We start from the raw sequence: 56353 nt of genomic DNA on the forward strand, positions 1-56353 counted from the left end.
AGGGGTGTTTTTCGTCAACCAAACCGACGGCTCGGAAGTCCGCGAAATCGACCTCCGCACCAACGAGCCCAAAACGCTGACACTACGTGTTCCTGCCCTACCCGCAGGCACGTACCGTATTGAAGTCCGCAACTCGGCCTACCGGGTGAAATCCCTGAGAGTGGGGATTTTTGTTCCCATATTGACCGTGAGTTAATTACCTATACCATGATGTGTTTTGTAAAAGCCCACTTGATTTTTTTGAGTGGGCTTTTTAGTTGTTGCTGTAACTGGGTTTACATGGGGTATGTAAGCCTAGTTACATAGGGTGTGTACGCTTGGTTACATGGGGTGTGTACGCTTGGTTACATGGGGTGTGTAAGGTTGGATGGTTGGATTTTTAGGAGTGGCGGTGCTTTGGGGGCTTTGTTTTTTTTTGGGGGGGGGGATATTGATTTTATAGGTTTGTGTTTTGTTATTGTTTAAGGTTAGTGTGGTATCTGTGAATGCTTTTATTTCTACATAAAGGGTATCCCAAGGGTTCATTCGTTTTAGGTAAGTTCCTATTATTTCCTTTTGGTTTCCAATTAACTTTATGGAGTCTACTATCTTGTATTCATAAATACTATCTGCTGAGAATTGCATGTTTTTAAAAAATGCGACCCTTCCTTTCCGAAAACTAATGCCGCTTAATGAATCTTGTGTACTTATCCATTCGCCTTTTCTGAATTCTATAGGATTTACTATTTCTGTATAAGTTATTGGGGATTGTTTACAGGATATTAAGATTAGGGTTAGAAAAATGACGGTTATTATTGACTTAGTCATATTATATAAATTCCCAAGGAATTTCCTTTTTAAAAGTTTCAATACATTCTTCCATTAATTCAAGAGAAATATTCTTTTCAAAAATTGTGATTGTCCTAGTTCTTTCAGTATCATCTCTAAAAATTTCTACAACCAATTTATCATTTTGATAGACTTCAATTCCAATCCCGTCACGTTCATTTACGTCACTTACAATTATAATTCTATCTTTATTCTCTTTCATTTTCGTTCAGTCGGGATATTGTGCACAACGGTCTGGCTATGGGCAGTAGCGCAAAAAAAGCCATTCAGTTTTGTTTTCAGTCGTAAAGTTAGAAAATAAATCCCAAACTTCTGTTTACAGCCCAAACCCAAGCTATTGCCTATAGCTGTTGTTGAACTAAACCTAAAGGTAGCTTTCCAGTGAAATACACTCACTTTTGGCTACCTTTAAGTAATGTTAAATCTTATAATTTTAAAATTATGAAAAAAAAGCATTACTCTCATTGAAAAAGCGTGTAAATCTGTACCCGAGTTTACAGAATTATACCGCAAGTTAGAACGCTCTGTAACCCTTTCAGGCAAAAGCATCAGTACCTTTACCAATTATGCCCGTTGTCTGGCTCACATCACCTTGCATTTTAATTGTAGTCCTTTAGATTTAGATGAAGAACAGGTTTTAGACTACCTACATGTTTTAAAATCACAATCTAAAGCACCTTCAGGAAGCTTCTTTAAGCATACCGTTTATGGTCTAAGATACCTGTATCGTATCTATGAGCTAAAGGAGATGCGCGTCGTGCTTCCATCGATCAAGCGTCCCAACAAATTGCCGGTGGTATTAAGCCGTCAAGAGGTTAAGTTACTTCTTAAAACGCCAAAATTATTAAAACACCGTTTAGTTCTGGCTATGTTGTATGGCTGTGGCTTACGTTGTTTCGAACTTCGCAACCTTCAATTAAAGGATTTGGATTTCGATCGCAAGATGCTGCATATCCGTCAGGGAAAAGGCAATAAAGACCGTTACGTTCCTTTATCTGCTCTGCAAATTCGTGGTCTTAAAAGCTATATTTCAGCCGAACACCCTCGTATCTGGTGTTTTAACGGTAATCATGCTGAAGGTGCTTCTGTGCCGCTCTCCACCAGAGGCATACAGTGGATTATACGCGAAGCTCGTAAACATAGCGGGATTAAGAAACAGGTCACCACCCACAGTTTCAGGCATAGTTATGCCACTCATTTACTGGAAATGGGACTGGATATTATTAGCATTAAAGAACTGTTGGGGCATGCCGACATTCAAACCACATTGGTTTACCTTCATGTGGCACAATTAGGTAGACAAAAGCCCTTTAGTCCGTTAGATCGGCTATATAGTGAATAGTTATGCATTGTGCTACCTACGAAGTAGCTCAGGTGTTAGAACGCAATCAAAATCAACTATCAGCCTATAGCCATAGCAGTTGGCAGCTAAGAACCTTGCATGCCATACGAAAGTGTAGAACCTTAGCGCTGGGTGGGCATATAGACCGCTGCAATAACCCCAAATGCAACACTTTACACCTGAGTTATAACAGTTGCAGAAACCGTCATTGTCCCAAGTGCCAGGGACATCAAAAAGAACAGTGGATACGGGCTCGTGAAGCTGAACTGTTACCCGTGCCTTATTTTCATGTGGTGTTCACCTTACCACAAGAACTTAACCGCTTGTGCCTTTACATACCTAAAACACTTTATAACACACTCTTTAAAGTGGCCTGGCAGGTTATCTATGACTTTGGGTGTCACCCAAAGTTTTTAGGCGCTCGCGCAGGAATGATTGCTGTACTGCATACCTGGGGACAAAACCTATCGTTGCATCCGCATCTGCATTGTATTGTACCTGAAGGAGGAATAACATCTTATGGACGATGGAAATCTGTAAAACATAAAGGAAAATATCTCTTCCCGGTAAAAGCCATGAGTAAGGTGTTTAGAGCACGCTTTGTGGCGCAATTACGAAAATCATCAAATCTAGAAATCACATCAGATTTTTATAATGACCTATTTAAAAAGCCTTGGGTGGTGTATTGTAAACGTCCCTTTTTAGGCCCCGAGCAGGTGATAGAATATTTGGGGCGCTACACCCATAAAATAGCCATCAGTAACCATCGCATACTGGCTATCGGGAATGGTTCTGTAACCTTCTCGGTAAAAGATTATCGGCATGGCGGTAAACGTAAAACGATGTGCTTACCCGATGCCGAGTTCATCAGACGTTTTGCTTTACATGTTTTGCCTAAAGGTTTTGTTCGTATCAGGCATTATGGTATGCTCAGTTCTTACCATAAAAGGCTAAGCTTAGTTGAATTAAAGAAAACACTTGTTCCGGTAAAGCTAAAAGAAAAAGCTCCCTTATTACACAATATATGCCCTAAATGCCGACAAGGACGGTTAATAACCATTACAACATTTACAGCTCGAGGCCCGCCAAAACACTGGATAAAACAGTTACATAAGCCTCAATAAAAACAACGTTGCCAAGCACGTAACAGGCAGATATTGTCTAAATTTTAAATTATGAAAGAAATAAACCTCTGTAAAACCTAAATGTTTACCTTACTTATTAAGATAAAGACTGAAAACGATTGTTGAGTTGAACACCAAATAGAAATAGGCCTGAAACAACTCCTTAAACCCCTCTTAAAAAACAAACCAATCCCCATAGTAGGCTAACCGACCAACTACCGGTTCAGTCAACACGGCGTTCATGTTTGGCCGTACCGACCACACGAACACTTAGTTATTAGGTACAGTTATTATTGTTCTTCAATTTTTAAAATTTCTTCGTGTTCGCATTTTTGGCAAACTTGTTTTAATTTGTCTTTTTCAAATTCAATAAACTCCATTTGTAAACTTCCACATTCAGGACAAGCTAATTCTTGGTCGAAACCAATATACTTAAAAAATAAGTTCTCAAGTAAACTAATGATTGAAGAAGTAAGTAATAATGCAATTTTTGCATCTGGATATTTTTTATTTTGTGAATGAACGACCACTGAATTATAACTCCAAGCACTATTCACCAATTTTCGTGAATAATTTCGTAAATCCGAGTTTTGTTTTCCAGGAATATATAAGTCTATAAAAGTATTAGCAACACCTTTAAAGTCAGATTTTTTTAATCCTTTTTCCTTTATCAATTCAGGATTCCTTTCGCACAGTTCTTTTGATAAGTCAATTAAACTTTTGCGACACAGAAGTCCGATAGCTTGAAATTCTTCAGGTTCTAAATCAATCGAGAGTTTTTCAGAAGCCATATTTAACTTTCTGTTTATTGATTTTAAATGACCAATGTCTAATGGAATTTCGTCAATTATGTGTTTAAAATCATTTTGATATCTTTTAGATAATCGTTGAGTAATTCCCATATGAAAAGAATATGCTTCGTCTGCTGAAAAGTAGTGAGCTCGTTGAGTATATAAATTCATTGGTGCATTTTCTCCTTCGACAACCCAATAAGCTTCATCTTCGGTTTTTACGTTCCAAACGTTAACTACAACATCTAAATCGTTAAATGTCTCCTCGCATTTAATATTCACAATTTCTTTTATATCTTCATATGATTTAAAATACTCTCTAATTTGATTTTCAGTTTCTATTCGATATTCTGGTGTCATTCTTTAGTTGAATAGTTGGTTTTAATTGCACCTAACGTGTTTGAGTAAGGATTGTTGCGTGTGTAAGCAACTAACTTACTAAAAATGGAACGAACCAGAGAAAAATCCGTAGGATTTTCCGAGTAGGTTAGAAACAAGCAATTATTTTTACATGGTGTTATGCAGTTGTTTTTAATCCTATTTTATTTTCAACAAAATCAATTGCGTTTTTAAATTCAGCGTTTCCAATTTCTTCTTCTCCAAGGATATACGATGCATTATTTCCGATATCCAAATCAAGAAAAAGATTTTTGTCAATAATCCGATAACTCTTAAAAGCAATCCATTTTATTTTCGCGTCATATTTATAGTATTTGAATATTAAATGATCTTCGTTAAATTCCCAAATACTATTTTCATTTGATGCTTTTATTCCTTCTATTTCCGATTCTATTAAGTTATAATATCGCTTTTTACTTCGTTTGTAAAACGAATAATACCTATATCCATTAATCACATAGTGAAGTCCGATAGCAATGAAGATAAGTCCGATATAATCTTGACCATAGACTATTAATACACCAAGTAATGTAATCGGAATACTCCAATAAAGATTTTTTTTATTTTTTTTCAGATTTTCATTCCAAGTCGTGTCAAAATTCAAGGTCATTTGCTTCCTATAAATTTTCTCATCAAAAGGTATTTCAAATCTCATTTCGATGTTTTTTTAACTTGTGCATAACAATTGAATAAACACACCAGTGTGTTTATTTTTACTATATATACACTCAAATATACATAAATTACAAATACTTATAAGTCTGGAGGATTTTTTGTCAAACTGAAGTTGTTTTTTGAAACATAGGTATGTATTTTGGTAATGTTGCAGCTTTTGGTAGGTGGGTTTAAAACTGTGGTTAAGGATGTGAATTTGGGTGGTGGTTACTGGTGTTGTAAAACGTATTTAAAATTTATTTAATCCTCTATCAATGAAATCTAAAAAATCAGATACACTTTTAGTGTATTGAAATTCTTCTAAAATCTTGCCCTCAGAGTTTAATATCACAAAAAAGGGTTGCATGTTGGTGTTAAATTTTGCTACTTGAAGCTCAGAGTTTTTTTGTCCGATAGTTTTAATAATTTTTCCGTTAACTTTTGATTTTACCCAATCTGATTCAGGGAGATTACTTCTATCATCGACATATAAACTTGTGAAGATAAATTCGTTTTTTAATACATCAAAGACTGATTGAATATTGAATATATTATTTTCCATTTTTCTACAATTAACGCAAGCATATCCAGTAAAATACAACAAAATAGGTTTTTTATTTTCACTACTTAATTTTAGCAAATCATTAAAATCTACATTTCCAGGGTTTTTAAAAAATTCCATTAGTTCATCAGAAGATACTGAGTTTTCTTTTTCTACAGTTTTGCTAAAACTTATAAAAGCATCTTTGTAAGAACTATAAGATTCAGAGTTCTTTTTTAAAAAAGTATAAAATTCAGAAATATATTCTTTAGGTATTTCTAATTGTTGGAACAGTGACTTATCTTCATCCCAACTCTCTATATTCACAGGTCTTTTTTCTAGCTCTTTTGATACTTTAGTAATATTTCTAATTTTTAAATAGTTTTCATTTTTTTTAAAGTCAAGAATCTTATCAAAAAAAAGACTATAGGTGAGTTCAGAATCCTTATCCTTTTCAGAAACGATTTCCATTAAAAATGAGGCTGGAATTGGTCCAGTCGAGAAGATATCAACATCTAACGAGTCTATTCCGCAATCTACCAGCTTTAAAAGATTTGTCCGAAATTGCTCAATATTTTTTAAGTCTTCGAAATCAGTATTAATTTTTTTGGATAGTATTGAATCACAATCTTTTTTGGATTGAGCATTTGAGATGAAACTCAAAAGCAGAAAAAATAATAATATCTTTCTCATATGTGTGGTAACAATTGAATAAACACACCTGTGTGTTTATTTTTACTATATATACACTCAAATATACATAAATTACAAATGCTTACGCGTTTAGAGGATTTTTTGTCAAAATGAAATTGTTTTTTGGAATATGGGTGGTTGTCTTGGTTGTGTTGTAGCTTTTGGTAGCTGGAGTTAAACCTGTGGTTTTGGGTGATTGTTACTGGTGTTGTGCAACGTGTTTTTTTATTCGTAGTATTCTATTTCTCTTTCCCAAACCATACCCAATTCTCCATTCGAACTTCTTCTTTTTGAAATCCAATTTCCATTTTTGTCATAGACATATTCGAAAGATGTTTGGTGTGTTTGCTCGTCTTGTTCATTAAACCAATTTTGAACAGATAAATTATCCATTTCATCATACTCGGACACAAATTTCGTAAAACTTCCATCAGGATTGAATTTAAATTGTAAATTCTCTTTTCCGCTTTTATCGTAAGAGTATGTTCTTCTATCTTTTAAACTACCATCAGGTTTATATCTGAACTGTTCAATTTTTTTGTTGTCAAAATTGTATTTGTAAACATATTTCCAACCATTTTCACTTCCTGGTCTTTTGAGTAACATCTCAATGTTATTTCCGTTTTCGTCATATGTATTCGATTGGATATTAGTCAGATTGTTATCCGAATCATAAGTTTTAACCTCAATCATATTATCATTAGAGTCGTACTCATAAATCAAATAGCTTTTTAATTCATTCGATGAATTTTTCTTCATAACTTTTTGAGCAACTCCTTTTTCATTTCTCTCATAAATTATTTTTTGGTATAGAGAACCATCCCTTTCGTATTGTCCGCTTTCTATCACTTTTTCATTTTTGTCAAAAATCATATATGAACTAATGTCTTTGTCAAAAAGATTTTCACGATTTTTTAATTCACCATTCTCGGGTTTATATATGACTTCTTTAACCATTTTCATTTTTGGTCTAAAAGTGTCAGAAGATGATTGAGCGATAAGATTGGTTCCTGAATTTATAATCAGAAATCCAATTAGTAATAGGTATTTCATTGGTTTGTTCATATGCTGCAAAACGTTTATGTGTATGGAAAGTTGCATGTTTGTATCCGAGGATTTTACTTCGCCAGTTCGCTTTGCTCGTGTCCGAAGGAAAATCAGGGTAACCAAAAGTACACTAACCCTTGATTAAGCAATAAATTTAGCATTATTTTTATATTTTGTTAGTGTAAGCTTCCCCAGATTAGAACTGTTTAATTGTCTAAAATTTCTATAAAGTTATTGTTTTCAATTGTAATGGGGTTAACCCCATTACAATTGATTTCTGCATATTTTTTTGGGGACAATTTTCCAAGCGCATCGTGAGGTCTGTTATAGTTATAATCATGTATCCAAATCTGAGTTTGTTCACGAACCTGTTCTAGAGTCTCAAAAATATATCTATTTAGAACACCTCTTCTATAAGAACCGTTAAAGCGTTCTATAAAAGCATTTTGGGTTGGCTTTCCCGGTTGGATATATTGAAAATCTATACCATACATCTTGCTCCAAACCGAAGTAATATTTGCTATGAATTCAGGGCCATTATCCATACGTATTTTTTTAGGCTTTCCTTTCCTGTTTACCAAATGATTTAAAACCCATACTATACGGTTACTTGTTAAGGAAAAATCTATCTCTATGTGCAGTGCCTCCCTGTTATAATCATCAATTATATTAAATGCTCTAAATCGTCTTTTGTTTTCCAGTACGTCTGTTACAAAATCCATACTCCAAGTATGATTAAGTGTATTGGGGACTTCTAAAGGCTCTTTAACACGGGTGGGCAGACGCTTTTTGGCTTTGCGTCTTAACGGTAAGCCTATGGACTGGTAAACACGATGAACGCGTTTGTGGTTCCAGGGCTTCCCTTCTGCCTTTAAGCGGTCAAAGGCTTTCCAGAAACCTTCTTCTGGGTGTGCCTCTGCTTTTATAAGCAATGCCTGCTCAATCTCTGTGTCATCTTTATTTATCGCATTATAATAATAGACACTTTTACTCATATTTAAAACACGGCACGCCCTACTAATACCGTAATGAATAAGTTCTTTGGCTATTACTCTTTTACGGTAGGGCCTTAAAGCTTTTTTTCGATGATCTCCTTGGCCATTTGATGGTCCAAGGCCAGATTGGCATACATCTGTTTGAGCTTGCGGTTTTCTTCCTCCAGTTCTTTGATGCGCTTTAGTTCTTTGCCGTTCATCCCGGCATAGCGCTCACGCCATTTATAGAAGGCAGATGAACTAACCCCATATTCCCGGGTAATCTGTTCAACACTTTTCCCGTTATCAAACTCTTTTAAAATCTTTGCAATTTGTTGCGGACTGAATTTGCTTTTTCTCATAATTACTGCTTAAAGTTAAAACTATTTTTCTACTTCTAAACAGTTCGATTTTTGGGGAAGCTTACACTTATGCAGTATCCCGTGTCGGTTTCTTTTGTTGATTGTGTTGTTGTCTTGCTGGTTTTGTTAGTTGATGTTTTAATTCCAAGTTGTTTGGATAATTCGTCAACTTCATCAGAGTGTGTGTATTTTTTTGTTAAGCCTAAATTAGTTTTTTCATATTGAGGTGTTTTTTTAAATAGAGTTTCACTATTATTGATAACTTGGTCAAAGTAATCGAAGGCTTCTTTGTCTATAGAATCTCCTAGAAGATTTCCTGTCAATGCACCAACAAGTGTCGCTTTTGTTAATATACCAAATTCTATATTATTGTTTTGAGAAAAGTCGTAAAGATTCATTGAGCTTAATAAAGCTGATGATTCATTAGCATAATATTTTGCATGAAGTCTTGGTTCATATTTAATTTCGATGTTTGGAAAATCTTTTAAGAAGTCAAATTCCTCTTTGCTGAAGCTCTTTGAAATGTTACCTTCATTTTTTCCAAAAACGACAGTTATTTTGAGTTTATGCTTTTCTTTTTTAGATTTTAATGCGTCAATAAATCTTGAATGAAGTTTTATAAATGGGGAAACAATAACTATTTGTTCTTCCGCTTTCTCAAAAATTTTTTCAAGTTCCGCATTAAGTTGATTTCCTTTTACAAATTCTGCCATGCTTTTGTTCTTTCATTCTAATGTTTGCCAACTCTTTATATGTTCACTAAAATTATCATTTATCTTCAAACTTACTGGATAAAAGACATTTAGTTTTTAGAGTTACAGCCATGTTAAAAGTAAGAATATATCTTAAAAAAAGAGTTTTTTTAAAACTTTTTGTTAATAATGACATCTTAATTCGTGTAACGTCTACGACGTATAGAGCCAAAACGCTTACAAATATGCTACAATACTTGATGCCCTACGGGCAAGGTTGGGTGGTTGGATTTCTAGATTATTCGATGGTTGGATTATTCGATGGCTGGATGGTTAGATTTTTAGAGGTGGGAGGTGTTTTGGTGGCTTCTGCTTTTTTTGTTTTGGGGCTTGGTGTTAGGCTTTTGGCAGCTAACTGGTGTTGGTGAATTGAGGTTATGTTTTGTTGGTGTATCGTTTTTTATTTATAAAATTCTCTTTCATTTATTTTAATTGTGGTTAATTCAACTGTGTGTCCATCTGGGTCTTTCGTGTAAATTGAATCAAAGTAGTGATGGTCTTGAATATCAAAATCTAAGTTCAATTCGGTATATTGCTTTTTTGCTTTTTCGAAGTTTTCCTTTGTCACATTAAAAGCGAAATGGTCAATTTTTACATTTTTAGAAGTTGGGTCAAGTTTAGTATCCGTTGCATTTGCAGGAAACAATGCGATTCCTGATTTTCCAGAAAGTAAAAAGATTGGAAAGTCTCCCCATTCAGGTAATTTATATCGTTTCAGTCCCAACACTTTTTCATACCATACAGCAGAAACTTCCATATCGGCAACTCGAATAGCTACGTGATCTAAAAAATTAATTTCTATTTTATCCTCTTTATCTGCCATTTTTCAAAATGTTGCACAACGGTTTGTGCATGATTAGCTGCGTGTTTAAGCACCTAATTTAGCAAATAAACGCCAGATAGAAAACTCGCGAGGATTTTCGTAAAGTAGACTATAACTAGCCATTAATTATACACGGCTTAGGCGAACGTATTATTTCTTTTCGAGTAAAGTAGTAATACTGTGGATTTTTAGTTTACCTTACAGACGAGGATGCAACATTTGTTGTTATATCAGAGTAATTGTTTCTGAATTGCCCGAAATGACATCAATAGCCATCCTATAAGGATAATTTTATCCAAATTAACAAAAAGAAACAATTATGAAAATTGCAAAAGACGATATTGAAGTTAAAATGGAGATTCCTGGAGCTGTTATTCGTCAGAAAACCGATTTTGGAGACGCTACCGGATTAGGAAAAATTAGCGGAGAGTATTTTAGCCTCTCTGCAGGAGTGGACACAACACCTTTGTTTATGGGGCTTGAAGATAATTTGTGTCAGTGCCCTCACTGGGGATTTCTCTTGAGCGGCCAACTTACTACCACTGATGCTAACGGCATCGAAGAAATTGTAAACGGTAAAGATTTGTTTTACTGGCCCGCAGGACACAATGTAAAAGTCAATGCAGATGCGGAGATTGTTATGTTCAGTCCTCAGCACGAGCACTCCCATGTAATCAATCATATGATTGAGATGACTAAGGCTTAAAACCGAGAACAAAAACTTATTTTTTTAAAACCGCTTAGTAACAATTGCGTGTTAATGCGTGTAACGTCTACGGCGTAAAGGGTGTGGGAAGCCTTTATTTGATATGCTATGATAGTTGGTGCGCTATGGGTAAAGTTGATGGTTGGATTGTTTGATTATTAGACCTTTAGATAATTGACTAACTAGGAATGATGTTTTTGCGGTATTTAGAAGTGTTATTTGTAGTGGTGCTATTTATCAACGGTTTACATATAGTTTGTGGCGGTATTGAAGCACTTTCCTATCTACCGAAACCAAAGAGTTAGCTAAGAAGCAAAAAACCTTGCTGGCATCCGTTATGCCGCCATAAGCTATATGCTTTGTTAGCGATTCGGGTTTATTTTTCATCTCAACTAAAATATTCGATAAAGTACCTACTCTTAAACATCGATAGTAAAATTAAAGTGTAAACCACCAATTCAGTCGTCATAGCAATGTATTTTGTCGAGCTTGTCATAAATCCAAAGGTTTCTATCACACAAATTGTGAATAGCATGGTATATGCTGCAAGCATAAATTCAGGTGTGCCACTCCATTTGGAGAAATACCCAACCAAAAATCCAATTGAGGTGATAATTACTGAACCCCAATGAATTGGTAACAGCCAAGTAGGAAAGTCCAAATTTGTGTATGGTGTCCACGGGACTTTGAAAGATGTCATCTCAACTATTCCACCTGTCGACCATAGAAGCAGAAAAATGTGAATGACTACTAAAATGTATCCTAAATATTGCATTTTGTCTATTTTTTATTTTCACCTGACCGCTAAATCGTTATATGTTCACTAAAATCCTCATTTATATTCCAATTTACCGGATAAAAGACATTGGGTTTTTAAAGTTACAGCCAAGCTAAAAATAAGAATATATATTAAACAAAAGAAGCTTTTTTTAAAACCGTTTGTTGATTTGTCAATTAGATGATTCGATGATTCGATTTCTAGATTATTTAGACATAACGCTAGGCACTTTGTAGAAAACTAATTCCATTTAGATGTGGGTCTTTTGAATGGCTCTAACAAAAACTTTTCGACAATGGCGTTAAAATATGCTGGATTTGAACCGGGCGTATAATGCGTTTCCCCGGGCATGATGCATAATTGTGCATGCGGTAAATTTTCAAAAATTTCTACGGCATGTTCATTTCTTATAATATCTTTATCACCATTCACTACTAACACAGCCGCTTTTACTTTCTTTAATTCTGAATGACTGATGTTGGGTTGGTACAATAACAATTGCTCTAGTTGTTTGTCTAGGTTCCAATCTTCTGATGTATCTCCCAGTGCTATCATTCTCTTTGCTTTTTCCAGATCTACTTTTACACTTTTTGGGGCCCAACTGTTTACTGCCAGGGTGTCTGGCCTTAGGTTTGCTCCCATGGTTACAATTTTCTTAATTTTTGTATGGTTATTAATGCCCATTTTAAGACCAATGATACCGCCATCACTCCACCCGACAATATTTATGGAATCTAACTTTAAATGGTGCACCAATCCTTCCCAATCTTTAGCCATCTGGTTATAGGTTAAGGAATCCGTTTTTAATTCTGATTTTCCTTGTCCGCGACTATCTGCTACTATGATTCTGAATTTATCCTTAAAATAATCAATTTGATTTTCCATGGACTTTATATTGGCACCACATCCGTGTATTAGTAGTAAGGGCTCGCCTGTTCCATATGCTTCATAATAGATTTTTGCGCCATTTATTTCCACGTACTTTCCAACATCCGGATTATCACCATAAGGAATATCAAATTTAGATTTTTTAGTCTGTTGAGCGTCTGCATACCCACATAGTAATACGCATGTAAGCATTGTTATTATTTTAATCATGATTAAATGGCTATATGTTTTGTGCAACATTGAAATGCGACTTTTGTTATCTTCTGGTATTGTGTTAAATATTGCGACCAACTTACCCCACGGTGAACCATACCACTAAAACTCTGGCAAAAAAGCACAGTATTCCGGGTAACAGGCTTGGTCATTTTTTCAATTTAATTTTTCATTTACAAATTCTGGTGTACCCTTTTCGAACACATGTAACAGTTCGGGAATAAAATCTTTCCACTTCGGGTATTGGTCCCGATTGTTTTCAAATTCGATGATCTTTTGCTCCAATTCCGGGAGAAAGACAAAATGTTCTAAATTGGTATGATAGTGCCTTAAATGATTGGCTCTTGCTTCGTCATTTTGAATCTCTGCGATCCTAATCTCTCCTAATCTCACAAAACTTTCAAGGACATGTACATACCAGCTTTGAATACCTTTGGATTTCATGACGTTTTTTAATTGGTCGGTGAACAGATAGGAAGTCCCTTCTATTTGTTTTTGGTAAAGTTCTAATTCTGAATCAACGAATGAATGTCCAAACTCATGAACCGTTAGAACCCTTGCTCTTGGCTGATAGTCAAAGCCAAATTGATTGTATTCCCGGTTTGACGCATTAACTGGTACTTGAACATACGGACTCATTATTTCATAAACGATTTTTTTATCTCCTTTTTTAACGGTTGCTGACACCCCTCGGCCTTCGTTATCTTCTATGGGCCAAGCCATCATGGGACTTACCAAAACTACGTATTGTGCTCTTTGATCGCCATAGTAGGTTTCCATGGCGTCTGTAAATCCTTTGGGGATGTGCGTTTGTACCTCGTTGATAGCTCCTTCGTAAAAAGTTGCATTTTTGGTAAAGAAATCGTGGATGTTTTCGGTTTGATAGAACCTGTAAAGCGACTGTAAATAATTGGAAATGATTTGCTCCAGTACCTCTTTTTGGCTGTTTGGCAACAGGATTTGCGGGAGCTTAATATTTGAAGGCTGTTGTAAAAGGTCAAATTCCGGCTGTTCTAATAACACTTGCATCATAACATAATTGCCAACACCAAAACTTACTAACGTATCATTAAGCTTAGCTGTTTCTATGGCGATGCTGCTTTGAGTTAGGGTTTTTAAATCAGTTATAGCTTTTGCTACTATAGGCTGGTAGGTTTTACAGGTTTTTAATTTGTATTCCTCCCATTGTTTATTGGTCTTTCTATGGCTAACGGAGAGCATCTCAGCCAGAAAATAGGTTTCTATGTTTTTGCTATAGTTTACACTAAACTTATTGGGCGTTGTCTTTGTTGATTGACAAGAAAGCAATAATGTTAAAACACTTAAAACTAGTAGTCTTTGCATGTGGTATGGTTGTTAGCAATGGGATTAGCAATAAACTTTACAAGTCTATTTTAAACTTCCAGTACTTTTGAAATCAAACCTTTATATTCCTGAACGTTTGTCTTGTATTTATACTGTACCCGAATCCACAAGATAATCCCTGTTGCTAAAATGAGCGCGCCAACCAAATAAGCCATATTGTTATTGCTTTTTTCTGAGAGTATCGTAATTAACACAGCCAACCCCGCCATGATATTTGCAGCTATAACCAATACCCATAAAAAATGCTGATTAAAAGAGATGGTTACGTTTGCCTCGTTTTTGGTTTCTGCTTTTGATAGTTTTCCGTTAACGACAACACTATTGAGAAAGAATAAATACCACGGGTATAGAATTCTTTTGCGTAGTTTAAATGTTACTGCACTGTTTGTATCCCGTTTTATATTAAATACAAACCCGTTAAGGGACCCAAGGCCGGATTCTATTTGTTTACTAATTGCTTGCGGGTTTCGTCTTAATTTAACATTCCATGTTTGCATGTGCTTGTATTTATTTTTTTAAAAATAAGGATTTATTTTGTATATGTGTGGTTTTTTGAATCAGCTGGTTGTATTTACTAGAATAGTAAATAAGTATTATCGCTTCTGTTGAATGAGTGACGTTGCAAACTTCGCTTAGCAAGGTTGGCAATTAAAAAGTAAAAGCGGTTTATGTTAGTACCTAAACCGCTTTTACTTATAAACTATTTAATTGCTGTTGTTTTTAACTCAATGCCATTATCAACATGCTTAGACTCATTAAAATCATTAATCCGTCTTCAATAATGGTTACGGTACTCATGGGCAGATTAAAAACATCTCCTAAACAAGCGCATTGAATCGCTTTTTTATTTAATACGGTTTGTAAAACCCCCATAATACTTACCGACATAACCACCAAGGTTACGGTGTTTGTAATAACTGGATTAAAATTTAATAGGAACGCTATTCCTAATGCCAATTCTGTAAATGCATAAACATACCCCCAAGCAGGCCATTTACGAGCTACAATGTCGTACATCAAATAGCTTTCTTTAAAACCCTTTAGGTTTAACAATTTAAAGAATGAAAAGGTTAAAAAGAACCCTGCCATAAAATGCCGCATCCATCGCATGGGGTTTATATGTTCTGCTGTTAGTTCTACAAGGCCCGTAACGGCTAAAATGTAAAAAAAGATAAGCAAAACTGGTTTATATATGGCAAACCAGGATTTGGTTTGCTGTTCCGTTGCATGGTGCTGCAGTGTGGCGATTTGGTATTTCTCGTCTAATGCATTTTGTAAATTGGACAAGGGTATATGCTTGTTCATCGTAATGGTTGCGGTGCTATTCTCTTTTGAAACGTCCACAGCAGTGACGTTATTTACTGAAAGCAACGCCGTTTTTACTTTGGCTTCACAGCTTCCACAGGTCATGCCTGTTAATTGATAGGTATGTGTCATAACTTTTATTCGTTTTAGTATGACAAATTTAGGAAGTGGACGAAGCGATTTGTTTACTAAATCTTGGATTTGTTTTGTAAAATTTACAATGCTTCCAATGGCTTGCGTTTTATGGCTCCCAGTTTTTTGAAATGGCTCGGGGTAAGTCCGGTGACTTTTTTAAATTGATTACTTAAATAGGCTACACTGGAATAGTTTAATTGAAAGGCGATTTCGCTTAGTGTAAGTTCGTCATACACCAAGAGTTCTTTTACTTTTTCAATTTTTTGGAGGATGTAATACTTCTCAATAGTAATGCCTTCTACTTCTGAAAACAAGTTACTAAACGCGCTGTAGTCTTGATGTAGTTCTTGTGCTAAATAGTCGGAAAGCGTTACTTTTAGATTACTGTTTTTGTTTTGAACCAGATCGATAATCCGATTTTTTACTTTTTCAATCGTCCGGGTCTTTTTGTCGTCCAATAAATCAAACCCTAAAGACTGAAGCTCTTTTTTAAGCTGTTCTTTTACCAAAGAGATATCATGCTCCTGCAATTCAATTTCGCCCAATGCCACTTGAACAGGGTGAAGACCTAATTTTTCAAGAGTCATTTTCACCACCATTTTACAGCGGTTACATACCATATTTTTAATGTATATCTTCATGTGTTTTTAGCTTGCAGCAATGGTTAGCGTGTAAAATTACGGATTTTAACGCACCCAATTTATGGAAAACAAGTTACTTAATTAAAAGGGAAAGCTGTTACTGCCTTAACTATTAATACGCCGTTCAAATAATACTTTTCTAATTCCAAAGTCTGTATCCCATTGCTTGACTTCCTTAAAACCTATTTTTTTATATAATTCGGTCGCTGGTTTGTTATTGACTCCTGTTTCTACAACAAAAAGCTTAGAGCTAAAGTTATTAAAAACAAACTCCAGTAGTTTTCTTGCTATACCGCGCCTAAAAAACATTGGACTTACCACTAAACTATTTATATCTGTGCATGTACTGTTATTTTCAATCTCAATAACTCCAGCTAATTCATTATTTTCAAAATATCCAAAGAACAAATTATCGCTTTTTTGATAACTATCTAGGGGGCGCTTGAGTGGTGGAAAATCAGTTGCATTTAACAACTTGGCTTCGATAGCATATGACGATTGGAAAATAGAGTACATTTGTTTGGAAACCTCTATCTTACTGTTTTGAAGTTTTTCTATCATTATTTAAATTCTGAGTTTTTGTTTTAATTAAGTATAACTTGTTATACATTAATTATAGTTGTATGCCGCTATAAATGCTCTAGACAACAGAAACTTTTGACACAAATTAAATGATTATAATTAAAAGTAAAACTATTTCTCGAAAACGCTTGGCTTTCTTTGGCATAACATATTGGCTTATGGCACTTTACCTATTGGAATGCTAGTAATTGTTATTTAATCAATTTCAATGGTGCCTTCTGGAACATCGATGGCCTTATGCTTTTCTGGGTGGGCCGCTTGGCCTTTAAATGCTATAATTTTTAAATTGGAAACATCATGTGCCTTTATAGCATTTGTAAAATAATCTGGGAGATTATCTCCCCAGCTAATACTGGAATTATTAATGGTAACGTTGTCGCTAAACCGAATATGTATTCCCGGATTTTTAGCTGTTTCTATATCTGGGTAAGCTGTGGTAGGGCGGTTATCGAACAAACCGCCTTTATATTTGGTCCATCGGTTCATGGTAACATCTACATGATTAAATTGCACATTATTAATCCGGCTTTCTTTACTGCCACTTATACGCACACTGTTTTCTGCTACCCCTTTAACATTTTCTACAAGAATGTTGTAAAGTTTCCCCACTGCTTTGTTTGGATGGCGAGGAATGGCTGTAAAGGAAATGGCCTCACCACGCCCCCACCAAGGATTTGACTGATATCGGGAATTGAACGTAATGTCTTTAAATACAATATTGTATATGTTGCCTTCATCCCTTAATTGAATGCCCATGCCTCGTACACTGGTTTTAATATCTATACGTTCAAAAACAATATTATAAATATCTTGGGTGGTTTCTGTTCCTATTTTAACCCCAGAGTCTTGCGTTTCGATAACCCCGTCATGAACCCATATGTTGGCTGAAGGTCCATATACTTTTTCTTGATTACCCTGTTTTTCTGGTCCTGTGGTTTTTATTACGATGGCGTCGTCTCCACAGGTTATGTCAAAGTTTCGGATTTCCACATTTCTACAATGGTCTGGATCGATACCATCGCAGTTTGGTACATCTAAGTCGTTCTTTATTTTTATACCATCTATTAAAACGTTCTCGCAGGCTAACATATGAAGACTCCAGGAAGGCGCTTTAAACAGTGTAATGTCCCTAATTTCAAGATTGGTACACTTGGTAAGAATCAATAAACGAGGGCGCCATTGCTTTGGTATCCACCACTCATTTTCTGCTTCATAATGTGACATAAATGCTTTAGATCGGCCATTTATACGGCCTGTTCCTGATATTTTAAGGCTATCGGCTTGATAGGCAACGATGGCCGCCCCGCCTGAATAGTCTTTTTGGTTGTCACTTACAACCAACTGGGCATCGCCTTGCAGGTGAAAGTCAATTCCGCTTTTAAGCTCAAGCGTTCCAATTAAATAATGGTGGCCTTCGGGCACAAGTACCCTGGCGCCCTTACCTACTTTTGCTGCAGCATTAATAGCCTTTTGAATGGCATGGGTATCTAGGGTTTTACCATCACCAATGGCACCGTAGTCTATTACATTGTACACCTGTGCATTTACCTGAAATTCCATAAAAAGGCATGTAACAACCGCAATGGAAATTATTAAATTGGAAACTTTCATTTTTATACTTTAAGTTTAGTTTTAACCGTGCTTTTATTATCTCGCCTTTAGAGATTTAAGGATTAGGCTGGGTAAATAAACGCTTGTAATCTGTCCATTTGCGGTTCATAATATCGATCTTCTTCTTTAATTGGTCTGTAAGGTTGGGCGATAGCGTCATAATCGTTTCCTGTTCTGGGGTTGGTGCTGTATAGATTAGTGGTTCCTTTGTACTTAAAAGGAGTTCTCTAAGGTTGGCTGTATTTTCTATTTCATTACGGGCCAACCGTATCAATTCCTGTCTTTTCCAAGACCCACGAGCTCCCAGTACTGGGTTTGGCTCTGGCTTTTCGTCATCCTTTTTAGCCAAATCCAGTAAAGCCTGGTAGCCAACCATATTATCTGCCGATTTAATAAAACTTTCTGCTACAGCTAATCTTTTGTCTAATAATATCCAACGTTTCTTATGTACCTCATTAGCAGCGCCTTCTATTAAACGTGTGGTGGCCTTACGGGCCTTGTCTAAATCTGATAATGCCAACTCGGTAACACGTTGTACCAAAAGCCGTGCACCATAGCCCTGGTACATAAGCATGGCCTGTGTATCAATAAGGTTATTGGCTTGGGCTTCTCCTTTAGCCTGAAACAAATAAGGACGATAATGGCTTTTCTCTTCTTCCGTCAGTTCTTCTGGAAATGGAACCATTGGCCTGTTTACCCAACGGGCAAAAAGATTACCCATTTGGAGTATAGACCCAAAATTAAGACTGCTTAAATGTTCGGCCGAACCGTGTATGCCTTCCCATACCGTCATGAGGTCGTCTGCATGATTTTCTCCTGCAAGCTCACTTGCAAACGCCCTAAGAACAACCTTAATTTCTGTGGAATTTTTGGGAGATGTTTCTTTTAATTTTTGCTGTAACTTAAATTTAAAATCCAAGCCCGGTAATAGTGGAAATTTAGCGCCTAACGGTGCGCCCAACTTAGCATGCTCTAAGTCTGCCACTATGCCTTTTGCAATACCTATTGGGTTGGGCACACCAAGAATGGGTGGATCAAACTCATAACCATCGCTTGGCCTACGCCATTTTATACGTTCACCCGAATTTTTATAACCATCTAATGAGAAGCCATCAGGAAATCCTTCGGCAATGCGCTTTGGGTCTTCAAAAGTTGCAAGCATCCATTCTCTAGGGGGTATCCCGTACATGTTAAATTGTATATCTGCTCCTGCTGCCTTGGCCCCCTCACTTAATGCTTTCATAAATCCCTGCATACGATCCGCCATTGTACGATGCTCGCAGTGGGCAGGCCCGTTTATACCAGGGTATAATCCATGCGTCCAGCATAAGCCTGAACCAGAATCTGTAGTCACAACATCAAACACTTCTACCTCGGGAAGTGTTTCAAGTAAACGCTGCATAGCCTCCTTGTACATATCCAACACCTCTGGTTGGTCCACACAAGGGGCAAAACGCGCCGTACGGGAACGGTTTACTTGGTCTATTCTAGGGCCTCTCAACAAGGGATAGGCCTCAAAAAAAGCCTCAGGCATTACATGGGGCTCATTCATTCTATAATAGGCTTTGAGACCGTGACGCCGTAAAATTTCATTTCGGGCCTTAAACAAATCTATAATTTTCTTGGCGTATTCCATATCCACATAAGGCTGAAGCTTTTTTGGTGGAAATATCTTCAACAAAGATGGTCTAAAGACATACCATGTGGGATAGGGGTCGTTGGGCGTATCAAACTGCCATGTTGAAAGTGGAATATCATAAGTGATTTTAACATGTGTAAACCCAGCTTCTTTGGCCTGGATAGCATATGCTTCAAATTCCTCCAAGCTTAGGCTTTGTGCTCCTGTGGTTACTGGTTTAACTAAACTTGTGCCTATAACAAATAGTGTAATGACCAATTGTTTTGTTAATTTCTTCATTTATTCTTAGTTAGGGTTAAAACAAAAAGTTCCTATAAGCTGTAATAGTTACTGATTATTTATCGGGTATTTAACCAAATATATTCATTAGGTTAATTTTAAGCGTCCTGTACTATGGGGTGTGTAAATCTTAAGGTTTTTTACTAATCGTAGATATACCCAATAGGACGCTTTTGTGTTTGCTTAATGAAGAATAAACTATGTTCAAAAAATAAAGCGAAGTTATAACTTCGCTTAATAGAGCTTGTGTATCTTACTTTTATAAAATTAGAGGCTTGTGCAAAGGGTTGTATATTTACCTGTTTTTCTAAACAATCCTTACTTTAACTTTTTTGCAGCCCTTTAATAACAATAATACCAATTCTTGGTAAAATAAACGTAATAGCTCCGAAAAGTGCGGTTAAGAATGATACTTTTAGCCCACCGGCTATCATGCTACTACTAACATTACTTAAGGCACTTATGGCATCAAAAGCTTGGACCATACCAATAATAGACCCCAGAAGCCCCAGTACCAATCCTAAAATACTCATTTCGGATGCCAAACCTAACATCTTCCCGGATTTATCTGGATGGCCTTTTAAATGGTAAAAACTTAGGGACAAAAATACGAATGCCAATATAAAGCATATTAAAATAAGAGACATAAAAAAAGGACCGCCTTCGTTAAAGCGTTTTGATAGTTCTGTAAAAAGGTTGGGGTTCTGTAAAAGTGTAATTGCTATCATAATGTATAAATTTATTGTTTTTTTGTGAATAGTTTTATTCTTAATAGTAGTTAATTAAATACAACACAAACTTAAAGCTCATTTAAACCCAAAAAACAAAAATGCGACGGATAACCCATTTAACAACTTTTTTAACCAAATGTTAAAACACATACTAAAACCGTCGTCCGTCTACAAAACCAGTGTAGTCAATAAAAATGTATTAATATTGTATAACACCATGATTGTATGATAATAAAATACATTTTAAATAAAATAGGCCAACTGGCACTACACACACTTTTTTGGTGTGCTGTGCTCTTTTTTTACACCTATTTTTTTGGTTTTAACACGCATGATTTTAACTATGTACTTTCCTTTTCGTTGTTTTTAATGCCTATTACCATTGCAACTACATACGTATCCATTTATAAACTTATCCCAGATTATCTTATAACTAAGCGCTACTCGCTTTTTGTGCTGTACAGCTTTTACACCCTAATTATTTCAACTTATTTAATAGTCATTTCAGTTTTTTTCGGACTTGTATATCTTTCAAATTTTCAATATTCCAACATGGCGCCCATTAGTAAAAACTTAGTGTTTGTTGCCATTGCAGTGTATTTGGTTGTTATTATTGTAAGCGCTTTTAAATTGTTGAAACTGAATTTAAAGCATAGTGAAGAAACCAAAAAACTGGAAACAAAAATTTTAGAAACACAACTGAAGTTGAAAGAACAGGAACTGAATTATTTAAAAATGCAGATTCATCCACATTTTTTATTTAACACTCTAAATACCTTGTATGGATTTGCTTTGAAAAAGGCCAATGAGACCCCCGAAATGATTTTAAAGCTTTCAAATTTACTGGACTATTTATTATACCAAGCGGACAAACCTTTTGTTTTACTGAAGGAAGAGATAGACCATATTAATGATTATGTGGAACTAGAAAAAATGCGCTTTAATGATACACTGGACGTGCATTTTACAGTCAATAATATTTCTGAAAATTTAAAAATTGCTCCCATGCTTTTACTGCCTTTTGTAGAAAATGCTTTTAAACATGGAACCATAAAACATGGAAAGCTCAGCATTAAAACTGAGTTAAAATACGAAAACCCGATGCTTTGGTTTTATATTGAAAACACAGCTCCTAAAACAGAAATATTATCTAAAGGTATTGGCTTAGAAAATATAAAAAAGCGCTTGGACTTGTTATATTACAACAAGTATACTTTAACTATTGAAAACAAAAATGCTATATTTAAAATAGCATTAAAATTAAAGCTTGATTGATAAGTGACATTGGAAAATAACATATCCTGCATGATTGTGGATGATGAGTCTATAGCGAGAGACATTATAGAAACCCATCTGTCCAAAATACCAAACATTAGCGTTGTTGGTAGCTATAGCAGTGCTATTGACGCCTTAAACGGCTTAAGGGAGCATCCTACTGATTTGATTTTTTTGGATATCAATATGCCCGATATATCCGGGATTTCTTTTGCTAAATCCATCAATAAAAACATTAAAATCATCTTTACTACAGCTTATAGGGACTATGCTGTTGAAGGGTTTGAATTGCAAGCTGTGGATTATCTGTTAAAACCGATATCTTTTGATAGGCTATTAAAAGCCATAAATAATTATTTTGAAATTTACTCCCTAAGTAAAAGTATAGAGACAGAACAGATAGCTAGTAATGATTTTATGTTTGTGAGAGCAGACAGAAGAATGGTGAAAATAGATTTTGAGAATATAAGCTATGTTGAAAGCTATAGTGATTATATTAAAATACATTTACCTAATGAAGCTATTGTTACAAGGGAAACAATTAGTACCATTGAGGGTAAGCTACCAAGTAATAAGTTTTTAAGGATACACCGTTCATACATTGTAGCTTTGAAAAATATCGAATCGTTTACAAGCGAAGAAATTATTATTAACAACAAATCGTTATCAATAAGCCGAAGTTACAAAAAAGAGGTCTTGGGTATTTTAGATAAATTCTAGCTTCTATCATTAATTAACCCCTAAAACGCGAAAGCGCAGACTTTTAATCCGCGCCATCTTAAACTTTAACCCCTATATCAGGATTTGCTATTTAACTGTTACTTAACTTTAAATGCTTTTTCCTGAGGAAAATAAGCAACCTCTCCCAATTCTTCTTCTATACGAAGCAATTGGTTATATTTGGCCATGCGGTCGCTACGTGAAGCCGACCCTGTTTTAATTTGTCCCGTATTTAAGGCTACGGCTAAATCGGCTATCGTGTTATCTTCTGTTTCTCCAGAACGGTGCGACATTACCGAAGTATATCCAGCATTGTGGGCCATATTAACGGCCGCAATGGTTTCTGTTAACGTTCCTATTTGGTTTACTTTAATAAGTATGGAATTGGCAATACCGTTCTCAATACCTCTGGATAAACGCTCTACATTGGTTACAAATAAATCATCACCAACCAATTGTACTTTATCGCCAACCAATTCGGTTAGGTATTTCCAACCATCCCAATCGTTTTCATCCATACCGTCCTCAATAGAAATAATTGGGTATTTTGCAACCAATTCTGCTAAGTAATCGGCTTGTTCTTTACTGGTTCTTACTACACCTGTGTCGCCTTCAAATTTGGTGTAATCGTATTTGCCATCAACATAAAACTCGGCCGAAGCACAATCTAATGCTATTTTTACTTCATCACCAAACTTATAACCTGCATTTTCAACAGCCTTGGCTATGGTTTCTATGGCATCTTCTGTACCATCCAATGTAGGTGCAAAACCACCTTCATCTCCTACGGCTGTACTTAAGTTTCTATCGTGCAATACTTTTTTAAGATTATGGAAAATCTCTGTTCCCATTTGCATGGCATGTGTAAAGTTTTTGGCTTTTACTGGCATAACCATAAACTCTTGAAAGGCAATGGGCGCATCGCTATGTGATCCACCATTAATAATGTTCATCATGGGTACAGGCAAGGTGTTTGCCGATACACCACCTACGTAGCGGTATAGTGGCAGATTTAATTCGCCTGCTGCTGCTTTTGCCACTGCCAAGGAAACACCTAAAATAGCGTTGGCACCTAACTTTGATTTATTTTTTGTTCCATCTAGATCAATCATGATCTGATCGATTAAGTTCTGCTCAAAAACAGAAACACCCAATAATTCGGGAGCAATAATATTGTTTACATTCTCAACGGCCTTTAAAACCCCTTTCCCCATATATGCTTTACCTCCATCGCGTAATTCTACGGCTTCATGTTCTCCTGTTGAAGCACCTGAAGGTACTGCAGCTCTCCCTAATACATCATTCTCTGTAACAACATCTACTTCAACGGTAGGATTCCCTCTTGAATCTAGAATTTGTCTTGCATGGATATTAATTATTACACTCATAATTGATTGTTTTTACTTTTAATATTTCAAATTTACGGCTAAATCTTATTTATTTTAAGATGTTTTTAAAGAATTTGTTAAAATACTTTCTATAACGTTTTAGTTTATAAAACAGCCTCAAAAACACTATGTTTTTGAGGCTGTTCTGTTGGGATTATTTTTTGATACGCTCTATAAACTGATCAAACAAATAAGACGAGTCATGTGGCCCAGGGCTCGCTTCGGGGTGGTATTGTACCGAAAAGCAGTTTTTGTTTTTCATGGCCAATCCTGCTACGGTATGATCGTTTAAATGAACATGTGTGATTTCTAAATCGGGGTGCGCTTCGGCTTCTTCCCTATTCACGGCAAATCCGTGATTTTGCGAGGTTATTTCACCTTTTCCTGTTTTTATGTTCTTTACAGGGTGGTTAATACCTCGGTGGCCATTGTGCATTTTATAGGTAGATACACCATTGGCCAAGGCAATAACTTGATGACCTAAGCAAATACCAAATAATGGTAAGTCTCTTTTTATTATTTCTTTGGCTACGGCTTGAGCATCTAACAGCGGTTCTGGATCTCCAGGACCGTTAGATAGGAAATAACCATCTGGTTTAAAAGCTTCTAAATCTTCAAACTTGGCGTTGTACGGAAATACTTTTATATAAGCATCTCGCTTGGCTATATTACGAAGGATATTCTTTTTGATACCAATATCCAGCGCCGCCACTTTATAGGTAGCATTCTCATTACCAAAATAATACGGTTCTTTAGTAGATACCTTTGATGCCAATTCCAAGCCTTCCATGTTTGGAACTTCAGCCAATTGCTTTTTTAGTCCTTCAATGTTGTCCACATCAGTAGAAATAACGGCGTTCATGGCGCCATGATCTCTAATATAGCTTACTAAAGCCCTAGTATCTACATCTGAAATGGCCAAGAGGTTATTGTTATCTAAAAACTCTTGTAATGAACTATCGGCTGCATCTCTGGAATATTCATAGCTAAAATTTTTACAGATAAGCCCTGCTATTTTAACAGAATTGGATTCTACTTCTTCTGCATTGGTACCGTAGTTACCAATATGCGCGTTGGTAGTTACCATTAACTGTCCAAAATAAGAAGGATCTGTAAAGATTTCTTGGTATCCTGTCATTCCAGTATTAAAACATACTTCACCAAATGCAGTTCCTTGTTTACCTCCTACTGCTTTTCCGTAAAAAATAGTACCATCTGCTAGAAGAATGATGGCTTTTTGTCGTTTTTGATATTTCATTTGTTGTTTAAAGTTTTGCAAAATTGCATAAAAAAAAGGATAAACTAAAATAGTTTATCCTTTATATGTTAAACGTTTATCAACATTTATTCTTCCTCTTCGTTCGTTGCTTTCGTTTCAGCAGCAGGAGCTGCAGCTGGTTTAGAACTACCACCTCTTCTACTTCTACGGGTTGATTTTTTAGCAGGTTTACCAGCATTGTAAAGTTCGTTGTAATCTACCAACTCTATCATAGCCATATCTGCATTATCTCCTAAACGATTACCAAGCTTAATAATTCTTGTGTAACCTCCTGGACGATCGGCAACTTTAGCCGCTACTTCTCTAAACAACTCTGTTACGGCTTCTTTTTGTCTTAAACGAGACATTACGATACGCCTGTTGTGCGTTGTATCTTCTTTAGACTTTGTTATCATGGGCTCAACAAATTGCTTTAATGCTTTTGCTTTTGCAACTGTTGTGTTGATACGCTTGTGCTCTATTAAAGAACAGGCCATATTAGCTAACATAGACTTTCTATGTGCTGCTTTTCTGCCTAAGTGATTTATTTTTTTTCCGTGTCTCATGACATTTTTGTTTTCATCATCTTGCTACGATACCTACTATAAGGGAGCAAACTATGATGGGTTAATATTAATTTACGATTTTAGAATTACGACTTACGATTTTAGATTTGAACAATTGTCAATCCAAAATCGTAAATCATCAATCTTTAGTCTTTATCTAATTTATATTTGCTTAAGTCCATTCCGAAATTTAAGCCTTTAACGTTTACTAGCTCTTCTAGCTCTGTTAAGGACTTTTTACCAAAGTTTCTGAACTTCATTAAATCATTTTTATTAAAAGACACTAAGTCTCCTAAAGTATCTACTTCTGCAGCTTTTAAACAGTTAAGCGCACGAACGGATAAATCCATATCGATTAGCTTAGTTTTAAGTAACTGTCTCATATGTAACGACTCTTCGTCATATGTTTCAGTTTGTGCTATTTCATCAGCTTCTAATGTAATACGCTCATCAGAGAATAACATGAAGTGGTGAATTAATGTTTTGGCCGCCTCGGTTAAAGCATCTTGTGGCGTAATAGAACCATCTGTAATGATTTCGAAAACTAATTTTTCGTAATCTGTTTTTTGTTCTACACGATAGTTTTCAATGCTATACTTAACATTTTTTATTGGTGTATAGATAGAATCCGTAAAAATAGTACCTATAGGTGCAGCAGCTTTTTTGTTTTCTTCTGCAGGCACATAACCTCTACCCTTTTCAATGGTAATTTCCATATTTAGGTTTACTTTAGGATCTAAGTTACAGATTACTAATTCTGTATTTAATACTTGGAATCCAGAAATGAACTTTTGGAAATCGCCAGCGGTGATTTGCTCCTGTCCTGAAATTGAAATAGATACAGATTCGTTGTCTATATCATCAATTTGTCTCTTAAAACGTGCTTGTTTTAAGTTTAAGATGATTTCTGTAACATCTTCAACTACACCAGCAATTGCTGAAAACTCATGATCTACACCTTCAATTCTAACTGATGTGATGGCAAATCCTTCTAATGAAGAAAGTAAAACTCTTCTTAGTGCGTTACCTACTGTTAATCCATAACCAGGTTCTAAAGGGCGAAATTCGAATTTGCCTTCAAAATCTGTTGAATCAATCATGATTACTTTGTCGGGCTTTTGAAAATTAAATACTGCCATACTTTTGTTCTTCGTTTTAATTGTTATTTAGTTGCGCGGTTTATAAGTTTGAAGAAATACAAATAAACCCTTTAGCCAAATACCAATATTATTAATTTATTATTTAGAATATAATTCGACGATGAATTGTTCGTTTATGTTTTCTGGAATTTGAATTCTAGCTGGAACAGAAACATAAGTTCCTTGCTTTGTATCATCATTCCATGTAATCCATTCGTAAACTTGAGATGAATTAGATAAGGATCTTTCGATAGCTTCTAATGATTTAGATTTTTCTCTTACAGCAACAACATCGCCCGCTTTTAAAGAGTAAGAAGGTACATTTACCAATTCTCCATTTACGGTTATATGCCTGTGCGATACCAATTGTCTTGCAGCACTTCTAGTTGGTGCAATACCCATTCTAAATACTACGTTATCTAGTCTAGATTCACAAAGTTGTAATAGAACCTCACCGGTAATACCTTGTGCGGCTCTAGCTTTTTTAAATAACCCTCTAAATTGTCTTTCTAAAATACCATAGGTATATTTAGCTTTTTGCTTTTCCATTAATTGGATTGCATATTCAGATTTTTTTCCACGTCTGCGGTTGTTACCGTGTTGACCTGGAGGGTAATTTCTTTTTTCAAAAGACTTATCGTCTCCAAAAATAGCTTCTCCAAACTTACGAGCTATTTTAGTTTTAGGACCAGTATATCTTGCCATTTTAATTTGTTGTTTTTAAGAGTGGTTATGAATTAAGGTCTTAATCTTATCCTTCGATAACCGTTTGCCTCTTGTTGATACTTGTTTTTGTTAATTATGAATTCAGGATTCAGAATAGATTATTCATAATTCTAAATTCTGCATTCTACATTTGTTAAACTCTTCTGCGTTTTGGAGGTCTACATCCGTTATGTGGAAGTGGAGTAACATCAATAATCTCAGTTACTTCAATACCAGCATTATGTATAGATCTAATAGCAGATTCTCTACCATTACCTGGTCCTTTAACATACACTTTTACTTTCTTTAAGCCTGCCTCTTGTGCAACAGCTGCAGCATCCTCAGCAGCTAATTGAGCAGCGTAAGGCGTGTTTTTCTTAGAACCTCTAAATCCCATTTTACCAGCAGATGACCAAGCGATAACATCGCCCTTTTTGTTGGTTAATGAAATGATAATGTTGTTGAAAGAAGCAGTAACATGCGCTTCTCCTACAGAATCTACTATAACTTTACGTTTCTTAGTATTTTTAGTATTTGTCTTTGCCATTATTATATAGTTTATAGTTGCTAGTTTTTAGTTGTTAGAATCCTAAACATTGCTATTTCAAACAGATTCATCTAACTACTAAACTCTAATGACTAATTATTTCGTTGCTTTTTTCTTGTTAGCAACAGTTTTTCTTCTACCTTTTCTTGTTCTTGAGTTGTTTTTGGTACGTTGTCCTCTTAAAGGAAGCCCAGATCTATGACGGATACCTCTGTAACAACCAATATCCATTAAACGTTTAATGTTTAATTGGGTTTCAGAACGTAACTCACCCTCAATGGTAAATGCACCTACAGCTTCACGAATGCTACTGATTTGGTCATCGTTCCAGTCTTGAACTTTAATACTTTCGTCAACATTAGCTTGTGCTAATATGTCTTTTGCTCTACTTTTACCTATGCCATAGATATAAGTTAAAGAAATTACTCCTCTTTTGTTTTTTGGTATGTCTACACCTGCAATTCTTGCCATATTTTCTAGTTTCTAGTTTCTAGACTTTAGAGGTTAGTGTATTGTCTAACACCTAAGGTCTAATGACTAATGTCTATTTAACCTTGTCTTTGTTTAAATCTAGGATTCTTTTTGTTTATAACGTAAAGTCTACCTTTTCTACGTACGATTTTACAATCGGCACTTCTTTTCTTAACGGATGCTCTAACTTTCATCTTTTTTAGTATCTATAAGTTATTCGAGCCTTAGTTAAATCGTAAGGACTCATTTCTAATTTTACTTTATCCCCTGGCAACAATTTAATGTAGTGCATACGCATTTTACCAGAGATATGTGCTGTCACAATGTGACCGTTTTCTAATTCAACACGAAACATCGCATTTGATAATGCTTCTATAATGGTTCCGTCTTGTTCTATTGCTGCCTGTTTTGCCATAGTATAATATTTAAGCTACTGCCTTTCTATTTTTACCTGTTTTCATCAAGCCATCATAGTGTCTATTCAACAAATAAGAGTTTACTTGTTGCATAGTATCTATAGCTACTCCCACTAATATTATTAATGAAGTACCTCCAAAGAACAATGCCCATCCTTGTTGTACGCCCATAAGCTTAACTATAAATGCTGGGAACACAGCAATCAATGCTAAAAATATAGAACCTGGTAAGGTTATTTGAGACATGATCTTATCTAGATATTCTGAGGTTTCGGTACCAGGACGTATGCCCGGAATAAAACCACCACTACGTTTTAAATCATCAGCCATTTTATTTGTAGGTACCGTAATTGCAGTGTAAAAATAGGTAAATACGATAATTAACAACGCAAATACTAAATTGTACCAAAAACCAAATATGTCAGAAAAATTAGTTTGCATCCATGCGCCTGTTGCGGTCTCTTTTAAAAATGAAGACCCTCCTATTAAACTAGGAACAAACATGATGGCCTGTGCAAAAATAATTGGCATTACCCCAGAAGCATTTAACTTTAATGGGATGTATTGCCTAGAACCTACTGCCGTACTTTTTTCGTAACTACCACTTGCTGTTCTTCTTGCATATTGTACTGCTATTTTTCTAACAGCCATAACCAACATAATTGAAGCTAAAATAATAGCAAACCACAGTACAACTTCAAAAAGAATAAGCATTACATTGTTGCCTTCTAATCTTGTTGCAGCATTTTGTATGAACGATGCGGGAAGCCTAGCTATAATACCCACCATAATTAATAGCGAAATACCATTTCCAATACCCTTATCTGTTATCTTCTCTCCCAACCACATGGCGAATATACAACCTGTAACCAAAATGGTAACTGACGAGAAGTAAAATAGGAATCCTGTACCTAATAAAAAGGCCGTTGAAGGGATACCCAATGCAGGCAAACTAGCTAAATAGCCGGGCGCTTGCAATAAACAGATGGCAATAGTTAACCAACGTGTAATTTGATTGATCTTCTTTTGCCCACTAGCACCTTCTTTTTGTAGTTTTTGTAAATAAGGAATTGCTATTCCCATTAACTGAACAACAATAGAAGCAGAAATGTAAGGCATGATACCCAAAGCAAATACAGATGCATTTGCAAAAGCGCCACCTGTAAAGGCATTTAGTAAACCTAATAAGCCTCCATCGGTACTATCGGCCAAACCGCTTAACTGGGCAGCGTCAATACCTGGTAGCACAACTTGAGCACCAAAACGATAAACTAATAACAGACCAAGAGTAACTGTAATTCTGTTTCTTAGTTCCTCAATTTTCCAAACATTCTTTAAAGATTCTATAAATTTCATACCTATATTTGATATCTATAATGTTACAGCTTCTCCACCTGCAGCTTCAATTGCAGCTTTAGCCGAAGCAGTAAACTTATGAGCAGATACTTTTAACTTTGCTTTTAACTCGCCTCTACCTAAAATTTTAACTAGATCATTTTTTCCAGCTAAACGATGGGCAAATAACGTTTCAAAGTCTACAGTATCTTTAACTTTTTTATCATCAACCAATTGTTGTAATGTATCTAAGTTAATACCTTGATATTCTACACGATTGATATTTGTAAAACCAAATTTAGGAACACGTCTTTGAAGTGGCATTTGCCCACCTTCAAATCCTAATTTCTTAGAATAACCAGAGCGTGATTTGGCACCTTTGTGACCACGGGTAGCCGTACCACCTTTACCAGATCCTTGTCCTCTACCTACTCGTTTCCCTTGATTTTTTACTGAACCTTCTGCAGGTTTTAAATTACTTAAATCCATTTTTCAGTTATATTATTTTGTTTCTTCTACAGAAACTAAATGTGACACTTTAGAAACCATACCAAGTATGCTTGCTGTGGCTTCATGCTCTACTACTTGACCAATCTTTTTTAACCCAAGAGATTCAAGTATTCTTTTTTGTCTAAGCGGCTTATTTATAGCGCTTTTAACTTTCTTTACTTTAATTTTTGCCATCTCTGTCCTTATTAAGCTTTAAAAACTTGTTCAAGTGAAATACCTCTATCTCTAGCAATTGTGTTTGCATCTCTTAATTGTAGTAAAGCATCGAAAGTTGCTTTTACTACGTTATGAGGGTTAGACGATCCTTGAGACTTTGACAATACATCATGTACTCCAACGGCCTCTAGAACAGTTCTAACTGCACCACCGGCTATAACTCCTGTACCAGGAGCTGCAGGTATAATATTTACTCTTGCGCCTCCATACTTACCTTTTTGCTCATGTGGTAAAGTGCCTTTAATGATAGGAATTCTAACTAGATTTTTCTTTGCATCTTCTACTGCTTTTGCGATAGCACTTGCAACATCTTTAGATTTTCCTAAACCTTGGCCAACTACACCAGCTTCATCACCAACCACTACAATTGCTGAAAAACCAAATGCTCTACCACCTTTTGTTACTTTGGTAACTCTTTGTACACCAACTAAACGATCTTTAAGATCTAATCCACCTGGTTTTACTAACTCTGCGCTTTTATATTTTTGAAACATAATTTTTTAGAATTTAAGTCCTGCTTCTCTAGCTCCTTCAGCTAATGATTTTACTCTACCGTGATATAAATAACCGCCCCTGTCAAAAGCAATGGCTTCTACACCTGCTTTTAAAGCTTTTTCAGCAATTGATTTACCTACTAATTTAGCTGCTTCAACTTTAGTAATTTTTGCAGTACTAATATCTTTATCTCTTGAAGATGCGGCACTGATTGTTATACCAGTTACGTCATCTACAATTTGAGCATAAATTTCTTTATTACTTCTAAAAACAGTTAGTCTTGGTCTTGCTTCTGTACCAGAAACAACTTTACGTATTCTGTTTTTAATGCGTGTTCTTCTTTCGTTCTTTGTTAATGCCATAACTTAATTATTAAGCTGATTTACCTGCTTTTCTTCTTAAAATTTCACCAACAAACTTAATACCTTTTCCTTTGTAAGGCTCTGGTCTTCTAAAGCCACGAATTTTTGCAGCTACTTGACCTACAAGTTGTTTGTCGTGTGATGTTAATTTAACAATTGGGTTCTTTCCTTTCTCTGTTACTGTTTCCACCTTAACTTCTGGAGCTAAGTCCATAACAATAGCATGAGAAAAACCTAAAGCTAACTCCAATTTTTGTCCTTGGTTAGTAGCTCTATATCCAACTCCAACTAATTCTAGTTCTTTGGTCCACCCTTTAGAAACACCTTCAATCATGTTGCGCATTAACGATCTATATAAACCATGTTTTGCTTTGTGCTCTTTAGAATCGGAAGGACGTGTTACTAGTACATTGCCATCTTCAACTTTTATATCTACAGCATCAAAATCTTGAGTTAATTCTCCCAATTTACCTTTTACTGTAACTACTCGGTCTTTTACATCAACTGTAACACCATCTGGAATTACTACTGGGTTATTACCTATTCTTGACATATCTTATCTTTTTAGTAAACGTAACATAATACTTCTCCACCTACATTATCTCTTTTGGCTTGCTTACCTGTCATAACTCCATGTGAAGTTGAGACAATGGCTATACCAAGACCATTTAAGATTCTAGGAAGATCGTTAGCACCTGCATACTTACGTAAACCTGGTTTACTTATTCTTTCAATCTTTTTTATTACAGGCTCTTTGGTTTCTTTATTGTACTTAAGCGCTATTTTAATAGTGCCTTGTACGGTAGAATCATCAAACTTGTAACTTAAAATATATCCTTGCTCGAATAATATTTTAGTGATGTCTTTTTTAAGATTAGAAGCCGGAATCTCAACCACTCTATGGCTAGCTCTCACTGCATTTCTAATTCTTGTCAAATAATCCGCTATTGGATCTGTGTACATAATGAATTGATTTTGTGGTTTTGGTTTTCAACCTATGTTGAACCTTAAACCTGATTATTTAAATAATATTACCAACTTGCTTTTTTAACACCAGGAATAAGACCTTGATTGGCCATTTCTCTAAAAGTTACACGAGAAATTCCAAATGTTCTCATATACCCTCTAGGTCTTCCTGTTAATTTACATCTATTATGTTGACGAATTGGATTTGCATTTCTTGGTAACTTTTGTAATGCTTCGTAATCGCCAGCCTCTTTTAAAGCTTTACGTTTCTCTGCATACTTAGCTACTGTTTTTGCTCTTTTTACCTCACGGGCTTTCATTGATTCTTTAGCCATAACTTAGTTCTTTTGAAAAGGTAATCCTAATTCGGTTAATAATGATTTTGCTTCTTTATCTGTATCGGCAGATGTTACGAACGTAATATCCATACCTGAGATTTTATTAACTTTATCAATATTGATCTCAGGAAATATAATTTGCTCGGTAACTCCTAAATTGTAGTTACCTCTACCGTCAAATCCTGTTGCTTTTATGCCATTAAAATCTCTTACTCGAGGTAATGCAGAAGTTACTAAACGATCTAAAAACTCATACATTCTCTCGCCACGTAAAGTTACTTTAGCACCAATGGGCATACCTTTACGTAGTTTAAAAGATGCAACGTCTTTTTTAGATATGGTTGCTATAGCTTTTTGTCCGGATATTGTAGTCAATTCTTCTACAGCGTAGTCAATTAACTTTTTATCTGCAACTGCTGCTCCAACTCCTTTAGATATTACTATCTTTTTAAGTTTTGGAACTTGCATTACATTATTATATCCAAATTCGTCTGTAAGAGCAGCAATTACTCTGCTTTTGTACTCTTCTTTAAGTCTTGGTGAATATGCCATAACTATATTACTTCATTAGATTTTAGTGAAAATCTTACTTTCTTATCGCCTTCCATTCTATATCCAACTCGAGTTGTTTCTCCCTTAGAAGTTAACAACGATAGGTTTGAAATATGAATAGGAGCTTCTTTTTCTACAATGCCTCCTTGAGGATTTTGTGCACTAGGTTTTGTATGTTTCTTAACCATGTTTACACCCTCAACAATTGCCTTGTTCTTATCTTTAAATACCTTTTGTACTTTTCCTTCTGATCCTTTGTGATCTCCAGCTATTACTTTTACGGTATCTCCAGTTTTTATTTTAAGCTTTGTCATCTTAAATATGTATTAAAGCACTTCTGGTGCTAATGATACAATCTTCATGAATTGTTTATCACGAAGTTCTCTAGCCACAGGACCAAATACACGTGTTCCTCTCATCTCACCTGTAGGGTTTAATAACACACATGCATTATCGTCAAATCTAATATAAGATCCGTCCGGTCTTCTTACTTCCTTTACAGTACGTACTACAACTGCTGTAGATACAGCACCTTTTTTAATGTTTCCATTAGGTGTAGCGTCTTTAACAGAAACAACTATCTTGTCCCCTACAGATGCATATCTTCTTTTAGTACCACCTAGAACACGTATGGTTAATACTTCTTTTGCTCCAGTGTTATCTGCTACCTTTAATCTTGATTCTTGCTGTACCATAATTATTTAGCTCTTTCTATGATTTCAACTAATCTCCAACATTTAGATTTACTTAAAGGTCTTGTTTCCATGATCTTTACTTTATCTCCAATGTTACAATCGTTCGTTTCGTCGTGCGCAACATATTTTTTTGTTTTTAACACGAACTTTCCATACATAGGGTGTTTTACTTTTTTCACCTCAGAAACCACAATAGATTTCTGCATTTTGTTACTTGTAACAACTCCTATACGTTCTTTTCTTAAATTTCTTGTTTCCATCTTATAGCAGAATTATTGTAATTCTCTTTTAGTTATCTCTGTTGCAATTCTAGCTACTGTACGTCTTAAAGCACGCAACTGAATTGGATTTTCTAAAGGAGATATTGCATGAGCTAATTTTAGATCAGCATAACTCTTTTTTGTCTCACCAAGTTTCTCTTGCAACTCAGCTACAGATAATTCTTTAATTTCTGATTGTTTCATAATATCAAATAAATTATGCTTCGTAATCTCTAGCGATTAAAAACTTAGTTCTAACAGGTAGTTTTTGTGCAGCTAAACGCAATGCCTCTTTGGCAATGTCTAATGGCACACCTCCTATTTCAAATAATACTCTTCCAGGCTTTACGACAGCTACCCAATATTCTACGGCACCTTTACCTTTACCCATACGTACTTCAAGAGGTTTTTTAGTGATAGGCTTATCTGGAAATATTTTAATCCAAAGTTGTCCTTCTCTTTTCATGTAACGTGTGGCAGCAATACGTGCAGCCTCTATTTGGCGTGCTGTAATAAACTTAGAGTCTAATGCTTTTATTCCAAAGGTTCCGTTTGAAAGTTGATGTCCTCTTTGAGATAGACCTTTCATACGTCCTTTTTGTTGCTTACGAAATTTTGTTCTTTTAGGCTGTAACATTTTTCTTTACTTTATAAAAAATTACTTTCTACGACGTTGGTTAGATTTGTTTCCACCACGTCCGGCTCCACCTTTTCCTTGCTTTTTGGACAATCCAACTAGCGGAGAAAGCTCTCTTTTACCATAAACTTCCCCTTTCATGATCCATACTTTAACACCCAATCTACCATAGGTAGTGTGTGCCTCAACTAAAGCATAGTCAATATCGGCTCTAAAGGTTGATAAAGGAATACGACCTTCTTTATAGTGCTCTGAACGTGCCATTTCGGCTCCGTTTAAACGACCACTAATTTCGATTTTAATTCCTTCAGCATTCATACGCATTGTAGCAGCAATAGCCATTTTGATGGCACGTCTGTATGAAATTCTATTTTCAATTTGGCGTGCAATACTTGATCCTACTAAAAATGCATCTAGTTCAGGTCTTTTAATTTCAAAGATGTTAATCTGAACTTCTTTTCCAGTAATCTTTTTAAGCTCTTCTTTTAACTTGTCTACCTCTTGGCCACCTTTACCAATAATAATACCTGGTCTGGCAGTAGTGATAGTAACGGTTACAAGTTTAAGTGTACGCTCTATAATTACTCTACTTACACTAGCTTTAGATAAACGTACGTGTACGTATTTTCTAATCTTATCATCTTCGGCAAGCTTATCTCCATAATCATTACCTCCATACCAGTTAGATTCCCATCCTCTGATAATACCTAAGCGATTTCCGATTGGATTTGTTTTTTGTCCCATACTTCTATCTTAGCTTTGTGTGTTATTGTTAGCTCCAACTACGATGGTTACGTGGTTTGAACGTTTTCTAATTCTGTGTGCACGACCTTGAGGTGCTGGACGTAATCTCTTTAACATAGATCCACCATCTACTCTGATCTCTTTTACAAATAATTCTGCAGATTCAACATCAGCATCTTCATTTTTAGCTTGCCAGTTAGCGATAGCTGATAATAACAACTTCTCTAATCGACCAGATGCCTCTTTTTGGTTGAACTTTAAAATATTAAGTGCTTTCTCTACCTTTTCACCTCTTACTAAATCGGCTACTAAGCGCATCTTTCTTGGTGATGTAGGACAATTATTAAGCTTAGCAAAAGCAATATGCTTTTTCTTTTCCTTAATAGCGTCTGCCATTTGTTTTTTACGACTTCCCATAGCTTACTACTTTTTACCTTTGTTTTTAGCACCTGCATGTCCACGGAATGAACGTGTTGGTGAAAATTCTCCTAATTTATGTCCTACCATATTTTCAGTAACATATACTGGTACAAATTGGCGTCCGTTGTGTACTGCTATTGTCTGTCCAACAAAATCTGGAGTAATCATACTTGCTCTAGACCAAGTTTTGATTACCGTCTTTTTATTAGCTTCTACATTAGCAGCTACTTTTCTTTCTAATTTATAATGAACGTAAGGTCCTTTTTTTAATGATCTTGCCATGTCTTATTTCTTTCTACGTTCTACAATATACTTATTGGTTGGGTTCTTTTTAGAACGTGTTCTATACCCTTTAGCTGGAATACCTTTTCTAGAACGTGGGTGTCCACCTGAAGCACGTCCTTCACCACCACCCATTGGGTGATCTACTGGATTCATTACTACTGGTCTAGTACGAGGCCTTCTTCCTAACCATCTTGTTCTACCTGCTTTTCCAGATACTAACAATTGGTGATCTGAATTGGATACAACACCAACTGTTGCCAAACAATTAGCAAGTACTAATCTTGTTTCACCTGAAGGCAATTTAATAGTAGCAAATTTACCATCTCTTGCCATTAACTGTGCAAATGCCCCTGCACTACGGGCCATAACGGCTCCTTGTCCTGGACGTAACTCTACACAGGAAATAATGGTTCCTAAAGGAATTTGGCTTAATGGCATAGCATTACCAATTTCTGGGGTGGCAGTTTCACCTGACACTACAGTTTGACCTACTTGCAAACCATTTTGCGCAATGATATATCGCTTCTCACCATCTTGATAATTTAATAGTGCGATAAAAGCGGTTCTGTTTGGATCGTATTCTATGGTTTTAACCTCGGCTGGTATACCAGCTTTGTCCCGTTTAAAATCAATAATACGATACTTTCTTTTATGACCTCCGCCTATATAGCGCATGGTCATTTTTCCTTGACTGTTTCTACCACCAGACTTTTTATTCGGAGCTAATAAACTTTTCTCCGGCTTATCAGTAGTTATGGCGTCAAATCCATTAACTACTCTAAAACGCTGTCCTGGTGTGATCGGTTTTAATTTTCTTACTGACATTCTTGTCTAATTACATGTTACTGTATAAATCAATCATTTCACCTTCCGCCAGTTGTACAATTGCCTTTTTAACAGCATTTGTTTTACCATGTTGAATACCTGTTTTTGTATAACGGGTTCTTCTATCTGGACGGACATTTATAGTACGAACTTTTTCAACAGAAACACCATAAGCAGCTTCAACTGCCTTTTTTATTTCTATCTTGTTCGCCTTGGTATTCACTGCGAATGTATAGCAATTTCTTAGCTCGCTATCTGCAGTCGCTTTTTCTGTGATAATAGGTTTAATTAAGATACTCATGGTTTCTATTTACTTAAATTTGATTCAATTCCTTCTATAGCACCTTCTAAAAGCACTAATTGATTTGCATTTAAAATCTTGTAAGTGTTTAATTCTGAGTTCATTATAACCTCAGAACCTTTTAAATTACGCGATGACAAATATACATTATTATTTGTCCCACCCAACACAAACAAAGATTTTTTGTTTTCTAAGTCTAAAGCCTTTAAAACCGCTGTGAAGTTTTTAGTTTTTGGCGCATCAAAATTGAAGTCCTCTAAAACGACAATCGCTTTCTCGCTAGCTTTAATACTTAAGGCAGATTTACGTGCTAAACGCTTAACATTTTTATTAAGTTTAAAACTGTAGTTTCTTGGTCTTGGCCCGAACATACGGCCTCCTCCTTTAAAAACACCAGATTTAATACTACCTGCTCTAGCTGTTCCTGTACCTTTTTGCTTTTTAATCTTACGAGTACTTCCAGAAATCTCAGCTCTTTCTTTAGATTTATGAGTTCCTTGTCTTTGGTTTGCTAAATATTGTTTAACATCCAAGTATACTGCATGATTATTAGGCTCAATAGCAAATACATCTTTAGAAAGGTCTGCCTTTCTGCCTGTATCTTTTCCGTTTATATCTAAAACTGCTACTTTCATTACTTTCTAATAATTACATAAGCGTTTTTGTGCCCGGGTACACACCCTTTAACAACAAGTAGGTTCTTTTCAGTAACTACTTTTAAAACTCTTAAATTTTGAACTTTAACCTTTTCTCCACCCATTCTTCCGGCCATTTTCATGCCTTTGAATACTCTTGCAGGATATGATGCGGCACCAATAGATCCTGGTGCTCTTAAACGGTTATGCTGACCGTGGGTAGATTGACCTACACCACCAAAACCATGACGCTTTACAACACCTTGGAATCCTTTTCCTTTGGATGTTCCTGATATATCAACAAATTCTCCTTCGTTGAAATGTTCTACGGTGATTGCATCACCTAATTTGTACTCCTCATCAAAACCTTTGAATTCAACAACTTTGCGTTTAACAGAAGTACCCGCTTTTTTAGCATGACCTAAGTCTGCTTTAGTAGCGCTTTTTTCTGTCGCGTCATCGAAACCAACTTGAACAGCTTCATAACCGTCAATTTCTTTGGTTCTGACTTGGGTAACGATACATGGACCTGCTTCAATTACTGTACATGGAATGTTTTTTCCATTTTCATCGAAGATGCTGGTCATACCGATTTTTTTTCCAATTAACCCAGACATATTTAATTATTTATTAATTATTACTATTTATTATTAAAAAAACTCAAGGTCGAAATACATTTCAACCTTGAACTGCATTTTACCGTTTTTCCCGCGACCGCATCGGTGGGACATTTTCATTAATTCCGAATTCAGAATTCCGAATTCAGAACTATACTTTGATCTCTACCTCTACACCACTTGGCAATTCAAGCTTCATTAAAGCATCAATTGTCTTTGAAGAAGATGAGTAAATATCCAATAAGCGTTTATAAGAACTTAATTGGAATTGTTCTCTAGACTTCTTGTTTACGTGCGGTGAACGTAAAACAGTGAAAATTTTCTTGTGCGTTGGTAATGGTATCGGACCTGTTACCACAGCACCTGTACTCTTTACTGTTTTTACTATCTTATCAGCAGATTTATCTACTAAATTGTGATCGTATGACTTTAATTTTATTCTGATTTTCTGACTCATTTTCTTAAATATTAAGCTTCAACACCTTTAGCTGCTTTAATCACTTCTTCTGATATATTAGAAGGTGTTTCAGCATAATGTGAAAATTCCATAGTAGAGGTTGCACGACCTGATGACAATGTTCTTAATGTAGTAACATATCCAAACATTTCAGAAAGTGGCACGGTTGCTTTAACCGTTTTAGCACCTGCTCTGTCACCCATATCACTTACCTGGCCTCTTCTTCTATTTAAATCACCTACAATATCACCCATATTTTCTTCTGGGGTAATAACTTCTAGTTTCATGATTGGTTCCATGATTACAGCTTTTGCAGCTTTTGCAGCAGCTTTAAAACCTAATTTAGCGGCCAATTCGAAAGACAATTGATCTGAATCCACATCATGGTAAGAACCATCAGTTAATGTTACTTTCATAGCATCAACTTCATATCCTGCCAATGGACCATTTTGCATAGCCATTTTGAATCCTTTCTCAATAGATGGAATAAATTCTTTAGGAACGTTACCACCTTTTATTTCAGAAACGAATTCTAAACCTACTTTTCCTTCTTCTGCAGGCTCTAATGTAAATACAATATCTGCGAATTTACCACGTCCACCAGATTGCTTCTTGTAAACCTCTCTGTGATTAGCACGTTGTGTAATAGCTTCTTTGTACTCTACCTGTGGTTGACCTTGATTAACCTCCACCTTAAACTCTCGTCTAAGACGGTCAACAATAATATCTAAGTGAAGCTCACCCATTCCAGAAATAATGGTTTGTCCGGAAGCCTCATCCGTTCTAACGGTGAATGTTGGATCTTCTTCTGCTAATTTAGATAAGGCCATACCTAATTTATCAACATCTGCTTTAGTCTTAGGCTCCACAGCGATACCAATAACGGGATCCGGGAAGTTCATAGATTCTAAAACGATAGGATGTTTTTCATCAGACATGGTATCACCAGTCTTAATATCTTTAAATCCAACGGCTGCTCCAATATCTCCTGCTTCTATATAGTCAATCGCATTTTGCTTGTTAGAGTGCATTTGGTAGATACGAGAGATACGCTCTTTTTTTCCTGAACGGTTGTTCAAAATATAAGATCCTGCATCTAAACGTCCTGAATAGGCTCTAAAGAATGCTAAACGACCAACGAATGGATCGGTTGCAATTTTAAATGCCAATGCTGAGAAAGGTGCATTTACATCGGGCTTACGAGACTCTTCTTTTTCTGTTTCAGGATTAATACCTTTAATATTATCTCTATCTAAAGGAGATGGTAAATAACGACATACAGCATCTAACAAGAACTGTACACCTTTATTTTTAAATGAAGACCCACAAATCATAGGAATGATAGCCATATCCATTACAGCAGCTCTAAGCGCAGCATGCACTTCATCTTCTGTAATAGAGTCTTCATCTTCCATGAATTTCTCTAATAAGTTTTCATCGTAAGTAGCTACTTCTTCAATAAGTAGTGCTCTATATTTTTTAGCTTCTGCTTTTAATTCATCAGGGATATCAATAACATCAAAAGTAGCACCTTGAGTTTCATCGTGCCAAACAATAGCTCTGTTCTTAACTAAATCAATGATACCTTTAAAGTCCACTTCATCACCAATATTCAATACAATCGGCACAGCGTTAGACTTCAACATATCTTTTACTTGTTGACAAACCCCTAAAAAGTTAGACCCTTGACGGTCCATTTTATTAACAAACCCAATACGAGGCACCTTATAGTTATCAGCAAGTCTCCAGTTAGTTTCTGATTGTGGCTCAACACCATCAACCGCACTAAACAAAAACACCAAACCATCCAATACGCGTAATGAACGGTTTACCTCTACTGTAAAGTCAACGTGACCAGGAGTGTCTATAATATTAAAGTGATACCCTTTTGTTTCTGGAGTTGGTTGCGCATTCTCTAAAGGAAACTGCCAAGTACAAGTTGTAGCTGCAGAGGTGATTGTAATACCACGCTCTTGCTCTTGCTCCATCCAGTCCATAGTAGCAGCACCATCGTGCACCTCTCCTATTTTATGGGAAACTCCAGTATAGTAAAGTATACGCTCTGTAGTTGTTGTTTTACCAGCATCAATATGCGCTGCAATACCTATATTTCTTGTATATTTTAAATCTCTTGCCATTTCTTATTAAAATCTAAAGTGAGAGAATGCTTTATTAGCTTCTGCCATTTTGTGAGTATCAACACGCTTTTTAACCGCCGCTCCTTCTTCTTTAGCCGCAGCTAAAATTTCTGAAGCTAAACGTAACGCCATAGATTTTTCGTTTCTTTTACGCGCATAGCTTATCAACCATTTCATAGCTGTTGAAACTTTACGATCTGGACGAATTTGCATAGGGATTTGAAATGTAGCTCCACCAACACGACGACTACGCACTTCTACGTGAGGCATTACGTTTGATAATGCATCTTTCCAAACCTCTAAAGCGGTTTTTTCTTCGTCAGTTTTCTTAGAATCTACAATATCAATAGCATCGTAGAATACTTTAAAAGCCACAGACTTTTTACCATCCCACATCATCATGTTAACGAAGCGAGTCACTAACTGATCATTAAAACGTGGATCCGGCAAAAGCGGTCTCTTTTTTGCTGCTCTTTTTCTCATGTCTTCTTCTTAAAGTTTTTAATTACTTCTTAGGGCGTTTTGCACCATACTTAGATCTACGTTGTGTTCTACCTGCAACACCTGCTGTGTCTAAAGCACCACGAACAATGTGATATCTAACTCCTGGCAAATCTTTTACCCTTCCACCTCTAACCAATACTATCGAGTGCTCTTGTAAATTGTGCCCTTCCCCTGGGATGTATGCATTCACCTCATTACCATTGGTCAACCTTACCCTTGCAACTTTACGCATTGCCGAGTTTGGTTTCTTAGGTGTTGTAGTGTAAACACGCGTACAAACCCCACGTCTTTGTGGACACGAATCCAAAGCAGCCGATTTACTCTTCTTGGTTATTTTGGCTCTTCCTATTCGTACTAATTGTGAAATTGTTGGCATATATATTATATATAAATTTAATAATCCTCTTTTAAGAGGGCTGCAAAGGTAGAAATTAAAATGAAAAATTCAAATCCTAAAACATTAATTTTCAATGGAATTTAAAAATTATTTCACCTACCATATTATAAGTGTGAGTTTTCCGTTAGATTTACACCATAAAACCATTGTGAAGTTGTGCTAAAAACAGCCTATTTATACCTTATTATATATGCCATTTTTTCTTGGGGATTATTTGGGCAAAATCTGCAATTAAAAATCTACGGCAATACTAACCCTGAAACTACTGTTATCAACTCCCTAGGCTACAGCAAAACCCAAAAAAACTTTAAGGCTATAGAAAGGGTGCTGGATTCTGTCCAAAATGTCCTGTACACATTAGGCTATATAGAAAACAGTTTAAAAGCTATTGAAAGACTGAACGACTCCACATTTATTGCCCAAATGCATCTAAAAAAAAAATACAACACCATATATATATATTATAACAGCTCCCTTATTGACCCTGAAATTATAGCACAGATTTCCAACGAAGCAACAGACAAATACTTCAAACTGGATTTTAATAAGGTTGAAACAGTCTTATCTTTTATCAACCAAAAGGTTTCCAACAAGGGATTTCCATTTGCTAAATTACAACTATCCGATATTGCAGTAGATAGTAAATCAAATCTATCGGCGAAATTAACAATTGCTTCTAATAGCCAAAAAAGGTCTGTAGATAATATTATAATAAAGGGGTATGAAAAATTCCCAAGAGCTTATTTAAAGCATTACTTAAAGATTAAACATGGTCAAGTTTTTAATTTAAATGCCACAAAAATCAAAACGGAACAATTAAGCAATTTAAAATTCGCTAATGAAGTAAAGCCACCAGAGGTTTTGTTCTCAAAAGATTCTACCACGCTATATCTTTACCTTGAAAAGTCCAAAAGCAATACGTTTGATGGTTTCTTGGGCTTTGGCACCAATGAGACTACAAATAAGTTAGATTTTGATGGCTATTTAAATTTAAACCTTACAAATAATTTAAATTATGGCGAATCATTTAGGCTTTTATACAAAAGTGACGAAAACGACCAAAAGACTTTTGAAACCAACATTACCCTTCCTTACCTGTTCAAATCGCCCATAGGCTTAGATTTTCTTTTACGGATTTTTAAAAGGGACTCGTCATTTACAACAATTAACCAGTCGGCCAAACTACATTACCAAATCAACACCAAGCATAAAATTTATTTTGGTGTAAACATTATTGAGTCTAACAATCTACTTTCTAACAATACGCCAACTAATATCCAGGACTTTAAAACCAACTACTATGCATTTGCTTATGAATTTTTAAAATTTCAATCCTATAATACCCTATTCCCCATTAATTCTAAATTATACCTTGAAACGAATTTTGGGAAGCGAAAACAATCTAATCAAGAAAAAACCCAACAAACACTCCTGGCTATAGATGCCTTTAAAATTTTTAATTTCAACAAAGCCAATAGTTTCTATTTAAGAATAAGTAGTGCTTCATTGGATTCTAAAAATTATTTAGAGAATGAATTACTAAGGTTTGGTGGAATAAACTCCATTAGAGGTTTTGAAGAGAACAGTATAATAGCGTCTCTTTTTGGAGTTATAAATACTGAATACAGGTATCAATTAAGCAATAACATGTATGTAAACTCTATCCTTGATGCCGCATATTTCAATAACAGTATCACCGACACTAAAGAAAAGCTTTTTGGTTTTGGATTTGGCTTCGGGGTTTTAACAAAAGCAGGGCTCCTCAAATTAAATTATGCAAATGGCAAAAATGAGAATTCCAAATTTAAACTTTCAAATTCTAAAATACATATTAGTTTGACCGCTAATTTCTAGTCAATTTTTGTCATTTTCCTAAATTTTGCATGGAAAATGAAAATTTTAACCATTATTTATTGTTTTATTAACTTTTTATTGTGATTTTTGGCATTGACTAATTCAAATAATTATAAAATGAAAACAAAGTTTAGTGGAATTCTAACGCTATTACTAGCGTTTGTTGTGCAAATAACTTTTGCACAAGAAAAGACAATTTCAGGTACTGTATCAGATGCTTCTGGTCTACCGCTTCCTGGAGCTACAGTCTTAGTTAAAGGTACTACATCTGGTACTTCTTCAGATTTCGACGGTAATTATGCAATCTCAGCTAGTCAGGGTGCAACTCTGGTTTTTAGTTTTGTTGGATACACTACCAAAGAAGTTGTTGTTGGAGCCTCCAACACCATTAATGTTACAATGGAAGAAGATGCAGCTGTTCTTGAAGAGGTTGTAGTAACTGCTTTTGGTAAAACAAAACAAAAAAGATCGCTTGGTTATGCTGCTACAGCAGTATCCGGAGAGCAATTAACCGAGGTTTCTACACTTAACCCTTTTGAAAGCTTATCTGGTAAAGTTGCTGGTTTAGATATTACATCACCAAACCAACCTGGAGCCTCTACAAAAATCATCTTAAGAGGTTATAGTGGATTAAATGGTAGTGGCCCTTTATATGTAATAGATGGTACACCTATATCTTCTGCTTCCAACAGTAGTAGTTTAAGTGGTTTACGTACAGATGTTAATAGATCTTTTGATGGTGGTACTAATGTCAATGATTTAGATGCCAACTCTATTGAAAGTATTAACGTGCTTAAAGGAGGTGCTGCTACAGCATTATATGGATCCAGAGCTGCAAACGGTGCGATTATTATTACAACAAAAAAAGGGCGTTCTGGTGAAAAAATTAAGGTTGAAGTAAATAGTTCTGTTGACTTCATGGAAGTAGCTAGAATTCCCCATTTACAACAACGTTGGGGTCAAGGTTGGAATGGTGTGGACTATTCAGGTCTACCAACAGGTGGTCAAGGGGCCACTAATGAAAATGGTTCTTGGGGACCTGAATTCACAGGCCAAGTGCGTGTTTGGGGACAAATTGTTAACAATACCCAACAAATCAAACCCTATGTTAATTTAGAAGATAATATTAGAGACTTTTATGATGTAGGTCAATCTTTCACTAATTCCGTACGCCTAAGCAGTGGTAGTGAAAAATCGGATTTCTCTTTAATATTCACGAAAGTAGACACAGATGGTATCATACCTACTGATGCCGATGCCATATCAAGAAATACATTTAATTTGAATGCTGGTATATCTGGCAATAAGTTTAGGTTCCGTGTTAATGGGAACTATGCTCAAACAAGACAAAATGCTGTAAACACTGGTCAGGGTGATAATGCTGGTGAAGGTGAAACGTTCATGCAAGAGCTACTACAAATACCTAGAGGTATTAGTGTTATTGATTTAGCAGATTATTTTAACAATCCTTTTAACACGAATGACAATTTCTATACACCTTATTCTAGAAACCCCTATTGGGTTATTAATGAAAATAAAACATACATTTCTAGAGAGCGTTTTTATGGCAATATGAATTTCTCCTATGATATTACCAATAATTTAGTGGGTACTTTACAAGTAGGTGCCGACATTACAAACGGAGGTCGTCATAGTCATGGTGCAGTAATCAACTATACCCCTGGATCTCCAAATGCATTACTTGGGGCTTCAAATAATGTAGGTGGTGTTACAGAAACTACAAACCAAAGAAGACGTTATGAATCATTCTTGACACTGGATTACAACTCTACCATAAGTGATGATTTTGGTATTGAAGCTCAGTTAGGGGGAACTATGAGTAATTCCTATTTTAGTAGTTTATATGTAAGTGTAACAAATTTAGATATCCCAAATTTTTATGAGATTTCTAACTCTGCCGTACAGCCCATAACCGCTCAACAAAATAGTCAAGCTAAAAGATATTCTGCATTTGGTGCAGCAACTCTATCGTTTAAAGACCGTGTATATTTAAACCTTACAGGTCGTAACGAGTGGGTTTCTACACTAGCAATTGGAAACAATTCCTTTTTCTATCCATCGGCTAACTTGAGTGGTATAGTAGTTGATAATGGCACTCACTTTCTAAAAGTTCGTGGGGGTTATGCATCGCTTGCAAACTCTGCTCCATTATACAATACTGAAAGTTCAGCTCTTCAAGCCGTAGCAACAGCTTATTTTGGATCTATTAATTTCCCTTTTAATGGAATTAATTCATTTGAAATTGCAAGAACTTTAGGAAACATTAACATTGAGCCTGAGTTTACGGATGAATTTGAGATAGGCCTTGAAGGTCGTTTCTTTAATAACAGAATTACTGCCGATGTTGCTGTTTATAAAAAGACAACCGACGGTGCCATTATTGGTTTATTATTACCTAATTCAACAGGATATGGTCAAGTATTTGGTAATTATATGGACTTAGAAAATAAGGGTATTGAAGTAGCGCTTGGTCTAGTACCATTTAGAAACGATGATTTTAGTTGGAACATAGACTGGACTTTCACTAAAAACGAAAATGAAGTAACACATCTTATTGATGGTATTGATGAAGTTACTATTAATAGTGCATACAATATTAACTATAAGGCCGTTGTTGGGAAACCTCTTGGTGTTTATTTTGGTAGAACACCATTATTAAATGATGCCGGACAAGTAGTAGTAGATCCAAATACAGGTATTCCATTACAAACAACAGATGAACAAGAACTAGGTAACTCACAAAGAGATTTTGTAATGGGGCTTCAAAATACCCTTAAATATAAAAACTTTAGATTATCCTTTGCTTTTGACTGGAAAGAAGGTGGTTTAATGTACTCTTATACTTCTAGGTTATTAGCATTTACAGGAAATTCTATAGTGACTACTTATAATGAAAGAAAACCATTTATTGTACCTAACTCGGTAGTAGATAATGGAGATGGCACCTATTCTGAAAATACAACTTCTATTGATTTTGGTTCCATTACTGGATACTATAGTGCTAGTAATAACCCAAGTACAGAAGCTATTAATCATGTAATAGACAAAACATTTATAAGGTTAAGAGATTTATCTTTATCCTATAATTTTCCTGAAAGTATTATTGGTAATACTGGCATAAATAGCTTATCAGTAAGTCTATATGGAAGAAACTTAATGCTATGGACGCCTGATGAAAATCCGTATGTAGATCCTGAGGTAACAACTTTTGGTGGTAATGATATTGAAACTGAATTCGGAGAGTTTGCTGCGAACCCCGCACAGAGAACGTATGGTATGGCTCTTAAAGTATCATTTTAATAATTAAAAAAAAATACGATGAAAAAAATAATATTAACATTAATAACATTTACATTGTTATTCGCCTGCGACTCGCAATTGGATATTAACAGAGATCCAGATGATTTAACTCCAGACGATCTAGATTTTGCAGTAGAATTACCAGGTAGTATAACAGCTGTAGCTGGGGTACAAGGCGCTCCTTGGGCCATTATTGGAGGGATTTGGTCTCAGTTTTGGGCTCAAAGTTTATCCTCAAGTCAGTATAGAGTTGTAGATAACTATACGCTTGGAACTACAGACGCTATATCAACTACGGGTTGGTTAAATGCTTATGATGGTCTATTAGATATCAGAAACATTAAAAGAAAAGCTTTAGCAGCTGAAAACTGGAATTATTACTTAATATCAACCGTTTTGGAAACTTATTTTTCCCATATGTTAACGGATTGGTATGGAGACATTCCTTATACAGAAGCTAACGACCCTCTAATATTCCAACCTAATTTTGACGATGCACAAGCTGTCTATGATATGCTAATTGCAGATTTGGACGATGCTTTAAGCAGAAATCTTGCTGCTTCTGTTGGTGATGCACCTGGTGCAGATGACCTAGTTTTTGGTGGAGACATGACCGGTTGGGTTAAATTTGCCAATACACTAAAGCTTAAAATTTACTTACGTCAAACTGAAGCTAGAGCTTCTGTAGCTCAAGCGGGTATTACTGCTATGTTAAATTCTGGAGCACAATTTTTAGATGAAGATGCTTCTTTAACTGGGTTTACAGATGCTCCTAACATAAGTAACCCATTATATGAGTCTGACAAAAGACAGTTGAACACAACTTTAAATTTAAGAGCTAGTACAACCATGCACTCTTATTTAACTGAAAACAGTGATGAAAGAATATCATTATTCTATACTGCTGGAAATTCATTAGATCAAGGAGATTATAACAGTACGGCTTCTCCTAACTCTGTTGCAGTTGCTATACTTTCTCCAGAAACACCTGTTTACTTTATTAGTCTTGAAGAAAGTTTATTTATGCAAGCTGAGGCTATGGAGCGTTACAATAGTGGTACAGGAGCTAAAGCGTTATATGATGCAGCTGTAACTGAAAACTTTGATAAATGGTCTCTTGATGGTTCTAGTTACATTGCTTCTGGCGGTGTTTATGAGTATCCTTCTGGTACTTTTGACCAAAACTTAACAGCTATTATTACACAAAAATGGATAGCTAGTTACCCTGGTAATGGAGCAGAAGCATTCTTTGAATGGCATAGAACAGGTATTCCTGCAACATCATCAGTTCCACAAAGTGATGCAGCTTATGTTCCAGGTGAATTTGCTGTTTCTGTAAACGGTGTGTTAGGAAATGGATTCCCACAACGACTATTATATCCAACTGCGGAAACGTCAAGGAATCAAAATGCCCCTGCGGTAGTGCCAATTACAACGCCTATCTGGTGGAACCAATAAAATAAAAAAATAGATTATGAAAAATTTAATATTAAGCTTAATATGTATCTCAGCGCTCTTCTTGAGTTCTTGCGATACTGAAACAACGGGGAACGTATCTTCGGTTACGGTTTTTCCTGAGATATCGATTAACGGAGATGCTTTAATGTATTCTGAAGTTGGACAACCTTTTGACGATCCTGGAGCAAATGCTTCTATTGGAGGTGCTCCTGTAGAATTTCAAACATCTGGTAATTTAGATACTAGTACACCTGGGTTTTACACTATTAATTACTCTGTTGAAAACTCTGATGGGTTTGCTGCCAGTGCAATTCGTACGGTTGTTGTATATGAAAACAATGGTACATCAGCTGGTATTTATGATGGAATTAGAGATAGTAGGGGCATTGGTGGTCCTATACTTGTTACTTCAAGAACTGACGGAAGGTATAATATCTCTGACTTAATGGGAGGTTATTATGAGTTTGGAGTGTTATATGGTAACGCCTATGCTTTTCCTGCCATAATAACTATTGATGTAGCTGGAGGTACTGTAAGTTCTGCTGCCGGTGGTGTTGGTGGTTTTGGTCCTTGTGCTTTATCTGCGGGTACAGTAACTCCTGACGGAAAAGTTATGAAATGGACAGCAACTTTAACAGACTATGCCTTTGGCTTTGCTGTAACAATGACCAAAGTAACTCCTTAATCATAAAAATATATAAATATGAAAACAATACAAAAATATATAACATTCCCGTTACTTAGTTTATTACTAATTTCATCATTTATTGCTTGTGATGAAGGTGGTGAACCAGACCCAGGAGAAACAGCTATTGCAGAGATTGCTGGAGATTGGGTGGTAGACGTATTAAGAGACGGATCAGATTTCAGTCATGGTGCAATTAGCACTTACAATACAGCTGCCAATATTCCAACAGAAATGTGGTTGGATGATTTAGAACATGGCTGGGGTTTAAAATCTAAAGTTAATTTAGACTTGAGTACCTTAACCTTTTCTGGCACAGATTTACCTGAGCTTTATTATGATGTAACTGTTACAATCACTGATGGAAAAGTGATTAAAAACGGGGCCACAGCCCCTAGTGGAACGGTTACTGATAGTATTTACTTCCAAGCTGTGTTTTCTGATGTTCCAACAAGAGTATTTGAATATGCTGGCTACAGAAGGACTGGTTTCTTAGAAGACGAATAGTATACCCATATGTTAAATTTAAAGCCATCCAAAATATTTTGGGTGGCTTTATTATTTAAACTTATTACTTTTATATCATTAAGCTATTTACAATGAAACACCCTTTTTTAAAATACACAACTATATTTTTTCTAATTTTAATGTCCTGTACTAAGGATAACAACATCCCTATACTTTCTCCTGACCAAGAAGAGCCTGAGGTTATTATTGATATCCCTATTACAAATACCATTGGCGTAGTAACAAGTAAAAGAGCTATTTTTGATGGTTACACCTTATTTACTCCATCAAAATCTACTGAAACTTACCTTATAGATAATTGTGGAAGACTTATTAATCAATGGAGCAGTACTTATAAGTCAGGGAAATCTGTATTCTTATTAGAAGACGGGTCTATATTAAGGTCTGGGGAAATATTAAACCCTAATATTCAAATTGGAGGTATTGGAGGCGTAATTGAATTATTTGATTGGGACAATAATCTCATTTGGAGTTATGAATATAGCTCCGATCAATTTAGTCATCATCACGATGCCATTGCCTTGAAAAATGGGAATCTTTTATTATTAGTCGCTACCCGTATAACTGAAGCAGAAGCAATCGCTGCAGGAAGAGACCCAAGTACTTTAGCAGACGGCGAACTTTACAATGAACAGATTGTAGAAGTTGAACTTGTGGGGAATAATGATATTAATATTGTATGGGAGTGGAATATTTGGGATCATTTAATCCAAGACTTTGATCCTTCCAAAGGCAATTATGGTATAATAAGTGAAAACCCACAGTTAATGGATATTAATTTTATAGGACGATCAAATAACAAAGCTGATTGGTTACATGCTAATTCCATACAATATAATGAGCAATTAGATGAAATTATAATCAGTTTTCAAGGAACCAGTGAAATAATGGTCATAGATCATTCTACAACTACTTTAGAAGCTGCATCAAGTTCTGGAGGAGCCCGTGGCAAAGGTGGTGATATTTTATACAGATGGGGAAATCCGATAGCCTATAAATTAGGTAGTGAAAACGATAGAACGCTATACGGACAACATTATCCGCATTGGATTCCAAACGATTACCCTGATGGCGGTAAAATTTTAATCTTCAATAATGGTTTAGATAGAGACGTTCCCATTGCTTATTCTTCGGTAGATATTATATCGCCACCTAAAAATAGTAGCAATGATTATATTTTTAATCCAGGTGAAGCTTTTGGTCCATTACAAGCGGAGTGGTCTTATAAAGACATTGGTAATTTTTCGTCTGAAATAATATCCAGTGCCCAACGACTACCAAATGGAAATACACTTATCTGTGAAGGACAAAAAGGTCGCTTTTTTGAGCTTAATAATGATGAAGAGATTATTTGGGAATATATTAGTCCAGTTTCAGGTTCAGGCATTTTAAGTCAGGGAGATCAAGGTTTAGACAATGCTATCTTTAGGGCTCTTAAATATGGTAAAGATTATTCGGCATTTAACAATAAAGATTTGACTCCAGGCAATCCCATTGAGCTTAATCCAAATATTGGTAATTGTCAGTAAAACTATAATTAAAACCATCTTTACTAGATGGTTTTTTTATACCTTTACCCCATGCAAAAACAAACGCAAATCTTTGGTATACGTGCCGTTATTGAAGCTTTAAATGCCAATGAAACGATTGATAAGGTTTTCCTCCAAAAAGGATTGAGGGGTGAGCTATTTTCTGATTTGGAATTTCTACTACGCCAAAAATCGATTAATGTTTCTTATGTTCCTATTGAAAAACTTAACCGACTGACTAAAGGCAACCACCAAGGCGTTGTGGCACAAATCTCCCCTATTGCTTTTTACGATTTGGAAAACTTAGTCATGCAGGTTACCGAATCTGGTAAAACGCCTTTATTCCTCTTATTGGATCAGTTAAGTGATGTCCGTAATTTTGGTGCTATCATCCGTACTGCCGAATGCACTGGTGTAAGCGGAATCATTATTCAAAAAAAGGGAGGTGCCCCCGTAAACGGTGATACTATTAAAACAAGTGCGGGTGCCGTTTTTAAAGTGCCCATTTGTAAAGTAGATCACATTAAAGATGCCGTATTTTATATGCAGGCCTCTGGTATTAAAGTGATTGCTGCCACCGAAAAAACTAATGAAACACTCTATGATGTCTCTTTTAAAGAGCCCTGCGCCATTTTGATGGGATCTGAAGATCGGGGGATTAACCCTTCTATATTAAAAGTTGTTGATGCCAAGGCCAAACTCCCATTATTAGGTGACATAGAATCCTTAAATGTGTCTGTAGCTTGTGGTGCGTTTCTTTATGAGGCTATCCGACAAAGACGTTCATAATCTGATGTCATACCTTCCCCTGAATGACAAAACTATGAATCAATCGTCTTTTCTTTTGTAGGTATACTTTATAATGGGGGGTGCTCCTCTATTTCTGGGTCTGGGTGTTCTATAAAATTACCATCAGCATCAAAATGTTTTAAAAAAGGATCGTCTGCCTCGTTATAATAGCTCTCTTCCCAATCATATTTCTTAGGCTTGGCTATGGCCTTTCTAAACACCAATGCAAACAGTAAGCCTGTAATTAATCCTGATAAATGACCTTCCCAAGAAATCCCCTCCTCTATGGGCAAAGTATACCAAATCATGCTACCATACAAAAAAACAACTAATAATGATAGGGCTATTAAGCGATAGTGCTTTGCAAAAACCCCCTTAAAAAATATAAAACTTACCAACACATAAATTAAACCACTGGCACCAATATGGTATGATGGCCTACCTATGCACCATGTAAAAAATCCTGAAACTAATATCCCCAATACAATAACTTTCCAAGCAATGGGCCTATAAAAATAAAACAATGCCATAGACAGTACTAACAAAGGAATACTGTTATGGTATAAATGTTGGATACTCCCATGTATAAATACACTTAACGCAACTCCTGGAAATCCTTTTAAAGTTTGCGGATAGATACCATATTTACTGAAATTGAAACCAAAGCGGACTTCCAACCAAAAGACAACCCAAATGGTAAGTACAAAAAACAAAGGGTAGGCAACGACACCTAATGAAAAATTGAAATGCTTGTGTTCCTTCATAATCATAAATATAGCAAATAGTTATCCAATTTAGATATGGATGTTAAAATGTCAGTATGCCAAATTTATTAAAACTAACATCTGAAATTCTTTTAAAAGATTCCTGTTTTCGAAGGAATAATGTAATTTTACAATTATGAACGAACCCTTGGCAGAACGTTTAAGACCTAAAACTTTAGCTGACTATGTGAGTCAAACCCACTTAGTTGGTAAAGATGGCGTTTTAACGCAACATATTAAGCAAGGACTCATTCCTTCCATGATTTTTTGGGGCCCTCCGGGTACGGGAAAAACCACGCTTGCTAATATTATAGCCAATGAATCTGGCAGGCCTTTCTACACACTTAGTGCTATTAACTCTGGAGTAAAAGATGTTAGGGATGTTATAGGCAAGGCGAAGCAAAGTGGAGGTCTATTTACTGTAAAGAACCCTATACTGTTTATTGATGAGATTCATAGATTTAGTAAATCGCAACAGGATTCTTTATTACAAGCTGTTGAAAAAGGCTGGATTACTTTAATTGGTGCCACAACCGAAAATCCTAGTTTTGAAGTGATACCGGCTCTTTTATCGCGATGTCAAGTATACGTTTTAAATGCATTTGATAAAACCGACTTAGAAACACTTTTAAAGCGGGCCATTAAGGAAGATGAATTTTTATCTAAAAAGCCAATAACATTAAAAGAAACTACAGCGCTTTTAAGACTGTCTGGAGGAGATGCCCGAAAACTTTTAAACCTTTTTGAGCTTATTGTAAACTCTGAAGGGAGTGATACTATTGAAATTACTGATGCCTATGTATACCAAAAAATTCAAAGCAATACAGCACGCTATGATAAAACAGGTGAACAGCATTACGATATTATATCTGCTTTTATAAAATCCATTCGGGGTAGTGATCCCAATGCTGCCGTATATTGGCTAGCTAGAATGATTGAAGGGGGTGAAGATGTAAAATTTATTGCACGAAGGTTGCTTATCTTGGCTAGTGAAGATATTGGCAATGCCAACCCAACAGCATTGGTAATTGCTAATAACACCTTTCAGGCAGTATCTACTGTTGGCTACCCAGAATCTAGAATTATCTTAAGTCAGTGTGCTACTTATTTAGCTTGCTCACCAAAAAGCAATGCTGCTTACATGGCTATTGGTAAAGCGCAACAATTGGTAAAAGAAACGGGGGATTTATCAGTTCCTTTAGAGATAAGAAATGCTCCCACCAAATTAATGAAAGAATTGGGTTATGGAGATAACTATAAATACGCCCACAATTACCAAGATAATTTTGCAGACCAAGAATTCTTACCTAAAGAAATTACAAACACTAAACTATACGATCCAGGAAACAATGCCCGAGAACAAGCGCATCGCGAATTCTTAAAACAACGCTGGAAAGGCAAATATGGGTATTAATTCAGGATTCGGGATTATGGTACTTGAAACACTACCAAAGAATCTCAATTTTAAGAAACAGGTTCTTCGGTCGTTCCTAACCCAGAATAATGGCGTACTTAAAACTTGATATTTAATTCTTTCTGCTTTAAACCATCATTAGTATTATACTCATAAATCCAGTTGTCACCTTTTTTATAAATAATAGCATTTTCTCCATCCACTAGAAACACATTGGGCTGGCCTGTTTTCCTTATTTTATAAACTACTTTAGGCGTACTATCTACCAGTTGGTAACCGTTTTCAATTTCTTGGGCATACAGCATACTGGCAAACACTTCTTTTACACCGGCCTCTATATTGCTAGCACTTTCAACCGGCACTTCTTTTTTAGGCACGGCTACTTTGGGAGCAGCTACTTCAAGCACTTCGGTTTTTGGTTCCACGGCTTTTGGGGGCACGGTTTCTACAACCTCAGCCTTATTTTGTTTAAGCGCTTTTATTTCTTCTTTTAACTGCTCAATTTCCTTGGCAGTACTACTTTCAGCTTCAATGGCGTTGTTTGCTTCTTGTGCTAAAGTAGTAGTAGGTGCGGGTGTATAGGTGTAATTTAAGGCCTCTATATCTTTAAAAGCGTTTCGTAAGGCTTCGTTAT

69 protein-coding genes (2 of these 69 cut by a window edge) are annotated in these 56353 nt (G+C 35.7%); 15 read left to right on the plus strand and 54 right to left on the minus strand.

Features of this window, described 5'->3' with window-relative positions; genetic code table 11:
- Positions 1-196: the 3' portion of a DNA-binding domain-containing protein gene (locus AC5SR4_RS02295; RefSeq protein ID WP_495357922.1), read on the plus strand. 506 nt of this gene lie to the left of the window's left edge; only the last 196 of its 702 coding nucleotides appear in the window; the start codon falls outside the window, past its left edge; its stop codon occupies positions 194-196.
- A 125-nt stretch (positions 197-321) separates the two neighbouring features.
- Here AC5SR4_RS02295 and AC5SR4_RS02300 read toward each other — a convergent pair whose 3' ends face one another.
- Both AC5SR4_RS02300 and AC5SR4_RS02305 read right to left on the minus strand, forming a co-directional pair.
- Entirely contained in the window at positions 322-624 is a 303-nt protein-coding gene (locus tag AC5SR4_RS02300; protein WP_495357923.1) for a hypothetical protein, read from the minus strand.
- Positions 625-808: 184 nt separating this feature from the next.
- Positions 809-1030 carry a hypothetical protein gene (locus AC5SR4_RS02305; protein ID WP_495357924.1) on the minus strand — a complete coding sequence of 74 codons (222 nt, stop codon included), beginning with the start codon at positions 1028-1030 and terminating at the stop codon, positions 809-811.
- A 591-nt stretch (positions 1031-1621) separates the two neighbouring features.
- Between AC5SR4_RS02305 and AC5SR4_RS02310 the strand changes: the two genes are divergently transcribed.
- Both AC5SR4_RS02310 and AC5SR4_RS02315 read left to right on the plus strand, forming a co-directional pair.
- Complete coding sequence (locus AC5SR4_RS02310) at positions 1622-2170, plus strand: tyrosine-type recombinase/integrase (RefSeq protein WP_495357925.1); 549 nt, start codon at positions 1622-1624, stop codon at positions 2168-2170.
- Positions 2171-2172: 2 nt separating this feature from the next.
- On the plus strand, positions 2173-3294 hold the full coding sequence (locus tag AC5SR4_RS02315) for an IS91 family transposase (RefSeq protein WP_495357926.1): 1122 nt from the start codon (positions 2173-2175) through the stop codon (positions 3292-3294).
- A 290-nt stretch (positions 3295-3584) separates the two neighbouring features.
- Here the strand turns inward: AC5SR4_RS02315 and AC5SR4_RS02320 are convergent, their stop codons facing one another.
- The 6 genes from AC5SR4_RS02320 to AC5SR4_RS02345 form a co-directional block, all read right to left on the minus strand.
- Positions 3585-4445 (minus strand): hypothetical protein, encoded by an 861-nt coding sequence (locus AC5SR4_RS02320; protein ID WP_495357927.1) that lies wholly within the window; start codon positions 4443-4445, stop codon positions 3585-3587.
- 157 nt (positions 4446-4602) lie between these two features.
- On the minus strand, positions 4603-5139 hold the full coding sequence (locus AC5SR4_RS02325; protein WP_495357928.1) for a hypothetical protein: 537 nt from the start codon (positions 5137-5139) through the stop codon (positions 4603-4605).
- 249 nt (positions 5140-5388) lie between these two features.
- Positions 5389-6372, minus strand: coding sequence for a thioredoxin fold domain-containing protein (locus AC5SR4_RS02330; protein ID WP_495357929.1), 984 nt, complete (start codon positions 6370-6372; stop codon positions 5389-5391).
- 225 nt (positions 6373-6597) lie between these two features.
- Positions 6598-7425 (minus strand): hypothetical protein, encoded by an 828-nt coding sequence (locus tag AC5SR4_RS02335; RefSeq protein ID WP_495357930.1) that lies wholly within the window; start codon positions 7423-7425, stop codon positions 6598-6600.
- Between the two features lie 200 nt (positions 7426-7625).
- Positions 7626-8755, minus strand: a protein-coding gene (locus AC5SR4_RS02340; protein ID WP_495357931.1) for an IS3 family transposase whose coding sequence is annotated in 2 segments (ribosomal slippage) — positions 7626-8494 and positions 8494-8755 — 1131 coding nt in all. Because the reading frame shifts where the segments join, the coding sequence is not laid out codon by codon here.
- Between the two features lie 35 nt (positions 8756-8790).
- A complete protein-coding gene (locus AC5SR4_RS02345; protein WP_495357932.1) occupies positions 8791-9468 on the minus strand; it encodes a phospholipase D family protein in 678 nt (225 codons plus the stop codon).
- Positions 9469-9692: 224 nt separating this feature from the next.
- Here AC5SR4_RS02345 and AC5SR4_RS02350 point away from each other — a divergent pair, with 224 nt between their 5' ends.
- Positions 9693-9875: a hypothetical protein gene (locus AC5SR4_RS02350; RefSeq protein ID WP_495357933.1), complete on the plus strand. Its 183-nt coding sequence runs from the start codon at positions 9693-9695 to the stop codon at positions 9873-9875.
- A 32-nt stretch (positions 9876-9907) separates the two neighbouring features.
- Here the strand turns inward: AC5SR4_RS02350 and AC5SR4_RS02355 are convergent, their stop codons facing one another.
- Positions 9908-10330, minus strand: a complete 423-nt coding sequence (locus AC5SR4_RS02355) for a VOC family protein (protein ID WP_495357934.1) — start codon at positions 10328-10330, stop codon at positions 9908-9910.
- 319 nt (positions 10331-10649) lie between these two features.
- Between AC5SR4_RS02355 and AC5SR4_RS02360 the strand changes: the two genes are divergently transcribed.
- Positions 10650-11036, plus strand: a complete 387-nt coding sequence (locus tag AC5SR4_RS02360) for a cupin domain-containing protein (protein ID WP_495357935.1) — start codon at positions 10650-10652, stop codon at positions 11034-11036.
- Positions 11037-12054: 1018 nt separating this feature from the next.
- Here AC5SR4_RS02360 and AC5SR4_RS02365 read toward each other — a convergent pair.
- The 9 genes from AC5SR4_RS02365 to AC5SR4_RS02405 form a co-directional block, all read right to left on the minus strand.
- On the minus strand, positions 12055-12894 hold the full coding sequence (locus tag AC5SR4_RS02365; RefSeq protein ID WP_495357936.1) for an alpha/beta fold hydrolase: 840 nt from the start codon (positions 12892-12894) through the stop codon (positions 12055-12057).
- Positions 12895-13071: 177 nt separating this feature from the next.
- Positions 13072-14259, minus strand: a complete 1188-nt coding sequence (locus AC5SR4_RS02370; protein WP_495357937.1) for a DUF4932 domain-containing protein — start codon at positions 14257-14259, stop codon at positions 13072-13074.
- A 50-nt stretch (positions 14260-14309) separates the two neighbouring features.
- Positions 14310-14777, minus strand: a complete 468-nt coding sequence (locus AC5SR4_RS02375) for a DUF423 domain-containing protein (RefSeq protein ID WP_495357938.1) — start codon at positions 14775-14777, stop codon at positions 14310-14312.
- A 223-nt stretch (positions 14778-15000) separates the two neighbouring features.
- The gene (locus AC5SR4_RS02380; protein ID WP_495357939.1) at positions 15001-15717 is read right to left on the minus strand and encodes a heavy-metal-associated domain-containing protein; all 717 of its coding nucleotides are present in this window, start codon (positions 15715-15717) and stop codon (positions 15001-15003) included.
- Positions 15718-15800: 83 nt separating this feature from the next.
- Entirely contained in the window at positions 15801-16361 is a 561-nt protein-coding gene (locus AC5SR4_RS02385; RefSeq protein WP_495357940.1) for a helix-turn-helix domain-containing protein, read from the minus strand.
- Positions 16362-16466: 105 nt separating this feature from the next.
- On the minus strand, positions 16467-16922 hold the full coding sequence (locus AC5SR4_RS02390) for a GNAT family N-acetyltransferase (RefSeq protein WP_495357941.1): 456 nt from the start codon (positions 16920-16922) through the stop codon (positions 16467-16469).
- A gap of 216 nt (positions 16923-17138) precedes the next feature.
- A complete protein-coding gene (locus tag AC5SR4_RS02395; RefSeq protein WP_495357942.1) occupies positions 17139-18554 on the minus strand; it encodes a glycoside hydrolase family 28 protein in 1416 nt (471 codons plus the stop codon).
- Between the two features lie 55 nt (positions 18555-18609).
- Positions 18610-20472 (minus strand): hypothetical protein, encoded by a 1863-nt coding sequence (locus AC5SR4_RS02400; RefSeq protein WP_495357943.1) that lies wholly within the window; start codon positions 20470-20472, stop codon positions 18610-18612.
- A 323-nt stretch (positions 20473-20795) separates the two neighbouring features.
- Positions 20796-21200 (minus strand): MotA/TolQ/ExbB proton channel family protein, encoded by a 405-nt coding sequence (locus AC5SR4_RS02405; protein WP_495357944.1) that lies wholly within the window; start codon positions 21198-21200, stop codon positions 20796-20798.
- 228 nt (positions 21201-21428) lie between these two features.
- On the opposite strand from AC5SR4_RS02405, the gene AC5SR4_RS02410 reads away from it, so the two are divergent.
- A complete protein-coding gene (locus AC5SR4_RS02410; RefSeq protein ID WP_495357945.1) occupies positions 21429-22478 on the plus strand; it encodes a sensor histidine kinase in 1050 nt (349 codons plus the stop codon).
- 3 nt (positions 22479-22481) lie between these two features.
- A complete protein-coding gene (locus tag AC5SR4_RS02415; protein ID WP_495357946.1) occupies positions 22482-23198 on the plus strand; it encodes a LytR/AlgR family response regulator transcription factor in 717 nt (238 codons plus the stop codon).
- A 98-nt stretch (positions 23199-23296) separates the two neighbouring features.
- On the opposite strand, the gene eno is transcribed toward AC5SR4_RS02415, so the two are convergent.
- From eno to rpsL, 34 genes are all read right to left on the minus strand, one after another.
- The gene (gene eno / locus AC5SR4_RS02420) at positions 23297-24586 is read right to left on the minus strand and encodes a phosphopyruvate hydratase (protein ID WP_495357947.1); all 1290 of its coding nucleotides are present in this window, start codon (positions 24584-24586) and stop codon (positions 23297-23299) included.
- A 154-nt stretch (positions 24587-24740) separates the two neighbouring features.
- Positions 24741-25844, minus strand: coding sequence for a glutamine-hydrolyzing carbamoyl-phosphate synthase small subunit (gene carA, locus AC5SR4_RS02425; protein ID WP_495357948.1), 1104 nt, complete (start codon positions 25842-25844; stop codon positions 24741-24743).
- 86 nt (positions 25845-25930) lie between these two features.
- A complete protein-coding gene (gene rplQ / locus AC5SR4_RS02430) occupies positions 25931-26410 on the minus strand; it encodes a 50S ribosomal protein L17 (RefSeq protein WP_495357949.1) in 480 nt (159 codons plus the stop codon).
- A 146-nt stretch (positions 26411-26556) separates the two neighbouring features.
- Entirely contained in the window at positions 26557-27549 is a 993-nt protein-coding gene (locus AC5SR4_RS02435) for a DNA-directed RNA polymerase subunit alpha (protein WP_495357950.1), read from the minus strand.
- A gap of 99 nt (positions 27550-27648) precedes the next feature.
- Positions 27649-28254, minus strand: a complete 606-nt coding sequence (gene rpsD, locus AC5SR4_RS02440) for a 30S ribosomal protein S4 (protein WP_495357951.1) — start codon at positions 28252-28254, stop codon at positions 27649-27651.
- A gap of 154 nt (positions 28255-28408) precedes the next feature.
- Positions 28409-28801 carry a 30S ribosomal protein S11 gene (gene rpsK / locus AC5SR4_RS02445; protein WP_495357952.1) on the minus strand — a complete coding sequence of 131 codons (393 nt, stop codon included), beginning with the start codon at positions 28799-28801 and terminating at the stop codon, positions 28409-28411.
- A 96-nt stretch (positions 28802-28897) separates the two neighbouring features.
- Positions 28898-29272, minus strand: a complete 375-nt coding sequence (gene rpsM, locus AC5SR4_RS02450) for a 30S ribosomal protein S13 (protein WP_495357953.1) — start codon at positions 29270-29272, stop codon at positions 28898-28900.
- Positions 29273-29349: 77 nt separating this feature from the next.
- Entirely contained in the window at positions 29350-29466 is a 117-nt protein-coding gene (gene ykgO, locus AC5SR4_RS02455) for a type B 50S ribosomal protein L36 (protein WP_013305171.1), read from the minus strand.
- A gap of 5 nt (positions 29467-29471) precedes the next feature.
- Positions 29472-29687: a translation initiation factor IF-1 gene (gene infA, locus AC5SR4_RS02460; RefSeq protein WP_007094967.1), complete on the minus strand. Its 216-nt coding sequence runs from the start codon at positions 29685-29687 to the stop codon at positions 29472-29474.
- Between the two features lie 10 nt (positions 29688-29697).
- Complete coding sequence (gene secY, locus AC5SR4_RS02465) at positions 29698-31044, minus strand: preprotein translocase subunit SecY (RefSeq protein WP_495357954.1); 1347 nt, start codon at positions 31042-31044, stop codon at positions 29698-29700.
- A 15-nt stretch (positions 31045-31059) separates the two neighbouring features.
- Positions 31060-31512: a 50S ribosomal protein L15 gene (gene rplO / locus AC5SR4_RS02470; protein ID WP_495357955.1), complete on the minus strand. Its 453-nt coding sequence runs from the start codon at positions 31510-31512 to the stop codon at positions 31060-31062.
- 12 nt (positions 31513-31524) lie between these two features.
- Positions 31525-31707 carry a 50S ribosomal protein L30 gene (rpmD, locus tag AC5SR4_RS02475; protein ID WP_495357956.1) on the minus strand — a complete coding sequence of 61 codons (183 nt, stop codon included), beginning with the start codon at positions 31705-31707 and terminating at the stop codon, positions 31525-31527.
- Positions 31708-31718: 11 nt separating this feature from the next.
- On the minus strand, positions 31719-32243 hold the full coding sequence (gene rpsE, locus AC5SR4_RS02480; RefSeq protein ID WP_495357957.1) for a 30S ribosomal protein S5: 525 nt from the start codon (positions 32241-32243) through the stop codon (positions 31719-31721).
- A 6-nt stretch (positions 32244-32249) separates the two neighbouring features.
- Positions 32250-32606, minus strand: coding sequence for a 50S ribosomal protein L18 (gene rplR / locus AC5SR4_RS02485; RefSeq protein ID WP_495357958.1), 357 nt, complete (start codon positions 32604-32606; stop codon positions 32250-32252).
- Between the two features lie 10 nt (positions 32607-32616).
- Complete coding sequence (rplF, locus tag AC5SR4_RS02490) at positions 32617-33159, minus strand: 50S ribosomal protein L6 (RefSeq protein ID WP_495357959.1); 543 nt, start codon at positions 33157-33159, stop codon at positions 32617-32619.
- Between the two features lie 11 nt (positions 33160-33170).
- Entirely contained in the window at positions 33171-33569 is a 399-nt protein-coding gene (rpsH, locus tag AC5SR4_RS02495; RefSeq protein WP_495357960.1) for a 30S ribosomal protein S8, read from the minus strand.
- Between the two features lie 68 nt (positions 33570-33637).
- Complete coding sequence (gene rpsN, locus AC5SR4_RS02500) at positions 33638-33907, minus strand: 30S ribosomal protein S14 (protein WP_495357961.1); 270 nt, start codon at positions 33905-33907, stop codon at positions 33638-33640.
- Between the two features lie 3 nt (positions 33908-33910).
- Positions 33911-34462 carry a 50S ribosomal protein L5 gene (gene rplE / locus AC5SR4_RS02505; protein WP_495357962.1) on the minus strand — a complete coding sequence of 184 codons (552 nt, stop codon included), beginning with the start codon at positions 34460-34462 and terminating at the stop codon, positions 33911-33913.
- A 2-nt stretch (positions 34463-34464) separates the two neighbouring features.
- Positions 34465-34776: a 50S ribosomal protein L24 gene (rplX, locus tag AC5SR4_RS02510; RefSeq protein ID WP_495357963.1), complete on the minus strand. Its 312-nt coding sequence runs from the start codon at positions 34774-34776 to the stop codon at positions 34465-34467.
- A 12-nt stretch (positions 34777-34788) separates the two neighbouring features.
- Positions 34789-35157, minus strand: a complete 369-nt coding sequence (rplN, locus tag AC5SR4_RS02515) for a 50S ribosomal protein L14 (protein WP_130937892.1) — start codon at positions 35155-35157, stop codon at positions 34789-34791.
- A 2-nt stretch (positions 35158-35159) separates the two neighbouring features.
- On the minus strand, positions 35160-35417 hold the full coding sequence (gene rpsQ / locus AC5SR4_RS02520) for a 30S ribosomal protein S17 (protein ID WP_495357964.1): 258 nt from the start codon (positions 35415-35417) through the stop codon (positions 35160-35162).
- 12 nt (positions 35418-35429) lie between these two features.
- On the minus strand, positions 35430-35621 hold the full coding sequence (gene rpmC, locus AC5SR4_RS02525) for a 50S ribosomal protein L29 (protein WP_495357965.1): 192 nt from the start codon (positions 35619-35621) through the stop codon (positions 35430-35432).
- A 13-nt stretch (positions 35622-35634) separates the two neighbouring features.
- The gene (gene rplP / locus AC5SR4_RS02530) at positions 35635-36054 is read right to left on the minus strand and encodes a 50S ribosomal protein L16 (protein ID WP_495357966.1); all 420 of its coding nucleotides are present in this window, start codon (positions 36052-36054) and stop codon (positions 35635-35637) included.
- A gap of 21 nt (positions 36055-36075) precedes the next feature.
- Positions 36076-36798 carry a 30S ribosomal protein S3 gene (gene rpsC / locus AC5SR4_RS02535; protein ID WP_495357967.1) on the minus strand — a complete coding sequence of 241 codons (723 nt, stop codon included), beginning with the start codon at positions 36796-36798 and terminating at the stop codon, positions 36076-36078.
- A gap of 9 nt (positions 36799-36807) precedes the next feature.
- The gene (gene rplV / locus AC5SR4_RS02540) at positions 36808-37215 is read right to left on the minus strand and encodes a 50S ribosomal protein L22 (RefSeq protein ID WP_495357968.1); all 408 of its coding nucleotides are present in this window, start codon (positions 37213-37215) and stop codon (positions 36808-36810) included.
- A gap of 6 nt (positions 37216-37221) precedes the next feature.
- Entirely contained in the window at positions 37222-37500 is a 279-nt protein-coding gene (gene rpsS, locus AC5SR4_RS02545; RefSeq protein WP_013869040.1) for a 30S ribosomal protein S19, read from the minus strand.
- Between the two features lie 3 nt (positions 37501-37503).
- The gene (gene rplB / locus AC5SR4_RS02550; RefSeq protein WP_495357969.1) at positions 37504-38328 is read right to left on the minus strand and encodes a 50S ribosomal protein L2; all 825 of its coding nucleotides are present in this window, start codon (positions 38326-38328) and stop codon (positions 37504-37506) included.
- Between the two features lie 10 nt (positions 38329-38338).
- On the minus strand, positions 38339-38629 hold the full coding sequence (gene rplW, locus AC5SR4_RS02555; protein ID WP_495357970.1) for a 50S ribosomal protein L23: 291 nt from the start codon (positions 38627-38629) through the stop codon (positions 38339-38341).
- 5 nt (positions 38630-38634) lie between these two features.
- Positions 38635-39264: a 50S ribosomal protein L4 gene (gene rplD, locus AC5SR4_RS02560; protein ID WP_495357971.1), complete on the minus strand. Its 630-nt coding sequence runs from the start codon at positions 39262-39264 to the stop codon at positions 38635-38637.
- Positions 39264-39881, minus strand: coding sequence for a 50S ribosomal protein L3 (gene rplC / locus AC5SR4_RS02565; RefSeq protein WP_495357972.1), 618 nt, complete (start codon positions 39879-39881; stop codon positions 39264-39266). Before rplC ends, rplD begins: the two co-directional genes overlap by 1 nt.
- 151 nt (positions 39882-40032) lie before the next feature.
- Entirely contained in the window at positions 40033-40338 is a 306-nt protein-coding gene (gene rpsJ, locus AC5SR4_RS02570; RefSeq protein WP_007650482.1) for a 30S ribosomal protein S10, read from the minus strand.
- 11 nt (positions 40339-40349) lie between these two features.
- Positions 40350-42476, minus strand: a complete 2127-nt coding sequence (gene fusA, locus AC5SR4_RS02575) for an elongation factor G (protein ID WP_495357973.1) — start codon at positions 42474-42476, stop codon at positions 40350-40352.
- 6 nt (positions 42477-42482) lie between these two features.
- On the minus strand, positions 42483-42959 hold the full coding sequence (gene rpsG / locus AC5SR4_RS02580; RefSeq protein ID WP_495357974.1) for a 30S ribosomal protein S7: 477 nt from the start codon (positions 42957-42959) through the stop codon (positions 42483-42485).
- A gap of 22 nt (positions 42960-42981) precedes the next feature.
- Complete coding sequence (gene rpsL, locus AC5SR4_RS02585; protein WP_188606684.1) at positions 42982-43356, minus strand: 30S ribosomal protein S12; 375 nt, start codon at positions 43354-43356, stop codon at positions 42982-42984.
- A gap of 177 nt (positions 43357-43533) precedes the next feature.
- Here rpsL and AC5SR4_RS02590 point away from each other — a divergent pair, with 177 nt between their 5' ends.
- The 7 genes from AC5SR4_RS02590 to rlmB all read left to right on the plus strand — a co-directional run bounded on the left by AC5SR4_RS02590 (position 43534) and on the right by rlmB (position 53541).
- Positions 43534-45231 (plus strand): BamA/TamA family outer membrane protein, encoded by a 1698-nt coding sequence (locus tag AC5SR4_RS02590; protein ID WP_495357975.1) that lies wholly within the window; start codon positions 43534-43536, stop codon positions 45229-45231.
- Between the two features lie 117 nt (positions 45232-45348).
- Positions 45349-48552 (plus strand): SusC/RagA family TonB-linked outer membrane protein, encoded by a 3204-nt coding sequence (locus tag AC5SR4_RS02595; protein ID WP_495357976.1) that lies wholly within the window; start codon positions 45349-45351, stop codon positions 48550-48552.
- Positions 48553-48570: 18 nt separating this feature from the next.
- A complete protein-coding gene (locus AC5SR4_RS02600; protein WP_495357977.1) occupies positions 48571-50010 on the plus strand; it encodes a SusD/RagB family nutrient-binding outer membrane lipoprotein in 1440 nt (479 codons plus the stop codon).
- A gap of 16 nt (positions 50011-50026) precedes the next feature.
- The gene (locus AC5SR4_RS02605) at positions 50027-50695 is read left to right on the plus strand and encodes a DUF5011 domain-containing protein (protein WP_495357978.1); all 669 of its coding nucleotides are present in this window, start codon (positions 50027-50029) and stop codon (positions 50693-50695) included.
- Positions 50696-50713: 18 nt separating this feature from the next.
- Entirely contained in the window at positions 50714-51202 is a 489-nt protein-coding gene (locus tag AC5SR4_RS02610) for a lipid-binding protein (RefSeq protein WP_495357979.1), read from the plus strand.
- A gap of 92 nt (positions 51203-51294) precedes the next feature.
- A complete protein-coding gene (locus AC5SR4_RS02615; protein WP_495357980.1) occupies positions 51295-52752 on the plus strand; it encodes an aryl-sulfate sulfotransferase in 1458 nt (485 codons plus the stop codon).
- Between the two features lie 51 nt (positions 52753-52803).
- Entirely contained in the window at positions 52804-53541 is a 738-nt protein-coding gene (rlmB, locus tag AC5SR4_RS02620; protein ID WP_495357981.1) for a 23S rRNA (guanosine(2251)-2'-O)-methyltransferase RlmB, read from the plus strand.
- Between the two features lie 68 nt (positions 53542-53609).
- Here rlmB and AC5SR4_RS02625 read toward each other — a convergent pair whose 3' ends face one another.
- Positions 53610-54305 (minus strand): rhomboid family intramembrane serine protease, encoded by a 696-nt coding sequence (locus AC5SR4_RS02625; RefSeq protein ID WP_495357982.1) that lies wholly within the window; start codon positions 54303-54305, stop codon positions 53610-53612.
- 136 nt (positions 54306-54441) lie between these two features.
- Here AC5SR4_RS02625 and AC5SR4_RS02630 point away from each other — a divergent pair, with 136 nt between their 5' ends.
- The gene (locus tag AC5SR4_RS02630) at positions 54442-55719 is read left to right on the plus strand and encodes a replication-associated recombination protein A (protein ID WP_495357983.1); all 1278 of its coding nucleotides are present in this window, start codon (positions 54442-54444) and stop codon (positions 55717-55719) included.
- Positions 55720-55817: 98 nt separating this feature from the next.
- Here AC5SR4_RS02630 and AC5SR4_RS02635 read toward each other — a convergent pair whose 3' ends face one another.
- A protein-coding gene (locus tag AC5SR4_RS02635) for a hypothetical protein (RefSeq protein WP_495357984.1) crosses the window boundary here: on the minus strand, positions 55818-56353 show its 3' portion. The gene runs 373 nt beyond the window's last position; 536 of the gene's 909 nt are visible here — the last part of the coding sequence; its start codon lies beyond the right edge, outside the window; its stop codon occupies positions 55818-55820.

The sequence above is a fragment of the Aestuariibaculum scopimerae genome (assembly GCF_059428085.1).

Bases quoted from the DNA above. Each gene is read 5' to 3' on its own strand.
- AC5SR4_RS02300 (WP_495357923.1), bottom strand. From the start codon at position 624: ATGCAATTCTCAGCAGATAGTATTTATGAATACAAGATAGTAGACTCC.
- AC5SR4_RS02305 (WP_495357924.1), bottom strand. From the start codon at position 1,030: ATGAAAGAGAATAAAGATAGAATTATAATTGTAAGTGACGTAAATGAA.
- AC5SR4_RS02315 (WP_495357926.1), top strand. From the start codon at position 2,173: ATGCATTGTGCTACCTACGAAGTAGCTCAGGTGTTAGAACGCAATCAA.
- AC5SR4_RS02320 (WP_495357927.1), bottom strand. From the start codon at position 4,445: ATGACACCAGAATATCGAATAGAAACTGAAAATCAAATTAGAGAGTAT.
- AC5SR4_RS02325 (WP_495357928.1), bottom strand. From the start codon at position 5,139: ATGAGATTTGAAATACCTTTTGATGAGAAAATTTATAGGAAGCAAATG.
- AC5SR4_RS02330 (WP_495357929.1), bottom strand. From the start codon at position 6,372: ATGAGAAAGATATTATTATTTTTTCTGCTTTTGAGTTTCATCTCAAAT.
- AC5SR4_RS02335 (WP_495357930.1), bottom strand. From the start codon at position 7,425: ATGAAATACCTATTACTAATTGGATTTCTGATTATAAATTCAGGAACC.
- AC5SR4_RS02345 (WP_495357932.1), bottom strand. From the start codon at position 9,468: ATGGCAGAATTTGTAAAAGGAAATCAACTTAATGCGGAACTTGAAAAA.
- AC5SR4_RS02350 (WP_495357933.1), top strand. From the start codon at position 9,693: ATGCTACAATACTTGATGCCCTACGGGCAAGGTTGGGTGGTTGGATTT.
- AC5SR4_RS02355 (WP_495357934.1), bottom strand. From the start codon at position 10,330: ATGGCAGATAAAGAGGATAAAATAGAAATTAATTTTTTAGATCACGTA.
- AC5SR4_RS02360 (WP_495357935.1), top strand. From the start codon at position 10,650: ATGAAAATTGCAAAAGACGATATTGAAGTTAAAATGGAGATTCCTGGA.
- AC5SR4_RS02365 (WP_495357936.1), bottom strand. From the start codon at position 12,894: ATGCTTACATGCGTATTACTATGTGGGTATGCAGACGCTCAACAGACT.
- AC5SR4_RS02370 (WP_495357937.1), bottom strand. From the start codon at position 14,259: ATGCAAAGACTACTAGTTTTAAGTGTTTTAACATTATTGCTTTCTTGT.
- AC5SR4_RS02375 (WP_495357938.1), bottom strand. From the start codon at position 14,777: ATGCAAACATGGAATGTTAAATTAAGACGAAACCCGCAAGCAATTAGT.
- AC5SR4_RS02380 (WP_495357939.1), bottom strand. From the start codon at position 15,717: ATGACACATACCTATCAATTAACAGGCATGACCTGTGGAAGCTGTGAA.
- AC5SR4_RS02385 (WP_495357940.1), bottom strand. From the start codon at position 16,361: ATGAAGATATACATTAAAAATATGGTATGTAACCGCTGTAAAATGGTG.
- AC5SR4_RS02390 (WP_495357941.1), bottom strand. From the start codon at position 16,922: ATGATAGAAAAACTTCAAAACAGTAAGATAGAGGTTTCCAAACAAATG.
- AC5SR4_RS02395 (WP_495357942.1), bottom strand. From the start codon at position 18,554: ATGAAAGTTTCCAATTTAATAATTTCCATTGCGGTTGTTACATGCCTT.
- AC5SR4_RS02400 (WP_495357943.1), bottom strand. From the start codon at position 20,472: ATGAAGAAATTAACAAAACAATTGGTCATTACACTATTTGTTATAGGC.
- AC5SR4_RS02405 (WP_495357944.1), bottom strand. From the start codon at position 21,200: ATGATAGCAATTACACTTTTACAGAACCCCAACCTTTTTACAGAACTA.
- AC5SR4_RS02410 (WP_495357945.1), top strand. From the start codon at position 21,429: ATGATAATAAAATACATTTTAAATAAAATAGGCCAACTGGCACTACAC.
- eno (WP_495357947.1), bottom strand. From the start codon at position 24,586: ATGAGTGTAATAATTAATATCCATGCAAGACAAATTCTAGATTCAAGA.
- carA (WP_495357948.1), bottom strand. From the start codon at position 25,844: ATGAAATATCAAAAACGACAAAAAGCCATCATTCTTCTAGCAGATGGT.
- rplQ (WP_495357949.1), bottom strand. From the start codon at position 26,410: ATGAGACACGGAAAAAAAATAAATCACTTAGGCAGAAAAGCAGCACAT.
- AC5SR4_RS02435 (WP_495357950.1), bottom strand. From the start codon at position 27,549: ATGGCAGTATTTAATTTTCAAAAGCCCGACAAAGTAATCATGATTGAT.
- rpsD (WP_495357951.1), bottom strand. From the start codon at position 28,254: ATGGCAAGATATACTGGTCCTAAAACTAAAATAGCTCGTAAGTTTGGA.
- rpsK (WP_495357952.1), bottom strand. From the start codon at position 28,801: ATGGCAAAGACAAATACTAAAAATACTAAGAAACGTAAAGTTATAGTA.
- rpsM (WP_495357953.1), bottom strand. From the start codon at position 29,272: ATGGCAAGAATTGCAGGTGTAGACATACCAAAAAACAAAAGAGGAGTA.
- ykgO (WP_013305171.1), bottom strand. From the start codon at position 29,466: ATGAAAGTTAGAGCATCCGTTAAGAAAAGAAGTGCCGATTGTAAAATC.
- infA (WP_007094967.1), bottom strand. From the start codon at position 29,687: ATGGCAAAACAGGCAGCAATAGAACAAGACGGAACCATTATAGAAGCA.
- secY (WP_495357954.1), bottom strand. From the start codon at position 31,044: ATGAAATTTATAGAATCTTTAAAGAATGTTTGGAAAATTGAGGAACTA.
- rplO (WP_495357955.1), bottom strand. From the start codon at position 31,512: ATGGATTTAAGTAATTTAAAACCTGCAGAAGGTTCAGTAAAAAATCAA.
- rpmD (WP_495357956.1), bottom strand. From the start codon at position 31,707: ATGGCAAAAATTAAAGTAAAGAAAGTTAAAAGCGCTATAAATAAGCCG.
- rpsE (WP_495357957.1), bottom strand. From the start codon at position 32,243: ATGTTTCAAAAATATAAAAGCGCAGAGTTAGTAAAACCAGGTGGATTA.
- rplR (WP_495357958.1), bottom strand. From the start codon at position 32,606: ATGGCATTAACAAAGAACGAAAGAAGAACACGCATTAAAAACAGAATA.
- rplF (WP_495357959.1), bottom strand. From the start codon at position 33,159: ATGTCAAGAATAGGTAATAACCCAGTAGTAATTCCAGATGGTGTTACA.
- rpsH (WP_495357960.1), bottom strand. From the start codon at position 33,569: ATGTACACAGATCCAATAGCGGATTATTTGACAAGAATTAGAAATGCA.
- rpsN (WP_495357961.1), bottom strand. From the start codon at position 33,907: ATGGCTAAAGAATCAATGAAAGCCCGTGAGGTAAAAAGAGCAAAAACA.
- rplE (WP_495357962.1), bottom strand. From the start codon at position 34,462: ATGGCATATTCACCAAGACTTAAAGAAGAGTACAAAAGCAGAGTAATT.
- rplX (WP_495357963.1), bottom strand. From the start codon at position 34,776: ATGACAAAGCTTAAAATAAAAACTGGAGATACCGTAAAAGTAATAGCT.
- rplN (WP_130937892.1), bottom strand. From the start codon at position 35,157: ATGGTACAGCAAGAATCAAGATTAAAGGTAGCAGATAACACTGGAGCA.
- rpsQ (WP_495357964.1), bottom strand. From the start codon at position 35,417: ATGGAAACAAGAAATTTAAGAAAAGAACGTATAGGAGTTGTTACAAGT.
- rpmC (WP_495357965.1), bottom strand. From the start codon at position 35,621: ATGAAACAATCAGAAATTAAAGAATTATCTGTAGCTGAGTTGCAAGAG.
- rplP (WP_495357966.1), bottom strand. From the start codon at position 36,054: ATGTTACAGCCTAAAAGAACAAAATTTCGTAAGCAACAAAAAGGACGT.
- rpsC (WP_495357967.1), bottom strand. From the start codon at position 36,798: ATGGGACAAAAAACAAATCCAATCGGAAATCGCTTAGGTATTATCAGA.
- rplV (WP_495357968.1), bottom strand. From the start codon at position 37,215: ATGGGAAGTCGTAAAAAACAAATGGCAGACGCTATTAAGGAAAAGAAA.
- rpsS (WP_013869040.1), bottom strand. From the start codon at position 37,500: ATGGCAAGATCATTAAAAAAAGGACCTTACGTTCATTATAAATTAGAA.
- rplB (WP_495357969.1), bottom strand. From the start codon at position 38,328: ATGTCAGTAAGAAAATTAAAACCGATCACACCAGGACAGCGTTTTAGA.
- rplW (WP_495357970.1), bottom strand. From the start codon at position 38,629: ATGAGTATCTTAATTAAACCTATTATCACAGAAAAAGCGACTGCAGAT.
- rplD (WP_495357971.1), bottom strand. From the start codon at position 39,264: ATGAAAGTAGCAGTTTTAGATATAAACGGAAAAGATACAGGCAGAAAG.
- rplC (WP_495357972.1), bottom strand. From the start codon at position 39,881: ATGTCTGGGTTAATTGGAAAAAAAATCGGTATGACCAGCATCTTCGAT.
- rpsJ (WP_007650482.1), bottom strand. From the start codon at position 40,338: ATGAGTCAGAAAATCAGAATAAAATTAAAGTCATACGATCACAATTTA.
- fusA (WP_495357973.1), bottom strand. From the start codon at position 42,476: ATGGCAAGAGATTTAAAATATACAAGAAATATAGGTATTGCAGCGCAT.
- rpsG (WP_495357974.1), bottom strand. From the start codon at position 42,959: ATGAGAAAAAGAGCAGCAAAAAAGAGACCGCTTTTGCCGGATCCACGT.
- rpsL (WP_188606684.1), bottom strand. From the start codon at position 43,356: ATGCCAACAATTTCACAATTAGTACGAATAGGAAGAGCCAAAATAACC.
- AC5SR4_RS02595 (WP_495357976.1), top strand. From the start codon at position 45,349: ATGAAAACAAAGTTTAGTGGAATTCTAACGCTATTACTAGCGTTTGTT.
- AC5SR4_RS02600 (WP_495357977.1), top strand. From the start codon at position 48,571: ATGAAAAAAATAATATTAACATTAATAACATTTACATTGTTATTCGCC.
- AC5SR4_RS02605 (WP_495357978.1), top strand. From the start codon at position 50,027: ATGAAAAATTTAATATTAAGCTTAATATGTATCTCAGCGCTCTTCTTG.
- AC5SR4_RS02610 (WP_495357979.1), top strand. From the start codon at position 50,714: ATGAAAACAATACAAAAATATATAACATTCCCGTTACTTAGTTTATTA.
- AC5SR4_RS02615 (WP_495357980.1), top strand. From the start codon at position 51,295: ATGAAACACCCTTTTTTAAAATACACAACTATATTTTTTCTAATTTTA.
- rlmB (WP_495357981.1), top strand. From the start codon at position 52,804: ATGCAAAAACAAACGCAAATCTTTGGTATACGTGCCGTTATTGAAGCT.
- AC5SR4_RS02625 (WP_495357982.1), bottom strand. From the start codon at position 54,305: ATGAAGGAACACAAGCATTTCAATTTTTCATTAGGTGTCGTTGCCTAC.
- AC5SR4_RS02630 (WP_495357983.1), top strand. From the start codon at position 54,442: ATGAACGAACCCTTGGCAGAACGTTTAAGACCTAAAACTTTAGCTGAC.